The sequence below is a fragment of the Zoogloea sp. genome, assembly GCF_030157465.1.
GTDB lineage: Bacteria > Pseudomonadota > Gammaproteobacteria > Burkholderiales > Rhodocyclaceae > Zoogloea.
The window spans coordinates 1-57,671 of the sequence record NZ_JAOAUU010000012.1 but is presented as its reverse complement, the minus strand read 5'-3'; the positions used below and the strand labels follow the sequence as shown (position 1 = coordinate 57,671).

Sequence of the window (57,671 nt, the reverse complement as noted above, 5' to 3'; positions counted from 1 at the left end):
TGGTGCGGGAAGCCGGAAAAACGATCACCGCCGGCCAGGGCGAAGTGCGCGAGGCTGCCGATTTCTGCCGCTACTACGCCGCCCGCCTGCGCGCCGGCGACCTGACCGGCAGCCAGCCCCTTGGCGTGGTGGTGGCGATCAGCCCGTGGAATTTTCCGTTGGCGATCTTCGTCGGGCAGATTGCCGCCGCGCTCGCTGCCGGCAACCCGGTGATCGCCAAGCCCGCCGGGCAGACTCCGCTGATTGCCGACCGGGTCGTCGCGCTGCTGCACGAAGCTGGCATCCCGCGCCCCGTGCTGCAGTGCCTGCCCGGTCGCGGCGGTGACGTTGGCGCTGCTCTGGTGGCCGATTCGCGCGTGGCCGGAGTGCTGTTTACCGGCTCGACGGCGGTGGCGGGGGGCATCCAGCGCCAGCTCGCCGTCCGTGGCGACGTGCCGCTGATCGCTGAAACCGGCGGCATCAACGCGATGATTGTCGACTCCACCGCGCTGCCCGAACAGGTGGTGACCGATGTGATCGCCTCCGCCTTCGATTCCGCCGGGCAGCGCTGCTCGGCGTTGCGGCTCCTGTGCGTCCAGGAGGACATTGCCGACAGGGTGCTTGCGCTGCTCGACGGTGCAATCGCCGAACTTGAACTCGGCCCCACCGACAATTTTTCGGCCGATATCGGCCCCCTGATCGACAAGGCCGCGCGCCTGCGGGTCGAGGCCTACATCGACGCCATGCGCGCCAATCGCCATCGGGTGCTCACCCGCAGCCTGCCCGACACCTGCGCACAAGGACATTTCGTGGCGCCAACGCTCATCGAACTGGCCTCGCCATTGCAGCTCGACCGGGAAGTTTTCGGGCCGGTGCTCCATGTCATCCGCTACGCCGCCTGCGATCTTGACGATCTGCTCGACGCGCTTGCCGCCACAGGCTACGGCCTCACCCTCGGCATCCAGTCCCGGGTGGATGAAACCATTGCCCACATCACCGGCCGTGCGCGGGTGGGCAACATGTATGTAAACCGCAACATGATTGGAGCGGTTGTCGGCGTGCAGCCGTTTGGTGGCGAAGGCCTCTCCGGCACCGGTCCCAAGGCCGGCGGGCCGCTGAGCCTGCGGCGCCTCGTGCGTGGCGCCCCGTTGCCGCTGGCGGATCTGCCGCGTCCAGCGCGCTTCGCGCTTGATGACATGGAAGCGTGGCTATTCGGCGACGCGGTGCCGCTGGACGAGGCTGCCCGCTGTCGCCTGCGCGACCACCTTGCAGCCTACCGCCGGGCATCGCTGGCCGGCCTTGTGCTGGCCTTGCCGGGGCCGACCGGCGAAACCAACACCCTCGGTTTTTATCCCCGCGGCGCAGTCCTCGGCCTTGCCGACGGTCTCGAAGCCTGGCTGCACCAGCTTGCCGCAGTGCTGGCTACCGGCAACCGTCTGCGGGTTCTGGCCGGCCAGTCGGCCGAAGCCTGGTTGTCGATGCTGCCGCCGGCCCTGCAGGCCCGGGTTGAGCGCTGCGAGGATGCCTTTTCCGACAGCGTCGCAGTGCTCGCCGATTTGCCGGCACCCGAGACGGCCCGCTGGCGCTGCGCCTGTGCGGAGCAGGGTGGGCCGATCCGCCCCTTCCTTGTGCCAGAGCCGGCCTATGCCATCGAACGCCTCATCGTGGAGCGCTGCATCACCGACAACATCACCGCCTGCGGCGGCAATCCGCGCCTCATGCGGCTCGGCGACGCATAGAGCGGTGACGGGCGGGTAGAATCCGTCCCGTGCCGCGCCATGCCCTTGTTCTTCGTCTGCTGCTGATCCTGCTTGCCCTCGGGTTTGCCGGCGCCGTGCGCGCTGCCGGAAGCGTTGAGCTGGTCGTGCCCGACGAGCTGCGTCCGCTGCTCGTCAAACACCTGGATTTTCTTGATCGTCGCACCGACGAGATCGACGCGGCCGGGCGCGTTGCACTGCTGCGCCGGGCGCGCAAGGAAGTCGAAGAAATCCTCGCCACCGAAGGCTATTTCTCGGCCTCCATCGAAGGTGATGAGGCCGACGACGACTTCCGCATCGTGGTGACGCCGGGCGTGCGCAGCACCATCTCAAGCGTGCGGCTGGATTTTGCCGGTGATCTGAGCCGCGACGAAGGCGATCGTCCGGCCCGCCTCGCCGCGCTGCGGGAAGCCTGGGGCCTGCCGGTCGGCCAGCCTTTCCGGCAGGCTGACTGGGACGCTGCCAAGCAGCGCGTGCTCGACGCCCTGAGTGCCCGCGAATACGCCGCTGCTGCGATCACCGACAGCGAGGCGCTGATCGACCCGGCCACGGCCAGCGCCGCACTGAGCGTAACGGTGGATTCCGGCCCGGTGTTCCGCTTCGGCCCGCTTGAAATCACCGGCCTCGTCGATTACGACCGCTCGCTGATCGAGCGCTACCGCCCGCCCACGCCCGGTGAGCCCTACAGCCAGGAGCGCCTGCTGCTGTTCCAGAGCGCCCTGCAGAACACCACTTATTTTGCCTCGGTCGTTGTCGACATCGACCGCCATAGCGCCACGCCTGAAGCCGCGCCGGTGCGCGTGCAGGTCACCGAGGCCAAGCCGCGACGCGTCGGTTTCGGATTCGGCGTCAGCAGCAACACCGGCTACCGCGTCGAAACCAGCTATCGCGACGCCCATTTCTTCGACCGGGCCTACAACCTCGTCAGCGGCCTGCGAATCGAGCAGCGCCGCCAGCTCGTCTATGCCGATGTTTTTCTGCCGCCCTCGCTGGACGGCGCGCTCGACAGCGTGGGCGTGCTTGCCGAGCACACCAACATCGCCGGCTTGCAAACCCAGCGCCAGTCCATCGGTGTGGTTCGTACCCTGCCCAGTGGCAACATCGAAAACCGATTTGCACTCAATTACCAGCACGAGGCCCTTGCACCCGACGGCAGCCTGAGCACCCGCCGCAGCGCGCTGACGGCCAACTGGTCCTGGACCCACCGCAGCGTCGACAGCATCCTCGATCCGCACCACGGCCACGTGCTCAACCTGCAACTCGGCGGCGCGTCGCAAGTGCTGTTGTCCGACCGTAACTTCGCCCGCGTGTATGGCCGCTACCAGCAGTTCCTGCCCGCCTTCGACCGGGACGTGATCATCCTGCGTGCCGAAGGCGGCATCACCATTGCCGCGTCCCGCGACGGTGTGCCGCAGGATTTCCTGTTCCGTACCGGCGGCGCGCAAACCGTGCGGGGTTACGCCTACCAGAGCCTGGGCGTCACCGACGGCAGCGCCACCGTTGGCGGGCGCTACCTTGCGGTGACCAGCGCCGAGTACGTTCACTGGTACAAGGGCGACTGGGGCGTTGCCGCCTTTGTCGATGCCGGCAACGCCAACGACGAACGCAAGCTCTTCAAGATGAACCTCGGTTACGGCATGGGCCCCCGCTGGAAAAGCCCGGCCGGCCCGATTGCGGTCGATCTCGCCTACGGCCAGGCAGACCACCGCGTCCGGCTCCAGTTTTCCATCGCCATCGCTTTCTGACGCGCCCACAACTTTTGCCGGGGCCGGGGGCTCCAACGCAAAAGCACGCCACCACAAACACAACAACAAAACCCCGGGAGCCCCCATGCCCAACCGCCTCCAGCACGAAACCTCCCCCTACCTCCAGCAGCACGCCGACAACCCGGTTCACTGGTGGCCCTGGTGCGACGAAGCCCTCGAGCTCGCCCGCCGCGAAGACCGGCCCATCCTCCTCTCCATCGGCTACTCCGCCTGTCACTGGTGCCACGTCATGGCCCACGAATCCTTCGAGGATGCCGAAGTGGCGGCGCTGATGAACCGCCTGTTCGTCAACATCAAGGTGGATCGGGAAGAGCGCCCCGACCTCGACCAGATCTATCAGTCAGCCCACCAACTGCTCGCCCGGCGCGGCGGCGGCTGGCCGCTTACGGTTTTTCTGACGCCCGACGGCACGCCATTTTTCAGCGGCACTTATTTTCCCAAAACACCCCGCTACCAGCTGCCGGGCTTTCCCGACCTGCTCGAACAGATTTCCGCCGCCTTCCATAACCAGCGTTCCGCCATCGACGAGCAGAACGCCAGCCTGCGTGCGGCACTTGCCCGCAGCGACGCCACCGGCCGCGCCCATCCGTCGGATTTCAGCCCCGCCCCGCTCAAGTCGCTGATCGCCACGCTGGCGTCCACTTTTGATACCCGCCACGGCGGCTTTGGCGAAGCGCCCAAGTTTCCCCAACCTGCCGACCTCGATTTCCTGCTCGGCAGCGGCAACGCAGCGGCCCGTGACATGGCCCTCAAAACCCTGCGCGGAATGGCCGGGGGTGGCATTTTCGACCAGCTCGGCGGCGGCTTTGCCCGCTACAGCGTCGACGAACGCTGGGCTATTCCCCATTTCGAAAAGATGCTCTACGACAACGGCCCGCTGCTCGCGCTCTACGCCGACGCCTGGGCCCTCACCGGCGAGCCCTTGTTTGCCCGCGTCGCGGAGCAGACGGCCGAGTGGGCGCTGCGCGAAATGCGCCTCCCGGAGGGCGGCTTCGCCTCCTCGCTGGACGCCGATACCGAGCACGAGGAGGGCCGGTTCTACGTCTGGGACAAGGCCGAGGTTCGCAGCCTGCTCGACGAGCGGGAGTTTCACGTGTTGTCCCGCCACTACGGCCTTGCCCGGGCGCCCAACTTCGAGGGCCGCCACTGGCATTTCCACATCGCCGAGCCGCTGGACGACGTGGCGGCCAATCTCGGCCTGGATGAAGCCGAGGCCGCAGCGCTTCTCGCCAGCGCCCGTGCCAGGCTCTTCGCCCGGCGCGAAACCCGCATCCGGCCCGGCCGCGACGACAAACTGCTGGTCAGCTGGAATGCCTTGATGATCCATGGCCTGATCCGCGCCGCCCGCGTCTTCGACCGTCCGGACTGGCTTGCCGCGGCCACCCGTGCCATCGACTTCGTCCGCAGCACCCTCTGGCGCAACGGGCGTCTGCTGGCAACCTGCAAGGACGGCCGCGCCCACCTCGATGCTTACCTCGACGATCACGCCTTCCTGATCAACGCCCTCGTCGAAAGCCTGCAGGCCGGCTATCGCGCAGAAGATCTCGAATTCGCCGAAGACCTTGCCGACGCCATGCTCGACGACTTCCAGGATCAGGCCGGCGGCGGCTTCTATTTCACCCGCCACGACCACGAAACCCTGATTCATCGCCCAAAGGGCGCCCACGACAGCGCCATGCCGTCCGGCAACGGAATCGCCGCCCAGGTGCTCGGCCGGCTCGCCCACTTCACCGGCGAGACGCGCTACCTGGCTGCCGCCGAGCGCACCCTGCAAGCCTATTACCCGGCCCTTCGCGCCAGCCCAGGCGGCTATGCCAGCATCGCCGTCGCACTGGCCGAACAGCTTGCGCCGCCGCCGGTCGCCGTGTTGCGCGGCCCTGCAGCAGATCTTCCCGCTTGGCAGCGCAAGCTTGCCGCCCACTATCGCCCCGGCCTGTTGGTGCTGGCACTGCCCACCGGCCTGCGCGGCCTGCCGCCCGTGCTCGACAAACCCGCCGGCGATGCTGTCAACGCGTGGCTGTGCCGGGGCGTTGAATGCATGCCACCGGCTTCCGCTTGGTCGAGTCTCGAAGCGGAGCTCATAAAAATTGGCAAACCCGCGTGGGCGGACTAGACTTCGACGCGCCGCTATCTGCCGCAAATCTGCCACATTTCCCGCCACACAAACCGAGAGGATCACAATGAAGAAACTCGTTGCTGTTGCCGCCATTGCCGGCCTGATGGGCTCCACCGCCGCTTTCGCCGATGCAGGCGCCGATCTGGCCAAGGGCAAGAACTGTCTGGCCTGTCACGCCGTAGACAAGAAGCTGGTCGGCCCCGCCTATAAGGATGTCGCAGCCAAGTACAAGGGCGACAAGACCGCCGAAGCCAAACTGATCGAAAAGGTCCAGAAGGGTGGCGTCGGCGCCTGGGGCCAGATCCCCATGCCCCCCAACCCGCAGGTCAGCGCCGCCGAGGCCAAGACCCTTGTGGCCTGGGTGCTCAGCCAGAAGTAATCTGCGCCTGCAGAGCCAAAGCCAGCCTGAGGGCTGGCTTTTTTGTTTTGGGTAAGGCGTGCGCTGTCTCCCGATTCTGCTTTTTGTCCCAATGTTGCGAACATGCAACAGTCCACGGCCTGGTGGCATCCAAAAAACAACGCTGTCCTTGCCCTTGGCTTCCCTTCGCACTGACAATGCACTCCAACTTCTCGTTAGAGAGGTGAAATTGGTCGGCCCCGTGAAATCGGCGCGTGCCAGTCTTCAATCAAGAGGAGAAACATATGCAAAAGAAATTGATCGCTCTGGCCGTCGCCGGCCTGGCTTCCACCGGTGCCTTCGCTCAAGCCAACGTGACCGTTTACGGCGTTGCTGACGCAACCTTCGACGTCGTCCGTGCATCTGGCGATGCTCAAAACGAGCTGGGCAACACGACCCGCGTGTCCACCAACTCGTCCTACATCGGCTTCAAGGGCGCTGAAGCCCTGGGCAATGGCCTGACCGCAGTGTTCCAGTTCGAAAGCGGTGTTGGTTTCGACAACAACGGCGCTCTGGGCGCCACCCGTGACAGCTTTGTTGGTCTGTCCGGCGGCTTCGGTACCGTTGTTCTGGGTAAGCTGACTGCCCCGACCCGTGCTCTGGGCGGTGCAGTTGACGTCAACGCTGGCGCTACCGGCATTGGCTCCAACGGCGCTCTGCTCGGCAAGCTCGGTGGTGGTCTGGTTTCTGGCGCAACCCCGTTCAATACCGCTGTTCAAGACGCAGCGCTGTGCGGCCGCTCGAGCGTCTGCGTGTCGCCGTTCGATGACCGCTGGACCAACGCGATTGCTTACGTTTCCCCGAGCTTTGCTGGCCTGAACGCCACCGTCGCTTATGTGGCCAACGAAAACAAGGCTTTCCACGGTGCCGCCACCTCTGCTAACACCAGCGGTTACGACGTCGGCGTGAAGTACGCCAATGGCCCGCTGATGGCTGCTGTGACCTACAACGCCGTGCGTTTTGGTGACACCGATAGCACCAAGGCCAGCGACCTGCGTGTTGGTGGTGTGTACGACTTCGGCGTTGCTTCCATTCGCGCGATCTTTGACCGCGTTCGTGGCGATGACAACTTTGGCCGTGCTACCCAAAACGTCTTCGGTCTGGGCGGCACCTTCAACGTGACCCCGGCTGGCAAGATCATTGGTCAAGCGTACCTGGCTCGTGACGTGAAGGCTGATGGCAAGAGCGTTGATGACACCGGCGCCAAGCTCTTCGTGATCGGCTACGAGCACAGCCTGTCCAAGCGCACCATCCTGAAGGCTGTCTACTCGCACCTGAACAACGACAAGAATGCTTCGTACGACTACGGCATTAACGCTGTCGGTCTGAATTCTGTCAATGGCGCTTCTAACGGTGCTGGCGGCGTGATGAGCACCGATGGTGCCACCCTGCAAGGCGTCCAGATCGGCCTGCGTCACTCCTTCTAATTCAGACTTCGTCTGAGCTAGAACCAAGCGGGCACCTTCGGGTGCCCGTTTTTCTTGCCGGCTTGCCAGTCTTCAAGACTGGCGGGTGAAAAAACGGCGGGGAAAATAATAATGGCCACCGATCGGGTGGCCATTATTATTTTGTAGCAAGCTGGATTTCAGCTGATCAGTACGAGGTTGTCCCGGTGTATCAATTCGGGCTCTTCGGTGTAACCGAGCAGTTCCTCTATATCGGTGGATGCGTGGCGTACGATCCGGCGCGTGTCGTTGGCGGCGTAGTTGACGAGGCCGCGGGCGACTTCCTGGCCATCACGAGTGCGGCAGGCGACGACTGCGCCGCGGGCGAAATCGCCCTCTGCCGTAATGACGCCGATGGGGAGCAGGCTTTTGCCGGACTTGAGGGCTTCGATGGCGCCGTCGTCCAGGATCAGGCTGCCGGCCAGTTGCAGGTGGTCGGCCAGCCATTGCTTGCGTGCGGCCAGCGGGGTGCTGCTGGCGTAGAGCAGGGTGCCGAGCTTTTCTCCGCCAGCCAGGCGTAGCAGGGCATCGGCTTCGCGTCCGCTGGCGATGCAGGTGTGAGCGCCGCTGCGCGCTGCGCGCTGCGCTGCGCGTACCTTGGTGATCATGCCGCCTTTGCTGATGCCGCTGCCGGCGCCGCCGGCCATCGCTTCCAGGGCGGTATTCTCGGCGCGCTCCTCGGTGATGAGGGTGGCGCTCGGGTCATTCCGCGGGTCGGCCGTGTACAGGCCTTGCTGGTCGGTGAGAATGATCAGTGCATCAGCATCGATCAGGTTGGCGACCAGGGCGCCGAGGGTGTCGTTGTCGCCGAACTTGATCTCGTCGGTGACGACGGTGTCGTTCTCGTTGATGATCGGCACGACGCCCAGTTCGAGCAGGGTGACGAGGGTCGAGCGGGCGTTGAGATAGCGGGTGCGGTCGGCCAGGTCGGCGTGGGTGAGCAGGATCTGCGCGGTGTGCAGGCCGTTCTGGGCAAAGACGCTTTCGTAAGCCTGGGCGAGGCCCATCTGGCCGACGGCTGCCGCGGCCTGGAGCTGGTGCATTTCCTGCGGCCGGCGGGTCCAGCCGAGGCGCTGCATGCCGGCTGCGATGGCGCCCGACGAGACGAGAACGATCTCGCGCCCCTCAGCCCGCAGGGCTGCAATCTGACGAGCCCAGTCGGCGAGGGCTTCGACAGCAAGGCCTTCGCCGTTGTTGGTGACGAGGGCGCTGCCGACCTTGACGACGAGACGCCGTGCCTTACGGATTGGGGTTCTCATCGTCGTCGCTCTCGTCTTCGTCTTCGGTTTCGTTTTGGTCGTAGTCGGTGTCGTCTTCGGGTTCTGCCTCGGGCGTGGTTTCGCCGCGGGCTGCGGCTTCAAGCGCGGCTGCGTCGGCGGCGGCCTGGGCTGCGGCCTTTTCTTCGTCGAGGATGTCCTGGATGGCGAAGACGACATCCTGGCAGCCTGCGCGGCTGATGGCGGACACCTCGAAGTGACGTTCGACCGGGCCGTAAGCGTCGAGGAAGGCGGCGATGCGTTCCTTGCGTTCTTCTTCGTCGGGAATCAGGTCGAGCTTGTTGAGGACCAGCCAGCGACGCTTGTTGACGAGTTCTTCGTCGTACTTGCGGAGTTCTTCGACGATGGCGTGGGCGTCGCGCACCGGGCTGGCTTCGGGGTCGAAGGGGGCGATGTCGACGATGTGCAGCAGGATGTGGGTGCGCTGCAGGTGACGCAGGAACTGGTGGCCAAGCCCTGCGCCGTCGGCGGCGCCTTCGATCAGGCCGGGAATGTCGGCGATGACGAAGCTGCGGTTCTCAGAAGTGCGCACTACGCCCAGGTTGGGGGCGAGGGTGGTGAAGGGGTAGTCGGCAACCTTCGGCTTGGCGGACGATACCGCGCGGATGAAGGTGGATTTGCCGGCGTTGGGCATGCCGAGCAGGCCGACATCGGCCAGCACCTTGAGCTCGAGGTTGAGGGCGAGGCGCTCACCCTCCTGGCCCATGGTTTTTTTGCGCGGAGCGCGGTTGGTGCTGGTTTTGAAGTGCAGGTTGCCGAGGCCGCCGCGACCGCCCCTGGCGATCATGACGCGCTTTCCGTCAGCGTCCAGGTCGGCGACGAGTTCGCCGGTTTCCTGGAGGGTGATGATGGTGCCGACCGGCATGCGCAGTTCGACGTCGTTGCCACCCTTGCCGTAGCAGTCGGCGCCGCGGCCGTTCTCGCCGCGTTCGGCGAGGAAGGTGCGCTTGAAGCGGAAATCGATCAGGGTGTTGAGGTTGCGGTCGCCAACGGCGTAGATGTCGCCGCCCTTGCCGCCGTCGCCACCGTCCGGGCCACCCATCGGGATGTATTTTTCGCGGCGGAAAGTGGCGGCGCCGTTACCGCCGTCACCGGCGATGACTTCAATACGGGCTTCGTCGAAAAATTTCATGGGTTTGTCCGGTTGGGGTTTTATTTACACCCTGAATGAAAAAAGCCCTATCGCAGCGATAGGGCTTTGAAGTGCTACGGTCGGCGCTTATTCAGCAGCGGCGACGATGCTCACGGTGCGACGCTTGTTGGCGCCCTTGACAGTGAACTGAACGGTGCCTTCGGTCAGCGCGAACAGGGTGTGATCCTTGCCGATGCCGACGTTGTCGCCCGGGTGGTATTCGGTGCCGCGCTGGCGAACGATGATGTTGCCAGCCAGAACGAACTGACCGCCGTAGCGCTTTACGCCAAGGCGTTTACTTTCTGAGTCGCGGCCGTTACGGGAACTGCCGCCAGCTTTTTTGTGTGCCATGCCGGTTTCTCCTTGTTAGGCCGAGATCGCTTCGATACGAAGCTCGGTGTAGTTTTGACGGTGCCCCTGGTGCTTCTGGTAGTGCTTGCGGCGACGCATCTTGAAGATTTTGATTTTGTCGTGACGGCCGTGGGAAACCACGGTGGCCGTGACAGTGGCGCCAGCAACCACGGGGGTGCCGATCTTGACCGACTCGCCTTCGCCGACCATGAAAACTTGGTCGATGGTGATTTGCGAGTCCACGTCAGCCGGTATCTGTTCTACTTTGAGTTTTTCGCCGACGACGACACGATACTGCTTGCCGCCGGTTTTTATGACCGCGTACATGGATGTACTCCGATTGAAGGGTTTTCAGGAAACGCGCAAGTATACGCGTGCTTCAGGCTTCGGTCAATCGTGGTGCCGGTATTCCTGTCAGCCGCCTATCCGTTCCTGCACGATCAGCCAGGCGCCATCACGCAGGGTCAGTTCGATCGTCTTGGTTTCTCCGAGCTTCTGCGTGGGCGAGCGATAGGACTGGGAGAAGCGGACGGTGGCGCGGTCGCCCTTTACGGCGATGTCGAGATCGGCGATTCCGATGGTGATCTCGCCGGGGCGGGACAGCCGCTGCCGGCGCTGCTCGGCCCATTCGATGCGGCCGAGGCCGCTGGCGGGCTGGAAGTCCGGCGCGTAGTGCTTGAGGTAGGCAGTGACATCCTTGCTTTCCCAGGCGGCCGCCCAGGCGTGCAGCGTGGTGGTGATGGCTTCGCTTGCTGCCGGGCCCGGGCTTGCCGGCTCGGATGCCGTGACCGGGGTTGCCGGTGCGGGCGCATTGACGGGCGGTGCCGGTGCCGGGTCGGGTGTGGCCGGCTCGCCGGGCGCTATGGTGGTTTTGGCGAGGTGGGCGACTTCCGGCGGGAGGATGTTCTCGGTGCCGGATACGAATTCGCCGTTGTTGCTGGTGCCGGAGGGATTGCTCGCGATGGGGGGCTTGGCGCTGGATTCGGGTTTGTCTGCGGCGGCAGCGACGGGCTGGGTGACCGGCGTGGGGGTGCTTCGTTTGCCGAAGGGAAGCTGCCCCTCGAGGCCGAGCTTGACGGCAAACACGGCGGACACGATCAGGAACATGCCGGCGATGCCGGCCACGAACCACAGCAGGGTGTGGCTTGCGGAGAGTGCGCTTTTGGGGCGATAGGGTTTTGCGCTGGCGGTGGATGTCATTGGGCCGAAACGGGATAAGTACAGTTGCGGCCGATTGTAGGGGCCCATCCTTGCGCTGTTTGCGACTTTCCCCCGCCTGGGTGCGAAACTGACGCAAGTTAACAAAACAAAACCGGCGCCGGCCGGGGCGGGCGTTCAGGGCAGCCGGAGAAGGATGCGCAGGTTGCCGGTGACGTCGCCCCGTTCGAGGTAGCCGATTAGGTTGGGGGTGTCGGCTAGCCATTGGCGGGCTTCGGTGACGGATTCGGCTTCGAGCGGGGGGTAGGCCCGGCCGGTGAAGACCAGGCGCGAGCGGTAGGCGAGGATCTGGGAGGGGTTCTTGTTGGTGAGCTTGAGGTAGAACTCGTCCCGTGTTGCGCCGGAGGGGAGGTCGACGAGTTTGACGGGTGTGCCGTCGGCGAGCGTGGTGGTGCGCCCGAGATAAAGTTTTTCGGCCTGCTCGCGGCTGAGTTCGATGGCGCCGCTGCGCGGGCTCGCGACGATCACGAGTTCGGCCGGGCTGGCGAGGGGGCTCAGCAGGGCGAACGCGGTGAGGAACCGGAGGAGCATGTGCCGCATCGGGGGTGTCAGAAGACGAAATCGACCGACATGCTGAAGAGGTGCACCGGCGAGGTGGGCTTCAGGTAATCCGCGGCCGAGTCGGACGGGAACATGCCGCGGCCGCCGGGGGCCGCGTCGATGCGTTCGATCTGGCTTTTGAGGGCGATGTTGCGGGCGAGATCCCAGCGCAGGCCGAGAGCCACGCCGTGCTGGGCGTTGTTGCGGGGGGCGTTGTAGAGGTTGACGAGCGGCATGAAGACCGGGGGGAGTCTGGCATCGCTGGCGGGGGCGTCCTGGGTTTGCTGGGAGTAGGTGGCGTAGGGGGTCAGGCTGTTGAAATGGTAGCCGACGGTGACGTACCAGGCGTGGGCGCTGTTGATGTACCGGTCGGCCCTGCGCTTGGCGAACTCGGCAATGGTGAGCCAGTTGTTTTTTTCCCACTGGAAGCCGGCCGAGAAGAATTCGGTGGTGCCCTTGGTGCCGGATAGCTCGGCCAGTGCGGCTTTTTCGTCGAGGGCGGTGAGCAGGTTGCTCAGGGCCCGGTAGAAACCATCGTCCCACTGGAGTTCGAGCCGGGTGCGCGCGTAGCCGGCATGAGCGCTGAATCCGGAGCCAACGAGGCCAAAGTTGATGCCCTTGGCGTTTTTCAGGCGGGTGGAGGCGGAGCGTGCCGAGACGGCGCTGTTGCCGAAGAGGCCCTGGATTTCGAGATCCATTTCGCCGAGCGGAATGCGGTAGAGCAGGTCGATGCCGTCGAGGTCGGAGAAGGGGTTGAGGTTGTAGACCTCGGAGGGGGGGCGCACCCACGGGGTGGCGTAGTTGAGGTTGAGGGAGTCGGAGAACATGAAGAACGGTGTCGTTGTCCGCCCGACCCGGACGGTGAGTGCCGGCGTTGCCCGGTAGCGCAGGTAGGCCCAGGTGATGTGGGGGGTGTAGTTGTAGCCGGTGGCTTGCCGGGAGATGGCCTGGACGGTGAGGTCGAGCTGGTCGTGGAGGCGTCCGGTGCCTTGTATGCCGAGGACGGAGTCGACCGAGGGGTCGAAGTTTTGCCCCGGGCTGTTGGCTGATTGGGTGCCGCTGCTGCGGAAGTGGTAATCGTCCTTGTCGCTTCGCACCACGCCGAGGGTTCCGAAGCCGGACAGGGCGAAACGGGTGGGGGCGTCGGCGGCAGCACTGCCGGCGGCGAGGGCCAGCAGGAGCGTTGTGAGCAATTGCCTCATGTCGGACTCCCGGAGAGGGGCTTTTCGAGCCATTGCCGTGCGCGGCTTTCGGGCTCGGCGGGGGCAAACAGGAAACCCTGCCCGAAGTCGCAGGCGAGCTCGCGGAGGATGTCGGCCTGGGCCTGGGTTTCGACGCATTCGGCGACGACGCTCATGCCGAGTTCATGGGCCAGGTGGATGCTGGCGCCGACGATGGCCCTGAGGCGGGTGTCGCGCTCGATCTCGCGGATGAACGAGCCGTCGAGCTTGATGGTGTCGCAGGGGATTGAGTGGAGGTAGCTGAGCGAGGAGTAGCCGGTGCCGAAGTCGTCGATGAGAATCTTGAGGCCCTTGGCGCGCAGCTTGCCGAGCTGGCTGATGGCGAGTTCCTTGCGCGTGACGAGGGTGCCTTCGGTGATCTCGAGTTTCAGGGCGCTGGGTGGCAGGCCGTAGCCGTCGATGCAGGCGACGACCTGGTCGGCAAGGTCGGGGAGCATGAGCTGGCGGGCCGACAGGTTGACGCTGATCGACAGGTTTTCGCCGCCGAGCCCGAGTTCGCGCCAGGATTTGAGGCGGGCGCAGCTCTGGTCGAGCATCTGCATGCCGAGCTCGTGTACGAGGTCGAGGGATTCGGCGAGGGGAATGAAGACGTCCGGCCCGATCCGTCGGGCGCTGGCCTGGGGCCAGCGAACGAGGGCTTCGAAGCCGGTGGTCCGGCCGTTTGCGAGGTCGACGATGGGCTGGAAGTGGGCCACCAGATGCTTGTCCCGCAGGGCGCAGCGAAGCTGGCTTTCGAGCTGCAGGTCGCGCATGACCTGCTGGTGCATGGCCGACTGGAAGACCGTGATGGTGTTTTCGGCGCTGCGGCGCGAGCGCTGCATGGCGTTGTCGGCGTCGCGCATGAGGTCTTCGGCGTTCTGGAAGCCGCCGCTGCCCAGGGCGACCCCGATGCGCGTCTTGGGGTAGAGCGAGTGGCCGTTCAGGTCGGCGGTTTCGGCCAGTCGGGTCTGCAGGTTTTCGGAAAAGCGGATGGCTTCGCTGGCGTCGGTGATGTCGTTGAGCAGCACGGCGAACTGGTCGCCGCCGATGCGTCCGACCACGTCGCCGGGGCGGGCGAGGGTGCGGATGCGGGCGGCCACGAGGCGCAGCAGGTCGTCGCCGGCGGAGTAGCCGAGGCTGTCGTTAACGACGTGGAAGCGCTCGATGTTGATGTGCAGTACGGCGAACAGGCTGTCGGTGGCGCGATCGGCGTGGCGCAGGGTGTTCTGCAGGTGTTCGGCGAACAGGGCGCGGTTGGCGAGGCCGGTCAGGCCGTCGTGGAGCGCGTCGTGAAGGAGCTGGTCTTCTGCGCGCTTGCGCAGGTGGATGTCGCTGATGGAGCCGGCCATGCGGATGGCGCGGCCGGTTTTGGTGTCATAAACGGCCATGCCGCAGGTGAGGATCCAGCGGTAGCTTCCGTCGGCGTGCAGGATGCGGTGCTCGACCATGAGCTGGGTGGATTCGCGCTTGAGGTGGGCGATCAGGCGCAGGCGAAAGGGTTCGCGGTCGTCGGGGTGGAGGTGGTTCAGCAGTGTGTCGCTGTTTCCGGCGGACTTGTTTGGCGGCAGGCCGAGGATTTCGAAGAAGCGGGGGGCGAAGTAGGTCTTGTCGTTGGGGATATCCCAGTCCCAAAGGCCGTCGTTGGCGGCGCGGGTGGCCAGCGCGTAGCGCTCTTCGCTGTTGGCCAGTTGGCGGGCGGTGGCTTCGAGTTCCTGGATGCGCGACTGGAGGGCGCTGGCCATGCGGTTGAAGTGCTGGCAGAGCTGGGCCAGTTCGTCCTTGCCCCGTTCAGGCAGGCGGTGGGAGAGCTGGCCGGCGGCGATGGCCTGGCTGCCGCGCAGGAGTCGCCCGAGGTTGCGCGTCATGAGGTAGCCGACGGCGCCCAGCAGCAGCAGGGTGAGCAGCACTTCTGCGCTGGCGATGGCGATGCCCTGGCTGAGGATTTGCTGCTTGGCGAGCGTGAGCGCCGAAACCGAAACGCCGAACTGGACAAAGCCGACCTGGTTGCGCTCGAGCAGAACCGGGCGGCGGACGTGGATGAGGTTGTGGGCCATGCCGGCGCCCAGGTTGAGGACGCTGGCGTCGTCGGGGGGCGGCAGGAGGTGCATCTCGGGCAGGCCGGCGCGGACTCGCGTTTTGCCGGCGGCGTCGACGATGCGGACGTAGATGAGGCCTTCGTTGGTTTCGTTGAGGAGTTCGCCGAGGGTGTCCTGGAGGTCGGTGTAGCGGCCCTGCGGGACGAAGGTGGCGGTGACGACGTTGAGGATGGCGGCGTTCTGGGCGATGAGCGTGTTGAGACTGGCGCTGGTGGCTTCGTTCATGAGCCGTCCGCTGTTGGTGAGCAGCAGGGTGAGCATCACGACCTGGACCACGGTGCTGGCGAGCAGTAGGCGAACGCGTATCGAGAGGTGGCTCAGCATCTGTAACGCTTGTCGGGCGAGGCGAAGGGGGTTTCGTCGGATTATTCGCGGTGGTTGGCGCGAATCAGCGGATGCCTCGATGGGCGTCCGCTTGTAATCGGCATTTACGACCGAAGCTTAAATGTCTGCTCGGTCGGGCATGCCATGTTTGCTGTGATGCCAGAGCTGCCCGGCATGCAATTATGGCTTGATCATGAGTCGAGCGGGGAGTGATGGACAGGAAAACACCCGGGACAGCCCCGGATGGAGGCCGTCCCGTCCGGGTCATGGTGCTTATTTCTTCCAGGTGTCGCGCAGGGTGACGGTGCGGTTGAACACCGGTGCGCCGTCGGCGGAATCGATGCGATCGGCAACGAAGTAGCCGTGGCGTTCGAACTGGAAGCGGGCTTCGGGCCGGGCTGCACGCAGGGCCGGTTCGAGCTGGGCGGTGATCGTGCGCAGGCTGTCCGGGTTGATGTCGTCGATGAAGTTGCGTTCGAGACCTTCCGGGTCGCCCTCGCGGCGGCTGCCGGGGGTGGCGTGGGCGAACAGGCGGCCATACAGCCGCACTTCGGCGGTGTAGGCGTGCTCGACCGAGACCCAGTGCAGATTGCCCTTGACCTTGTAGGTGTCGGCGCCGGGGGTGCCGGACTTGGAGTCGGGCAGGTATTCGCACAGCACGGCGGTGATCTTGCCGTCGGCATCCTTCTCGCAGCCGGTGCACTTGACGACGTAGCCGTAGCGGAGGCGCGCCATGTTGCCAGGATAGAGGCGGTGGTAGCCCTTGGAGGGGGTTTCCATGAAGTCTTCGCGCTCGATCCACAGTTCGCGGCTGAAGGGGATTTCGCGCTTGCCGAGATCCGGGTGGAGCGGGTGGTTGGGCGCGTGGCAGCGCTCGGTGTGGCCGACCGGATAGTTGGTGATGACGAGCTTGACCGGGTCGAGCACGGCGACGCGGCGCTCGGCGGAGTTGTTGAGATCCTCGCGCATGCAGTCTTCGAGCACGCTCATGTCGATCCACGAATCGCCCTTGGAGACGCCGATGCGCTCTGCGAAGCGGCGGAAGCCTTCCGGCGTGAAGCCGCGGCGACGGGCTCCGACCAGGGTGGGCAGGCGCGGGTCGTCCCAGCCGGCGACGTGTTTTTCGTCGACCAGCTCGACCAGCTTGCGCTTGGAGAGCACCACGTAGGTGAGGTTGAGGCGGGCGAACTCGATCTGCTGCGGAACCGGGCGGCTAAAGAAACCACCGTCGGCCAGGGTCTCCAGCAGCCATTCGTAGAAGGGGCGCTGGTCGGCGAATTCGAGGGTGCAGATCGAGTGGGTGATGTCTTCAAGCGCGTCCTCGATGGGGTGCGCGAAGGTGTACATCGGGTAGATGCACCAGCGCTCGCCGGTGCGGTGGTGCGCGGCGTGGCGGATGCGGTAGATGGCCGGGTCGCGCAGGTTCATGTTGGGCGAGCCCATGTCGATCCTGGCGCGCAGGATGTGGGTGCCGTCGGGGAATTCACCGGCCTTCATGCGCTGGAAGAGTTCGAGGTTCTCGCTGACGCTGCGGTCGCGGAAGGGGCTGTTCCTGCCGGGCGAGGACAGGGTGCCGCGGTAGGCGCGCATTTCGTCGGCCGGCAGGGATTCGACATAGGCCTTGCCGACGGTGATGAGGTGTTCGGCCATGGCGTACATCTTGTCGAAGTAGTCCGACGCGAAGTACAGGTGATCCTGCCAGTCGAAGCCCAGCCACTGGACGGCCTCGATGATGGCGTCGACATATTCCTGGTCTTCCTTGGCGGGATTGGTGTCGTCGAAGCGCAGGTGGCAGGCGCCGCCGTAGATCTGGGCAAGGCCGAAGTTCAGGCAGATGCTCTTGGCGTGGCCGTAATGCAGGTAGCCGTTAGGCTCGGGCGGGAAGCGCGTTTCGACGCGGCCGCTCCATTTGCCGAGGCGGCGGTCTTCGTCGATGATGTTGCGGATGAAGTGGCTGGGCGCGGCATCGGTGGCCGGGGTGGTCGGAGCAGTCATCTGGGTCATACCTTGACGGGCGCAGGGCGGAAAGCCGCCCGAGTCTGAAAAATCATTCAATTGTAGCCGATGGCGGCGCGGGCGACGGCCCGGCGCTGGGCCGTGGTGTGCGAACACGATGCGCGTCGCGGCGTTTTGGGGTGTGACTTTGTCCACGCCGGGATGCAAGGGTTTGGCAAAAACGCCTGTGCCGCGAACTGTTAGGCGCGGCGGGGCTGCGGGCTTTGGTAGAAGTGTTGGTGTGTGCCGGCCCAGGCCATGACGTTATCATTTTTCGAGATTCCAGCCGATGCATCCCTGCCGTGCCCGAATTGTTTTTCCTGCCTTGATGTGGGCGACCACTGTGTGGGCTGACGAAGCGCCGCTGGTCGACCTGGCCCTCGAGGATCTGGCTCGTCTGGAGGTGGCCACGGTTTCGCGCAAGGCGCAGAAATTGTCGGAGACGTCGGCTGCAGTCACCGTGTTGACGGCCGAGGATATCCGCCGCAGCGGGGCCCGCAGTGTGCCGGAGGCCCTGCGCGAGGTGCCCGGAGTGAGCGTGACGCAGATCGGCGCCGGCCGCTGGGCGGTAGGCGTACGGGGCTACGCGGGGCGTTTTTCCAACAAGCTGCTGGTCCTGATCGATGGCCGCAGTGTTTACAGCCCGCTGTTCTCGGGTGTGTTCTGGGAAGCGCTCGACGTGATGCTCGAAGACGTGGAGCGCATCGAGGTGGTGCGCGGGCCGGGCGCTTCGCTGTGGGGCGCGAATGCCGTCAATGGCGTGATCAACATCGTGACCCGCAAGGCAACGGCGAGCCGCGGCGGATTGCTGTCGATGAGGCTGGACAACCAGGGCCACCCGGCGGTGGCGGTGCGCCAGGGCGTCGAGCTTGGCGGAGCGGGTGCGCTACGGGTTTTTGCCAAAGGCAACGAGCTGGCCGAATCTCGCTCGGCCAGCGGTGAGTCCGGTGTCGATGGCAATCGGGGCTGGCTGGCCGGTTTCCGGATGGACAGTGCGGGATCGGGAACGAATGCCTGGATGGTGCAGGGCAATACCTATCGGCGCAGCAGCCGCGAAAACCTTCAGACCAGTGCCCAGGCCGGCCTGCCGCTCCTGTTGCCCCTCGGCGCCGACCTGGAAGGCTCCAGCCTGGTGGGGCGCTACACCTGGGGCTTGGCCGGCGGCGAGGCGTCGCTGCAGGGCTACGTGGATACCCAGCGGATCGAAGCGAAAAATTACGGAACCGGCGAGGTTCGCACGGCCGACCTGGATTTTCAGCATCGTCTGGCGCCGATGGGGGCGCATGAATTGATGTGGGGGCTCGGCAGCCGCTTCGTCCAGACGGAGATCCATCTGTCGACGCCGGCGCTGGTGGTGTCTCCGAGTGGCCGGAAATTCAACGTCGCCAGCGCTTTCGTGCAGGACGAGATCACCCTGCAGCCGCGGCTCTGGAAGTTGACCCTCGGCGGGCGTTTCGAGCATTCGACCATGTCCCGCCTCGAGCCGCAGCCGAATGCGCGGCTGATGTGGACGCCCACCGATGCGGACAGCGTGTGGGCCAACTGGTCGCGGGCGGCACGCACGCCGTCGGTCGGCGAGATCGACACCCAGATGTTCGCCGGCCTGCACCAAACCGGTAATCCGCGAATGCCCGTCGTGGCCATGGTGTCGCGACCGGGGCCGAACTGGGCGCCGCGGGCCGAGCGGCTCGACGCGCTGGAGCTCGGCTATCGTCGCGGTTTCGGCAATGGCAGCTTCGAGGCCGTGCTGTTTCACCACGACTATACCCACCTGACCAGCATCTCCCTTGATCCGGGGGGTGTCGTGCTGCCCGGTGTGGCCGGTCTGGTGCCGGCCGGCGTGGTTCCTCTCCAGTATCTCAACCGCGGCAACGTGGGGAGTGCACGCAGCACCGGCCTGGAGCTGGGGCTCGACCTGCCGGTGACGGAGAACCTGCGCCTGCAGGCCAGCTACACGCTGATGGACATCCGGGCTGGCCGCAGCTCCGACCCGGTTACCCAGGCCTCGGGAGAGGCCCTGGAGGAGGCGTCACCTCACTACTGGGCAAACCTGCACGGACTGCTCAGCTTGGGGCGCGGTCGCGAGGTGGATCTGATGGTGCGCAGGGTGGGCGCTATCGGTCTGGGGCATGTGCCGGCCTACACCAGCGTGGATCTGCGCTACGGCTGGCGAGTCAGCCGGTCTTTCGAGTTTGCGGTGGTCGGGGTGAACCTTTTCGACCCGCTCCACCAGGAATACGCGCCGGACTTCGTCCCCTCGCAACCCGCTTATCAGCCCCGGCAAGGATTTGTCCAGGGCATGTGGCGTTTCTGAGGGCTATCCCGTGATCCGCCGCCTATTCGGCAGACTGGCATTTCTCATCGCGCTCAACCTGGGCGCGGGCCCGGCATGGACTGCCGAGCCGCCGGGGGAATACCAGATCAAGGCTGCCTACCTGCTCAACTTTGCCCGCTACGTGGAATGGCCCGCTGTGCGTCTGCCGACCGGGGCTCCGCTGCGCCTGTGCGTGCTCGGTCGGGATCCCTTCGGTGGAGCGCTGATCGGCCTTGAAGGGCGCCAGGTCAATGGCCACGAAATGCGCCTGCGCCAGATCGAAGGCGTCGACCAGGCCGGCGACTGCCACCTGGTTTTCATCGCCGATTCGGAGGAGCGCCGCCTCGGCCTGCTGCTGCGCGGGCTGGCCGGCAAGGGTGTGCTGTCGGTGAGCGACACCGACGGTTTTGCGGAGGCCGGCGGCAGCATCGGGCTGGTCGTCGAGGACGGGCGGGTGCGCTTCGACATCAATCAGGCGGCCCTCCAGCGGGACGGCCTGAGGGCCAGTTCCCAGTTGCTGCGCCTGGGGCGCAACGTGCTGGGCGTGAGGGGGTTCTGAGTGCGATCGATACAGAATCTGCCCATCGGCCGGAAGCTTGGCATCGTGGCCCGCCTGAGCGTGCTGATCGCGCTGGGCGTGGCGGTGCTGACCATCTTCATGACCGAGGTGATAAACGAGATCCGGCGGGCCGACGAGGACGGCCGGGTGCTCTCGGAAATTGTCGCCGACAGCGCCATTCCACCGCTGCGCTTTGATGACGCCCGGGTGGCTGCGTCGCTGCTGGCGGCCTTGCGTCACCACGAAAGGGTGGCCAAGGCGCTGCTGTTCCGCCAGGACGGGTCGGTGTTCGCCGCCTATCCGCCACAGGCCGGAGACGACGTGCCCTACGTCGCCTGGCTGAAGACCCAGGCCGAGGGCAGCGGGGCCCGGTGGAGCGGGCTGACCCTGCTCGTCAGCAAGCGTCTGGTCAGCGATGGCGAGGAGCTGGGAAGCCTGATTATCGAGTTCGAGCTCCGGCCGATCGTCGGGCGCCTGATCCTGTGGCTCGGCTTTGCGCTGCTCGGGTTGGTCGCGGCGCTGGTCGTGGCGGGCCTGTTCACCCGGCGCATGCAGGGGATGATCGTCGGGCCGCTGCAAAAGCTGGCCGACGTGGTGCGCGAGGTGGGCACTCGCAAGCGCTATGACCTGCGTGCCCCGGCCGGTTACGCCGACGAGGTGGGCGAGCTGATCACCGGATTCAACGGCATGCTGGCCGAAATCGGCACCCGCGACCGGGAGCTGACGCAGCACCGTGAACACCTCGCATCCGAGGTGGCCGCCCGCACCGCCGAACTGCGTGCGGCGATGGAGCAGGCCGAAGCGGCCAACCGCGCCAAGTCCCAGTTTCTGGCCAACATGAGCCATGAAATCCGCACGCCGATGAACGGCGTCATGGGCATGATCGGGTTGCTGAGGCAGACTGCGCTCGGCGAGCGCCAGGCTTTCTTTGTTGATATGCTCGATGATTCGGCGCGCGCGCTTCTGGAGATCATCAACGACGTGCTCGACGTTTCAAAAATCGAAGCCGGGCGGCTGGAGCTCGAGCTTCTGCCGTTTTCCTTGCGGGATACCATCGACCTGGTGGCCACCCTGTTTGCCACCTCGGCCCACGAGCGCGGCCTGCAGCTCTACCTGTACGTCGACCCGCTGGTGCCGGCCCGTGCGACAGGTGACGCGCTGCGCGTTCGGCAGGTGTTCAACAACCTCGTCTCCAACGCCCAGAAATTCACCGAGCACGGCGAGATCGCCATTGTTGTGACGCGGGCGCCCTGTTCCGCTGAGGGACGCCTGCGGATACGGGTCGAGGTTCGGGATACCGGCATCGGGGTGCCGCGGGAAGCCGGCGCCCGCTTGTTCCAGTCCTTCTCGCAGGCCGACAACTCGATGGCGCGGCGCTTTGGCGGCACCGGGCTGGGGCTGGCCATTGCCCGCCAGTTGGTCGAGCAGATGAACGGCGAGATCGACTATCTCTCCGAGCCCGGTCTCGGCTCCTGTTTCTGGGTCGAGTTCGAACTGGGCCAGTACACCTCCGCAGCCGCGCCTCTCCCGCCGCTCGCCGGCTGTGCGGCCCTGATTGCCGTGGGTGACTCCCGCGCACGCGATGCGCTGGTTGCTCAACTGGAGTTTCTGGGCTGCCGAACCGAGCTGGCCTACGATTCTCCGGCGGTCGACGAAATGCTGGCCTCCGGCGCCCGCTTCGACTGGGTGGTCGTCGATGCCGCTTTCGATGCACTCGGCGGCTGCCGCCTGCTCACGGATCTGCGGGCCCGGCCGGCCCGGCCGCTGCTGGCGGCGATTGTCGGTGCCGGCCACGACGAAGCCGACGCGATGCGGGCCGCGGGCGCCGAGCTGATCCTGCCGCGCCCGCTGAGCGGCACCGAGATCCGTCGTTTCCTGGTCCGGGAAGTGCCGGCCGCCGCGCCCGATCCGGCGGTGCATAGCCTGGCTGCCCATGTGCTGGTTGTCGAGGATCACCCGGTGAACCGCGAGGTGGCGGGCGCGGTGCTCGAATCCATCGGTTGCCGCGTGTCGCTGGCCGACGACGGGAGTCAGGCCGTGGAGGCCTGTCGTGACGGGCGCTTCGACCTGATCCTGATGGATATCCAGATGCCAAACATGGACGGGCGCGAGGCGACCCGCGTGATCCGGGCCGACGAGGCCGCGCGCGGCTTGCCGCGCATGCCGATCATTGCCCTGACCGCCAACGCCCTCTCCGAAGACCGCGAGGCCTGCCTGGCTGCCGGCATGGATGATTACCTGGTCAAGCCGGTGTCCGGCGAGCAGCTGTGGGCCGTCCTGAGCCGCTGGCTGCCCGACGTGCAGCCCGCCGATCCGCCAGGTGCTTTGCCGCCGCCCGGGCCGCTGCCGGCACCCGCCGCGAGTGTCGGCAGCCCGGTCGAGGCCGCACTCGACGTAGCCGTGCTACTGGGCTTGCCGGGCGTGAACGGGCAGCGTGAGTCGCCGATGTTGCAGCGTTTGGTGGCACTCTTCGTCACCGAGACGGTGCGCAATGTCCGCAGCCTGCAAAGACTGATTGCGACGGGCGACAAGGACGGGGTGAAGGCCCTGGCCCACAAGATGAAATCCGGTTGCTTTGCGATCGGCGCGCTGCGGCTGGCTGCCCTGGCGCGGGCCCTGGACGAACGGATGAAGAGCGGTGCCGCGCCGACTCCCGCCGAGGCGGCCGGGTTTGCCGATGCCTGGGAGGGCTGCCGGCAGGCGCTCCTCGACGAAGGATTGATCAGCATGGAAGCTTTGAGCCGGGTGGAAGGCCCTATGGAACAATGACCGGAAGCCACAACAACACTCGCGTCCTCATCGTTGATGATGATCCGCTGACCCGCATGATGGCCGTCGAGGCCCTGCGCGAAGGCGGCTACAGCACCATCGAAGCCGAAAACGGCGTGCAGGCCCTGGCCGCTTTCAAGGCCGAGCATCCCGATCTGGTGTTGCTCGACGTGATGATGCCGGGGCTCAGTGGTTTCGAGGTCTGCCGCCGCTTGCGCGCCACGCCGGCCGGCGAGCTGGTGCCGGTGATCATGCTCACGGGCCTGGAAGACAGCGAATCGGTCGAGGAGGCTTTTCACGTCGGCGCCACCGATTTCATCTCCAAGCCGATCAACTGGACCCTGCTGCGCTTTCGCATCCGTTACGTGCTGCGCTCGGCCCAGGTCATGAAGGAGCTGGTGCGCAGCAAGGACAACCTCTCCAGCGCCCAGCGCATTGCCCGCCTGGGCAGCTGGGAATGGTTCGTGCCGGCCGACGACGCCCAGCGTTCGTCCCAGTATTACCGTTTGTTCGGCCAGCATGCCGACACCTTCGGCGAGGGCATGGAGGCTCTGGTCGCCCACGTCTACGAGCCCGACCGGGCCATGGTTCAGGCCGCCCTGGAGGGCGCCCGCCAGGGCATTGGCTACCAGCTCACCTACCGGGTGGTGTGGCCCGACGGCAGCGTGAGAACGCTGCTGGAAACCGCCGAGCGAGCCGACGACCTGGCGGCGGAATCGCTGGATGGGCTGGTCATGGAGGGCAGCGCCCAGGACATCACCGAGCAGGTGGAAACCCAGCGGCGGATTCGCCAGCTGGCCTATTTCGATCCGCTTACCGGGCTGCCCAACCGCGAGTTCTTCCGCGAGGGGCTGCTGGCCGCCACGGCCCGCTGCCTGCGCAACGACAGCCGCTGCGCCGTGATGGTGGTGGATATCGACCGCTTTGCGCGCATCAACGACAGCCTCGGCCCCGAGCGCGGAGACCAGGTGCTGCAGGTCATCGGTCATCGTCTGCGCGACAGCATGGGCGATCGCACCCCGGCCGAGCCGGCAGGCGGCGGCGGGTTGCCGCGCCTCAAGGTGGCACGCATGGCGGCCGACGAGTTCGGCATTCTGGTGACTGACGTGGGGCCGGTGGAGGAGGTGCTGGCCATCGCCCACAAGCTGGTGCAGGTGGTGTGCGCACCGATCCGCGTGCCGGGCCAGGAGATCACCCTGTCGGCCCGGGTGGGCGTGGCGCTGATGCCCGATCACGGAACCGACGCGGATGCGCTGCTGAAGGCCGCCGAAACCGCCCTCAACCGGGCCAAGCGGATTACCCGCGACCAGGTGGCGCTGTTTTCCGAAGAGATGAAGGTGGCCGCCTTCCTGCGCTTTACGCTGGAAGGCGATCTGCGCCGGGCCATCGGCGAGGACGAGCTGAAGGTGCTCTATCAGCCCATCGTCGATGTGAACCGCCGCGAGATCGTCAAGGCCGAGGCGCTGGTGCGCTGGCCGCACATGTCGCGCGGGCCGGTGCCGCCGCCGGAGTTCATTTCGCTGGCCGAGGAAACCGGCATGATCGTGCCGCTCACGCGGGCCGTGATGGAGCGCGTGTGCAACGACATCGTCGAGCTGGGCGATGCCTTGCCGGCGGATTTCCGGGTCAGCATCAACCTGTCGGGCGTGAACTTCATGGATCCGCAGCTCATTCCCACCGTGCGCGCGGTGCTGGAAGGGGCGGGCTTGCCGGCCTCGCGCATCGAGTTCGAGCTGACCGAAACGGTGCTCATGCGCGATCTCGATTACGCCACGACCATCCTGGCCCAGTTGCGCGAGATGGGCATCCGGGTGGCGGTGGATGATTTCGGCACCGGTTATTCGTCGCTGGCCTATCTGCGCCGGCTGGCGGTGGATACGCTGAAGATCGACCGGTCGTTTGTCGGCGAACTGGTCGACGGGCAGGGCGTGGCCATCGTCAGGGCGGTCATCGGGCTAGCCCACAGCCTGGGGCTGGAGGTGGTCGCCGAAGGCGTCGAGACCGTTGCCCAGCTGGAAACCCTGCGCGATCAGGGCTGTCACCTGATCCAGGGCTATCTGTTTGCCCGCCCCATGTCGAGCCGGGCGCTTGCCCAGTCGCTGGTCAGCGCCAGCATCTTGCCGATGGGCCGGCCGGTCTGAGGCGGCGGGGCTTGCCGGCCCCGCTCCACACCCTCTACGTTTTTACCTCCTGCGGACGAATGGCGATGCTGAGGCGGATGCCTTCCGAGGCCTCCAGTTCGCGCAGCTGGCGGATCAGGTTTTCGTCGAGCACGAAGTCCGCCGCCAGCAGCATGACGCCGTCGCGGGTCAGGAGATCGCGCGCCAGGACCATGCCCGGCTTGAGGGACGAGGGATTGTGTTCATTGGTGGCACCCGGAGTCGTGTCAGGCCCCCCCATCACCTCCATGAAAGCGTCCACCACATTCGGGCAGTAGCGCTTGCCGCGGTTCTGCTGCATGAAGGTGACGGCCTCCTCGGGCTTGAACCGGCGCGGCGAGAGCGAGCCGATCTGCAGCCCGTCGAAATCGTTGGCGACGGCGATGATCCGGGCGCCGTAAGGAATCGCGAGGCCCGAGAGGCGGTCGGGGTAGCCCTGGCCGTCCCAGCGCTCGTGGTGGCTGCGCACGAAGGTGCCGGCCTGGCGCAGGTTTTCGAGGCCCATCAGGGCGGCCTGTCCGGTGATCGGGTGTTTGCGCAGCAGGCCCAGTTCGTCGCCGCTCATGTGGGACACCGGCTTGCCGAGCAGTTCGTCGGGCAGGCCGATCTTGCCGACGTCGTGGAGCAGGCCGGCGAGCATCACGTCCTGCACGTCGCCGGGGGTGAAGCCCAGTTTGACGGCGATCTTGCGGGCCAGGTCGGCAACGCGCCTCGAATGGCCGGCGCTGGCGCCTTCGCGCAGTTCGATGAGGTTGGCGAAGACGCGGATCGAGGTCAGGAAGTGCTGCTTGAGTTTCTCGTGGGCCGCCTTGAGTTCGCTGGTGCGCGCCTCGACCTTGTGTTCGAGGCTGGCGTTGAGGCTCTTCAGTTCTTCGTTCTGGCGCAGCGTCAGGGCTTCCAGGCGGGCCTTCTCGCGCAGCAGGGCCTGGCGTTCGAGCGCTTCGCGCACGGTGAGCAGCACGTCCTGGTCGTTCCAGGGTTTGGCGATGTAGCGGGCGATCTGCCCCGAGTTGATCGCGGCGATGGTGGAGTCCATGTCGGCGTAGCCGGTGAGCAGCAGGCGCACGGTGTCGGGATAGCGCTTGCGGGCTTCGGCGAGGAATGTGGCGCCGTCCATGCCGGGCATGCGCATGTCGGAAATGATCAGGTCCACGTGTTCGCCGGCGAGCGCTTCGAGGCCTTCGACGCCGCCGCCGGCCACCAGTACCTTGTAGCCGTGGGGGCGGAAAAGGCGCCGCAGGGACGACAGGATGTTGGCTTCGTCGTCGACGCAGAGAATGGTGAAGGCCTGGGTGCTGGCGGTGGGCGGGGAGGGGGTCATGGGGCTTCTCCGGGGTCGGCCGGGTGCTGCACGGGCAGGGTGATTCGGAAGGTGGTGCCGGCGCCCGGCGTGCTGCTTGCCGTGATGTTGCCGTGGTGCTTTTGCACGATACCGTATGAAAGGGCGAGGCCGAGGCCGGTGCCCTTGCCGATCGGCTTGGTGGTGAAAAACGGGTCGAAGATGCGGTCGATGAGGTCGGCGGGAATGCCCTGGCCGTTGTCGTCGATCTCGATCCACACCGTGTCGCCGGCGCTGCCGGTGCGCACCCGGATGGTGCCGCGGCGCTCGTCCGGCATGGCCTGGGCGGCGTTCACGAAGAGGTTCATGAACACCTGGTTGAGTTGCGAGGGCAGGCATTCGACGAGGGGCAGTTCGCCGTATTCGCGCACCACATCGGCCTTGTACTTGATTTCGTTGCTGGCGATGTTGAGGGTGCTGTCGAGGCCGGCGTGGAGATCGGCGGGCTGCCAGTCCTCCCGGCTGGAATCGGTGCGGGAGAAGTCGCGCAGATCCTGCACGATCTTGCGCACGCGGCCGGTGCCTTCCTCGGATTCACTGATGAGCTGGCCGATGTCGTCGCGCAGGTAGGCAAAATCGGCGCGCTCCTTGGCGGCGGCGATGGCCTCGCGGGCGGCGGGCGGGAGATCGGCCTCGCACTTTTCGTAGGTGTCGAATACGTCGAGCAGCTGGGCCATGTAGCCCTTGAGGCTGCGGATGTTGGAATTGACGTAGCCGATCGGGTTGTTGATTTCGTGGGCGACGCCGGCGGCGAGCTGGCCGATCGAGGCGAGCTTTTCGGACTGAATGAGTTGCTGGTGGGTTTCCTGCAGGCGGCAGTTGAGTTCGGTGAGTTCGGCGTAGCGCTTGAGCAGTTCGGCCTCGGCGGTTTCCCGGCGGTCGATGTCCTCTTCCAGCGTGGCCTTGGCGTGGCTGAGTTCGCTGGTGCGCTGGGCCACCGTGGCTTCGAGTTCGGCCTGCATCTTGCGTAGCGCGTTTTCGGCGTGCTTGCGTTCGGTGATGTCCTGCAGGGTTTCGATGGCGCCGATCACCTCGCCGGTGTCGTTGCGCAGCGGCGCGGCGGTGGCGTAGAGCCAGCGGCCGTGGGTGCCCAGGTGCGGGAAGTGGCTTTCGGCCTCGTAGGCGTTGTCGATCACCGTCGAGCGGCGCAGGTTTTGCGTGCCGTAGAGTTCGATCATCTCGTCGATGGTGCCCGAGACGATCAGGTCGGCGAGGATGGGGCGCTCGCTTTCGTAAAAGGCGCGCCACTGCTCGCGGGTGCCGACCATGCTGTCGGCGCTGATGCCGACCACCTGCGCGCAGGCCCGGCTCCAGTGGGTGACCACGTGGCGGGCGTCGATGACGAGGGTGGGCACCGGGCCGCTTTCGATGATCTGGGCGAGCAGTTGCCGGGCGTGCAACTGGTCGGCTTCGGCACGCATCCTGTCGGTGATGTCGAGGATGCTGCAAAAAATGGTGGGTGCGTCGGCGATGATCTGGTCGGAAACGGACATCTCCACCCAGCGGGTGTCTCCGCTGCGGGTAAGGATGACGGTTTCGTCCAGGGTGGTGGGTAGCGGGCTGTCCAGACGGCCAGAGTCGCGCTCGCGAAGGCGGTCGCAGTCCGGCGGCGGAAAGAGGGTCCAGAAGTCCATGTCCGCCAGTTCTTCCGGCGCGTAGCCGCTCAGGCGTGACAGGGCGTCGTTGGCGAACAGGATCTTGTCGCCCCGGTGCAGCATCACGGCGGAGGTGAGGGCATTGACGAGGGGGAAAAGTTGCGAGGGAAGCGCAAAGACGTCGTCGTTCATGGGGTCAGCCCAGCAGCAGGCGATAGCTTTCGAAGCGGGTCTGGGTGTCCGCCAGCACCTCGGTGAGGCCCTGCCAGTCGAGGCCGAGGGCGTCGATCGTTGCGGGGTGCAGGCTGGGCATCAGGGTGTCCTCGGCCTCTTCGAAATCGAGGGCCTTGGAAATGGCATCGGCGTAATGGATGATCGGCGCGAGCCCGCCGGGCGCGCCGAGTTCGGGCCGGTGGTGGTAGGCCAGGGCATCGATGATTTCTTCGGGGAGATGCCAGCGGAGGGTGAGGGCCGCGCCGACCGCGGTGTGATCGAAGCCGAAGATTTCGAGTTCGAGTTCGCGCAGGCTGCAGTCCCGCTCGCGTGCAATCGCGAGGGCGCGGGCAAACTGCGCGGGATAAACGCTGACCATCGCCAGGCGGCCGATGTCATGGAGCAGGCCGGCGACAAACAGACTTTCGGACGGGCGGCCGAGGCGCTGGGCGAGGGACTGGGCGGCGACCGCCGTGCCCATCACGTGGCGCCAGAAACGATTGGGGTCGAAGCCCGCGCAATGGCCGCCGGGCAGCCCGGTGACCACCGCCGCGGCCAGCACCAGCGAGCGCACGGCCGAAAAGCCCAGCACCACGACGGCATCGTGGATCGAGCCGACGCGGCTTTGCAGGCCGTAGAAGGGTGAGTTGGCGACCCGCAGCACACGCGCCGCAATGGCTTGGTCCTGGGCGATGCGCCGGGCCAGGGCGGCCACGTCGGGGTCGCCGCCGGAGAGGGTGTTCAGAAGCTCCAGCGCCACGGCCGGCAGGGCCGGCAACCGCTGGATGCGGGCGAGCATGTCTCGGAGTGTGGGCTGCTCGCTCACTTGAGTTGCTCCTGGCGAAAGGCGAGCACGGCGTGGAGCAGGGCCTGGGAGCCGGGGTCGTCCACGGTGTGGCGGAATATATGCATGACCCGCGCCCGCACTTCTTCGCGCTTTCTGGCGATGTCGACCGGCTCGGCCGGCGCGCTGATGGTCAGCGTGGCAATGCCGCGCCGGCGCAGGCTCTCGAGATGGCTTTCGGTGAGGGCGAGTGCGGCGGGCAGGAGCACGTTGCCGCCGGCATCCAGCACCGGGGCAGCGAGAAGCATGCCGGGAAGGGTTTCGGCCAGTGGCAGCGTGCGGGTTTCGCTCATGGCGTGATCGTCCGGCTGGTGAAGCTCAGCAGGGTACCGCGAACGTCTCCGTGGCTGCCAAGCGGGTGGGCCTCAACGCGCACGCTGCGGCCGTGCAGGTCAAGGTCGGCGTGTTGTTCGCCGGCGTTGAGGAGCAGGGTGCAGGAGGCCGGCAGCACTTCTTCGGCGCCCAGGCCGAGCAGCGGCGCCTGCTGGGCAAACAGCCTTTCGGCGGCGGCGTTGGCCAGCGCGATCATGCCGCCCGAATCGATGCCGAGCAGCGGCACGGGCAGCACGGCAAGGGCTTCGTGGGTCATGCTGAGGGCGGCCTCTTCCATGCCGAGCTTGCGCTCCCGGTCGGCCAGCACGGTCTTGAGTTGTGCGTTGATGCGTTCCAGCGCGTCGTTGGCACCGGCCAGCTCGGCGCTCAGGCGCCGGTTTTCATCGCTGAGCAGCTTGCGCTGGAAGGCTTCGTTGATGTTGGCGCGCAGCATCGCGTCGTCCCACGGCTTGGTGAGGAACTTGTAGATGTCGCCTTCGTTGATCGCGTCGGTGACCGACTGCAGGTCGGTGTAGCCGGAGAGCACCATGCGCACCGAATCCGGGTCCATCTGCTTGGCCTTCTGCAGAAACTCGACGCCGGTCATGCCGGGCATGCGCTGGTCGGAGACGATGACGTCCACCGGCTGGGTGGCCATCAGCTCGAGCCCGGCCTTGCCGCCGGTGGCCGTGAGGATGGTGTAGCCGTCGCGGCGCAGCAGGCGGCGCAGGGACGACAGGATGTTTTCCTCGTCATCCACCAGCAGCAGCGTCCGTTCGGGCCGCGGGCCGCGCAGCAGGGCCGGGTCGAGGCGCCGGTCGGTGGCGAGGAGGGCTTCGAAGTGGCCGGCCGGCTCGGGGTTTCCGAAGAGCGGGCCGAGGATCAGGTCGCAGCCGAGGGCCACCATCGTCGAGGCGCTGTGGGCGGAGTCGACGCCCTTGGCGCTGACCACCAGCCTGAGCGTGTGGGCGCGGGTGACCAGTGCCCGCACGATGGCGATGCCTTCCGGGTCGGCCACCACGTCCTGCACGAGGTGCGCGGGCACCTCCAGGCTGTCCAGCGGCAGGCGCCTGATCCAGGCCAGGCGGGCGAGGGCCGGGCTGGCGGCGCTGAGGGTGAAGCGTATGCCGCAATTCTTCAGGTGCCGGAGGGCGGCGGTGCTGGCGTCGGAAACCCGTTCGTCGGTGCTGATGCAGATTTCAAGGCATTGGGGCTCGAATTGCGTTTCGAGCAATATGGCGTTCAGCGCCACTGCGAAGGCGGGCTCGCAGAGGGTGCCGATCCGGGCGCCGAATACCAGCACGAGCGGCTGGCTGTGCGTCCGTGACCACGCCGCAAGCTGTGCGCAGGCTGCGCGCAGCGGCGCCAGGGCCGCCCCGGTAGGCGAATCCAGTACGAACTTTTCAGGCCCGTCGGGGCGGCCGATGTACAGCTTCGCGCCAGCCAGTTCGCCGTTGCGGCAGTCGAAGCGCGGCTGGTAAAGAAGCGGGCCCGTCGGTACGGGCGCGTTGGCCTGGCTGTGCATCTACTCTCCAATTCCGGTGGCCGGTGCGGCTGGCGGGGCCTGTGCGCACCGTCCGTTGCCACTTTGGCCCTGCTCGAAGCCTATCGGCGGGAGAGGCTTGTCCTTTAGGGATTGTTGCGGTCGGGCAGCGGCGGGGCGGGCAGAGTAAAATGCGGCCCCATGTCCGATAACGCCCACCACTTTCCCGTCCTCGCCTTCGTCGCCATCGGTATCGGTGCCGCGCTGGGCGCCTGGCTGCGCTGGTGGCTGGGGCTGCGGCTCAACCCGCTGCTGGCTCATCTGCCCCTTGGTACCCTTGGGGCGAACCTGCTGGGCGGCTACCTGATCGGCGTGGCGGTGGCCTTTTTTGCGACGCGTCCCGAGATTCCGCCGGAAGTCCGGCTGTTTGTCGTGACCGGCTTTCTGGGCGGCCTGACCACCTTTTCGTCCTTCTCGGCCGAGGTCGTGCATCTGATCAACACCGCCCGCTACGCCTGGGCAGCCGGGGCGGCCGCAGTGCACCTCGGCGGTTCGCTGGGCATGACCGCGCTGGGCATGTGGACTGTCCACAGCCTGCGCGCCTGATTTTTCTCCCGTTTTCTTCGCAGTAATCCCGATGGCTTCTCCGCACGACCGGCGTGATCGCAACGATCCCCAAGACCCTTACCTCCTGCTCGAACAGTGCCTGTCGGCCGATCGTGCCGGCCTCTACCGCGATTTGCGCCGGTTGCCCAAGCGCCCGCGTGCGCTGGCGGAGCTGCCGGAAGCCCTGCGCCTGCGCATTGCCGATTCCGCGGCGAAGCTCATCGCCCGTGCCGAAGCTCGGCCGCGGCCGGATTTTCCGCCCGATCTGCCGGTCAACCAGCGCCGGGACGAAATCGCGGCGGCCATCCGCGACAACCAGGTGGTCATCGTTTGCGGTGAAACCGGCTCGGGCAAAACCACCCAGCTGCCCAAGATCTGCCTTGATCTGGGCCGTGGCGTCGCCGGCCTGATCGGCCACACCCAGCCGCGGCGGATCGCCGCCCGTGCCACCGCCACCCGCATCGCCCAGGAGCTGAAAACCGAACTCGGCACGGCGGTGGGCTTCAAGATCCGCTTTACCGATCGCGCCGGCCCGCAAACCTACGTCAAGCTGATGACCGACGGCATCCTGCTGGCCGAAACCCAGGGCGACCCGCTGCTGTCGGCCTACGACACGCTGATCATCGACGAAGCCCACGAGCGCAGCCTCAACATCGACTTCTTGCTGGGCTACCTGCGCCAGCTGCTCGCCAAGCGGCCGGATCTGAAGGTGATCGTCACTTCCGCCACGCTGGACGCCGAGCGCTTTGCGCGCCATTTCGGCACCGCCGAAAAGCCCGCGCCGGTGATCGAAGTCTCGGGCCGGCTCTACCCCATCGAGATGCGCTACCGCCCGGTGGAGCGCGCCGAGCCGCCCGCGGGCGCGCCCACGCCGCGCCAGGACAGTCGGGGCCCCGACCGCGATCTTTACGACGCGCTGGTGGATGCGGTCGATGAAGCCCACCGCAGCGGCCCCGGCGACGTGCTGGTGTTCTTGCCCGGCGAGCGCGAAATCCGCGAAGCCGCCGAAGCCCTGCGCAAGGCCCATCACGCCGCCGGAACCGAGGTGCTGGCGCTGTTCGCCCGCCAGTCGGCCGCCGATCAGGCGCGGGTTTTCGCCCCGTCGAAGGGCCGCCGCGTGGTGCTGGCCACCAACGTGGCCGAAACCTCGCTCACCGTGCCCGGCATTCGCTACGTGGTCGATACGGGCCTGGCGCGGCTCAAGCGTTATTCCCACCGCAACAAGGTGGAGCAGTTGCAGATCGAGAAGATCGCCCAGTCGGCGGCCCGCCAGCGCGCCGGCCGTTGCGGCCGGGTGAGCGATGGCGTGTGCTTCCGGCTCTACGACGAGGACGACTTCAACAAGCGCCCGGAGCACACCGACCCGGAAATCCTGCGCTCGTCGCTGGCCGGCGTGATCCTGCGCATGAAGTCGCTCAAGCTCGGCGAAGTGGCCGACTTCCCCTTCATCGACGCGCCGCTGCCGCGCATGGTGGCCGACGGCTACCAGCTGCTGGCCGAGCTCGGCGCGGTCGATGAGGTGGAAGGCGCCACGGCGATGAGCCTCACGCCGATTGGCCGCGAACTCGCCCGCCTGCCCCTCGACCCGAAGATCGGCCGCATGATTCTTGCCGCGCGTGACCGGGGCAGCCTGTCCGAAGTGCTGGTGATTGCCGCCGCGCTGTCGACGCAGGACCCGCGGGAGCGCCCGCCCGAACGCCAGGCCGCCGCCGACCAGGCTCACGCCCGCTTTCGCGGCCCGGAAGAAGAGCAGAAATCCGAGTTTCTGTGGTTCTGGAATCTCTGGCGGGCCTGGGAGGAAGTCCAGCGCCACGAAACATCGAGCAAACAGAAGGCCTGGTGCAAGACGCACTTCCTGTCGTGGCTGCGCCTGCGCGAATGGCGCGACGTGTATGCCCAGCTGCACGTGCTGTGCGCCGAGCACGGCTGGAAGGAAAACGACAAACCGGCCGCTTTCGAGGCCATCCACAAGGCGCTGCTCACCGGCCTGATGGGCCACGTGGGCTGCAAGATCGAAGACGCCACCGGCCCGGCCGCCGGCAGTTACCTGGGCGCCCGCGGCATCAAGTTCTGGCCGCATCCGGGCTCCAGCATCGCCAAAAAGGCCGGCAAGTGGATCATGTGCGCCGAACTGGTGGATACGTCCCGGCTGTTCGGCCGCTGCCTTGCCCGCATCGAGCCGGAATGGCTGGAGGATGTGGGCGGGCACCTGCTCAAGCGGCAGGTCTCCGAGCCGCACTGGTCCAAGGCCAGCGGCGCCGTGCGGGCCTGGGAGCGGGGCACGCTGTACGGGCTCACGGTGTATCCGCGCCGCGGCGTGAGCTACCGTGAGATCGACCCCGATTTGTGCCGCGAACTGTTCATCCGTGAAGGCCTGGTGCAGGGCGAGATTGCCGAAGGCCCGGCCCGCGGCATGGCCTTTCTGGCCCATAACCGGCGGCTGGTGGCCGAAATCGAGCGGCTGGAGCACAAATCCCGCCGGCCCGACGTGCTGGTGGATGAAGAGCTGATCTACGCTTTTTACGATGCCAAGCTGCCGCCCGAAGTGCTCGATGTGGCCAGCTTCGAGGCGTGGCGCAAGGACGCCGAAAAGGCCGCGCCCAAAACCCTGCAGCTGACCCGCGACCAGCTGATGCGCCACGACGCGGAAGGCATCACCACCGATCGTTTTCCGTCCAGCTTCGAAGTGCTGGGCCAGAAGCTCAAGCTGGCCTACCTGCACGCGCCGGGCGAATCCGACGACGGCGTGACGCTGACCGTTCCGCTGGCCATGCTCAACCAGATTCCGGCCAACCGCTGTGAATGGCTGGTGCCCGGCCTGCTGGAAGAGAAGGTTGTCGCGCTGCTCAAGACCGTGCCGCCCAGGCACCGCCACCGCCTGCAGCCAATGAGCGAGAGCGCCGCCGATTTCATGACGAAATTCGAAGCGGGCGAGTTCGATCCGGACGATCCGCTGATCAAGGCGCTGCAGCGCTTTGTGGAAGTGCGGGTGTCGCTCAAGCTGCCGATGGAGAGCTTCCGGGCCGAAAATCTCAACCCGCACTGCTTCATGAACTTCCGCGTGCAGGACGAGCATGGCCGCGTGCTGGGCCAGTCGCGCAATCTGGCCGAGCTGCGGGCGCGCTTCCGCGACCAGGTGGCGGCGCGCTTTCAGGCCGCCAAGATCGTTCCGGCCGAAGCGCCTGCGCCCAAAAAAGGCGCGCCGGAGGGCAAGGCCGCTGCCAGGGCGCCCGAAGCGCCGGCCGCCCAGCTGGGCGGCTTTACGGGCTGGACTTTCGGGGCCCTGCCGGAGCTGCTGGAGGTGAAGGTCGCCGGCCGCGAGATCGTGGGTTTTCCCGCGCTGCACGACGACGGCGCCAGCGTTTCGCTGCGCCCCTACGACACGCCGGAAGAGGCGGCCAGGGTGCATCGGGGCGGCCTCGCGCGCTTGTTTGCGCTGGAGCTGTCGGCCCAGGTCAAGTCCATCGAGAAGCTGCCGGGCATCCGCGATCTGGCGCTCGCTTTCATCAACTACGGCACCGAGGCCGAACTCAAGGCCCAGCTGGTGACCGCCACGCTGGAGCGCTGCTGCCTGCTCGAACCCCTGCCCACCGACGCCGATGCCTTTGCCAGACGTTGCCAGGAGGCCAAGCCGCGCATCACGCTGGTGGCCCAGGAGCTGATGCGCCTCACCGGCCAGTTGATCACCGAGCACGCGCTGATGGTCAAGCGCGTCGCCGGCCTCAAGACCTTCCCCGACGTGGTGGCCGACATCAACGCCCAGGCGGCCAGGCTGATGCCGAAGAACTTCCTGGTGGCGCTGCCCTACGAGCGCATTGCGCAGATTCCGCGTTATCTCAAGGGCGTGACGGTGCGCATCGACAAGCTGCGCACCAACCCCGCTCGCGATGCCCAGCTCATGGCAGACTGGAAGAGCCTCGCCCAGCCCTTCGAGCGCGAATGGCTCGCCAAGGCCAAGGCCGGCGTCACCGACCCGCAACTGGAGGAATTCCGCTGGCTTCTCGAAGAACTGCGCGTAGGCTTGTTTGCGCAGGAGCTGAGAACGCCGATGCCGGTCTCGGTGAAACGCCTGCAAAAAATCTGGGACAGCCGGCCGAGGTAGCGCAGCCTGCGTTGCCCGCCATTCAAGGAGCGATTCGCATGAGCAGCATTCCAACCCTTTCCGGCGGGCATGAGGTCGATCCGTCGCTGGTGCGCTGGACCCACGTCATCTACGGCCTGCACGCCATCGCGGTGGTGATCGGCGTCACGTCGTCGGCGGCCACGGTGGTGGGCGGTTTCGTTTTTGGCTTTCCGTCGCTGGTTGCGGTGGTGCTCAATTACATCAAGCGCCGCGAAGTGGCCGGCACCTGGCTGGAAAGCCATTTTCGCTGGCAGATCCGCACCTTCTGGTTCACCTGGCTGTGGCTGCTGATCGCCGGGCTGGTGATGCTCACCATCATCGGCATCCCCATCGCCGCGTGGCTGATGATCCCCGGACTCGGCCTGTGGGTTGGCTACCGGGTGGTGCGCGGCTGGCTGGCGCTGCAGGGCAGCCGGCCGGTGGGCGCCTGACGCGCCTTCGGCTTATCCCCGCTGGCCGTGGTCAAGCCTGTGGGTAAGCTGTGGGGTGAGGGCCGAGGCGCCTGATCCGTAAGGGTTTTTGTGCGCCGCCTCATTTTTGGGCAGTGGCTCCGGGTTGCGCCGGATTGGCGTGTTATATCGGTAATAATCCTGCCCTTTCCTCTTTTTCACGGGTGCGCCCATGAGCTATTCCTTTGATGTCACGGAACCCGATTTCGACGCCGCCGTCGTCGCCCGCTCCCACGAGGTGCCGGTGCTGGTGGATTTCTGGGCGCCCTGGTGCGGGCCGTGCCGCACGCTCAAGCCGATGCTCGAAAAACTGGCCGATGAATACGGCGGGCGCTTCGAGCTGGCCAAACTCAACTCCGACGAGGCGCAGGATGTGTCGGCCCGCTACGCGGTGCGCAGCATTCCCGCGGTAAAGCTGTTTGTCGGCGGCCAGGTGGTGGATGAATTCACCGGCGCGCTGCCCGAAGGCCAGGTGCGCGCTTTTCTCGAAGCCCACTTGCCGGACGAGGCCGAAGAGCTGCGCCGCACGGCGGCCGACATCGCCGATCCGTTGCAGCGGGCCGAGATGTTGCGCCAGGCCGAGCAGTTGTCCGGTGGCCGGCTGGAGATCGTGCTCGATCTTTGCGCTGCATTGCTCGATGCCAATCTCGTCGATTACGCCGCGGCAGGGCTGGATTCGGTTGAGCTGCGGCAGCGGGACGAGAACTGGCTCAAGCTGAAGGCCCGGCTGGATCTGGCCCAAGGCGCGGGTGAGGTGGACGAGGCGGCCCTTTGCGAGCGCATCGCGGCGGATCCGCAGGATTTCGAAGCGCGTCTGGCGCTGGCCGGGGCGCTGGCCCAGAAAAATGCGTGGCCCGAGGCTTTCGATGCGCTGCTCGAGGTGGTGTTGCGCGACAAGGCGGAGGCGCGTGCCACGGCGCGGGCGCGCCTGGTGGAGTGGTTTTCGCTGTGCCCGGATATGCGCGCGGTGATGAACGCGCGGCGGCAGTTGTCGATGTATCTGAATTAGAGCCGGGCGGCTTTTACGGCACAAAGCCGCTTCCCCGGAGTTCATCCAGGGAAACGGCTTTTGTTTGCCAGACGTGCATTCCGGGGGCACCGGGGGGGCAACCCCCATCTCTCCCCGGTTCAAGCCTACTGCTGGTCGCCGCTGCGCTTGCCCGCGTGCTCCCGGGCGAGGCGCTGCTGCACATCCATCGGGGCCGGTTCGTAGTGGCTGAAGGCGATGCTGCAACTGCCGTCGCCACCGCTGATGGACTTGAGGCGGGACTCGAAGCCGTCCATCTCGGCCATCGGGATCTGGCTGGTGATTTCGGTCCAGCCGGGTTGCGGGCTGTCGGTGCCGGTCACGCGGCCGCGGCGGCCCGAGAGTTCGGCGCTGATGCCGCCAAAGTGCTCGTCGGCGATGCGCACGGTGAGCGTGACCAGCGGCTCCAGCACGATCGGCCGGGCGCCCTGAACGGCTTCCTGAACGGCGTGGCGGGCGGCGGTGACGAAGGAGATTTCGTTGGAGTCGACGGCGTGATGCTTGCCGTCGAAAACCGTCACCTTCAGATCCTGCAGCGGAAAGCCGGCCATGACGCCTTCGGCGATGGCTTGGCGCACGCCCTTTTCGACGGCCGGCATGAAGTTGAAGGGAATCGTGCCGCCCTTCACCTCGTCGGCCAGGGCGAGGCCGGCGCCCCGTTCCAGGGTTTCGACGCGCAGCGCGACTTCGCCAAACTGGCCGGCGCCACCGCTCTGCTTTTTGTGGCGGTAGCGGGCTTCGGCGCTGCCGGCGATGGTTTCGCGGTAGGGGATTGCCGGCGGGCGGGTGCCGAGGCTGAGGTTCCAGCGGGTTTTGAGGGCGTCGAGGGCGACCTTGAGATGCACTTCGCCAAGGCCGCGGAGCACGGTTTCCTTGGCCTGGGCGTCGTGCTCGACGCTGAGGCAGGGGTCTTCGTCGAGGAGGCGGTGGAGGGCTTCGGAGAGCTTTTGCTCGTCACCGTGCTTTTCGGGCAGCAGTGCCAGACCGAAGACGGCCTGCGGGTAGCCGGGGGGCACCAGGTGGAAGTGGTCTTCGTCGTGGGAGTCGTGGAGCACGGCGTCGCGGTGGATGTCATCGACCCGCGCCACGGCGCAGATGTCGCCGGGAATGCCGATGTCGATCTCGGTCTGGTTCTTGCCCTGCACGCGCAGCAGGTGGCCGACCTTGAAGGGCTTGCGGGCGTCGCCGATGAACAGCTGGCTGTTGGGCGTGACGCTGCCCTGGTGGATGCGGAACAGGCCGAGCTTGCCGCGGAAGGGGTCGTTGCTGACCTGGAAGACGTGGGCGATGACGTGCTTGTCGGCGTCGGTGGTGGCGCTGACCGATTCGGCGGCGGGGCCTTCGCCCTTGAGGAATTGCGGCGGGTTGCCTTCGGTCGGGTCGGGCAGCAGGCGGCCCATGATGTCGAGCAGCTCGGTGATGCCGGCGCCGCTGCGGGCCGAGGTGAAGCACACGGGGATCAGGTGGCCTTCGCGCAGGGCTTGCTCAAAAGGGTCGTGGAGCTGTTCGGGCTGGAGGGATTCGCCCTGTTCGAGGTAGAGCGCCATGAGTTCTTCGTCCACCTCTACGACCTGATCGACGATGCGGTCGTGGGCGTCGCGCACGCTGGAGAAGGCCGCTGCGGCGGCGTAGTCGGGCTTGAAGAAGCAGTCGATGACGCCGGCGCCGCCGGCGGTGGGCAGGTTGATCGGCAGGCATTCCTTGCCGAAGCTGGCGGTGATGCGTTCCATCAGGGCGGCAAAATCCACGCCCGGTGCGTCGATGCGATTGACGACGAGCATGCGGCACTTGCCGGCCGCGGCGTCCATGGCCTTGCGGGTGACGGTTTCGACGCCGGCCGCGGCGTTGATGACGACGACGGCGGTTTCGACCGCGGGCAGCGTGGCCAGCGCACGGCCGAGAAAGTCGGGCAGGCCCGGGGTGTCGAGAACATTGACCCAGTGTTCGGCCCATTCGAGGTGGGCGAGGGCGCTGTTGAGGGAGTGACCGAAGGCTTTTTCTTGTGGGTCGTAGTCGCTGACGGTGTCGCCTTTTTCAACCGAACCGGCTGCACCGATGGCGCCGGCGGTGGCGAGGAGTTTTTCCAGCAGGGTGGTTTTGCCGCTGCCGGACTGGCCCAGCAGGCTGAGGTTGCGGATGTCGCTGACCGAGGTGGGTGTCATGCTTGCTCCCTGTGCTGTTTTATTGTCAAAGCCGAAAAGCGGGATGAAACAAAGTATCTGCCTGTGATTCTGCGAGAACAACGATCCAGGTCAACAAAGGCGCGCCGCCCGCTACCACTCCAGCCCGCGGCGCACCGGCGGGGCTGCGCCGATGCCACCGAGAGGGGGCAGGAGCTGCTGCAGGGCATCGTCTTCGGTGCGGTAGCCGGCGTGGGGGACGAGGTGGGGCCACAGGCCGGTGCGCTCCATCACGTCGATGACCTGCTTCTTGAGGCCGCAGCAGGCGAGCAGCCGGCCGTCGGCTTCAAGCTGGCGGTTGATGCGGCGCAGGGCGTCGATGCCGCTGGCGTCGATGGCGTTGATGCCGGCGCAGGAGAGCAGCAGGGTGCGGGTTTGCGGGTGGTCCCGGCAGGTGGCCAGCACGGCGTCTTCGAAGGTGGCCGCGTTGACGAAATGCAGCGGGCCGTCGAAGCGCAGGATGGACAGTTGCGGGTGGGCCGGGGCCAGCCCGAAGCGTTCGGCGTCACGCCAGGTGCCGTCCGGGTGGCGGCCGAGCAGGGCGACGCGGGGTTTCATGCTGCGATAGATCAGCAGCGCCAGCGACAGCAGCAGGCCGGCGAGGATGCCGATCTCGACCCGTGGCGCGAAGGCCAGCGTGGCCACGAAGCACACGCTGCCGGCGAGACCGTCGTCGCGGCCGCTGCGCCAGGCGTCGCGCAGCGGATGCACCGACAGCAGGCCGGCAACCGTGACCAGGATGACCGCGGCCAGCACCGGGCGCGGGATGTGGGCGATCGGGCCCGGCACGGCAAGCAGCGCGGCCAGCACCACCAGCGCGCCCACCACCGAGGCCAGCCCGGTGCGGGCGCCAGCATTGAGCAGAAAGGCCGAGCGCCCGAAGGAGCCGCTCACGGGGTAGGCCTGGCAGGCGGCGGCGGTGAGCTTGGCGAGGCCCTGGCCGATGAGTTCCTGGTTACCGTTCCAGCGCTGGCCGGTGCGCGCCGAGGCGAGTTTGCAGCTCGACATGGCTTCGATGAAGCTGACCAGCGCGAGCACGAAGGCGGCGGGCAGCAGATCGGTGGTCTGGGCCCAGTCGGCGCGGGGCAGGGCAAACGCGAAGACCTGCTCCGGCAGCGTGCCGACCACCCGCCCGCCGTCGGCCTCGAAGCCGGTAAGCCAGGCCACGCTGCTGAGCGCCGCGACGACGATCAGCACGCCCGGCCAGCGCGGCAGGTAGCGGCGCTGGGCGGCGAGCAGCACGATGGCGGCGCCGCCCAGCGCGGCAGAGGGCAGGTGGATGTCGGGCAGCGCGAGGGCCAGGTCGACGATCGCCTCGATGAACGGCCGCTGGCCCGCCGCGCCCACTCCGAGCAGGGTGGGCAACTGGGCGGCGCAGATCAGCAGCGAGCAGGCGTTGATGAAGCCGTGCAGCACCGGGTGCGAAAGGAGGTCGGCAAAGTGGGCCAGACGCAACGCGCCAAAGGCCACTTGCAGGATGCCGGCCAGCAGCGCGAGCTGCACGGCCAGCATCAGCCAGGTTTCGGAGCCGGGCAGGGCCAGGGGTGACAGGGCGCTGGCCGTGAGCAGGCTGGTGAGGGCCACCGGGCCGGTATTGAGCTGCGCCGACGAGCCCCACAGGGCGCCGACGATGCTGGGCAAGAGCGACGCGTAAAGCCCCACGTAGGCCGGCAGGCCGGCGAGCTGGGCGTAGGCGAGGGCCTGCGGAACGGCCACCAGCGCCACCGTGAAGCCGGCCAGCAGATCGGTGCGCAAGGTGGCTGCGTCGAGCTGGCGGCGCCAGGCAAGGAAGGGCAGCAGGCGGGGGAGCAGCTGGCGCAAAGTGGGCGTGAGTGCAGGCAGCATCTGGGGGCGTCGGGTTGGGGCGGGTGACTGGCGCGTGGCGGGAAGTTTAGCCCGGCTGGGTCTGCTCATGGCGGGCGGGGCGGGGTTTGAAAGGTGCCGCAGTGGCCCAACTATTTCACACCCTGCAGGTGTCTGCACTAAAGAAGCCGCCTGCGGCGTCGATAAGTTGCCAAGCTGTGTCCTCGCGCAAATAGTCTGTTTTTTCTGCAGTTTTACCTACCGAACTCCTTACAGGTGACTTTCGAATTCTTCATTTTCGCTTGCGAAGGCTTGCCGACCGGCTGGTGTGCGGCGGCGGTCGTGCTGCGGAAGGCAGGGGGGCGTGCATGAACCTCCGGATTGCGCGTGTTGTTCTCGTGTATGCCGTGTTTGCCTCGGGCTGGATCCTGTTTTCGGACAGCCTGGTAAGTGTGTGGCTGTCCGATCCGGATTCCATTGCGGCTGCCAGCACCTTGAAGGGCTGGGTTTTTGTTGCAGTCACGTCCTTGCTGCTGTGGGCCCTGCTGCACCGCCAGATGCCCGGCGGCATGTCTGCACCCTCCGCGCGTCGGGGGGCGGGGGTACGTGCCCTCGTGCTGCCCTTTGTATTGTTCGCTCTGGGTGTTGTTGCGCTGGCTTACGACAGCGCGGTGTTCACGCTGCGTGAACGCAATACCCAGGAGTTTCGACGCCTGGAGGCGATTGCCGACCTGAAATCCGGGCAGCTCTCCCAGTGGCTCGATGAAAGGCGGGCCGATGCCCGCGCGGTGGCCGGCAATTCCGGCCTCTCCGCCCTGCACGAAAAGTGGCGGCGGGACCACGACGAGGAGGCGCGGGCCGGCGTGCTTGCGGCCCTTGATTCCGTGCGCAGCGCCTACCACTACGGTCGTGTGGCGCTGGTGGACGGCGAGGGCCAGCAACTGCTGACAACGGGCGAGCGTTTCGTGCCGGGCCTCATCCTGATGGACGCGGTTCGCCGCGCCATCAGGGAGGGGCAGGTGGTGGAAACGAGTTTTTACCGGGATGTCGCGGGGCGCCTGAACGACCCGGTGCACCTCGATTTCGTGGTGCCGATGGCCACCCGGCCCGGGGTTCCGCCACTGGCCCTGGTGCTGCAGGCCAATCCGGCCCTGTTTCTGTTCGATTACCTCAATACCTGGCCGGTGCCCAGCCGCACCGCCGAAACCCTGCTGTTCCGGCGCGATGGCGGCGATCTGCTGTTCATCTCGCCCCTGCGCCACCGGCCCGGCCCGCCGCTCAGCGAGCGCATTCCGCTCAGTCGTCGCGACGCGTTCAGCGTGATGCTCGCCGAGCACCCGGAGCGGGCTGGCCGCGCCTTTGAGGCCCTGGATTACCGGGGGATGCCCATCGTCGGTGTGGGGCGGCAGATTCCCGGCACCGACTGGCTGATGGTGGTCAAGATCGACCAGGACGAAATCCGCGAGGCGTCCCGCGGCTTGATTTTGTGGATCATCCTGGCGTCGGTTTTTGCGCTGTTCGCGTTTTGCGTTGCGGGGGTGCTGATCATGATGCGCCGCGAACTGGCGCAGGCTCACCGGCGCGAGGAGGCCCAGGGCAGGCAGCTGCGTGAGTTGCAGCTGCTCGATGCGATTGCGGAGGGTTCGACCGATTCGATCTTCGTGAAGGATGTGGACGGGCGTTACCTTTTCGTGAGCCGTGAAGTCTCGCGCCTGAGCGGGATCGGCGTCGAGGATCTGATCGGCCGCGACGACGCGCACTTGCTCGCGCCGGACGAGGCGGCCTATGCCCGCCAGACCGACCTGGCCGTGATGGCCGCCAATGCCGTCATGACCTACGAGGAGGTGCTGAGCACCCCTGCCGGGCGCCGCACCTTCAGTGTCACCAAGGGGCCGCTGCACGGGCCCGACGGAAAGGTGGCGGGCGTCTTCGGTATCGCCCGCGACGTGACGGCCTTGCGCCGCGACGAGGAGGCGCTGCGCGAGCGCGAAGAAATCTACAGCGCCATCGTCAATCAGGCGACGGACGGGATTGTCCTGCTCGACATGCAAAGCCGGCGTTTCACCGAGTTCAACGATGCGGCCTGCCACAGCCTGGGTTACTCCCGCGAGGAGTTCGCCCGCCTGACCGTGCAGGACATCCAGGGCGGGCTCTCGCCTGAAGAACTGGAAGCGCTGCTGCGCAGCATCGAAACCCGTGGCGAGACACGCAACTTCGACAGCATCCACCGGCGTGCGGACGGCTCCCTGCGCCAGGTGGAGCTGAGTTACCGGGCCATCGAGATCCGGGGGCGCAGCTATCTGGCGGGTATATGGCGTGACATCGACGAAAAGCGCCGTGCTGCCGAGCAGTTGCTCAAGCTGTCGCTGGCAGTGGAGCAGAGCCCGGTGAGCGTCATCATCACGAATACCGAAGGGACGATTGAATACGTCAACCGCGCCTTCGTCGAGCGCAGCGGCTACCCCGTCGAAGAGGTGGTCGGCAAGCGGGCGGGCTTCCTCAAATCGGGCCAGACGCCAGCGGCCACCTACCAGGCGCTGTGGGCGGCCCTCAAGGCCGGCGAGGCCTGGGAGGGCGAATTCATCAACCGGCGGCGGGACGGCAGGCTGATGGTGGAGTTCTCCCGCATTTGCCCCATCGTTCAGCCCGACGGGCGTGTTTCCCACTACCTGAGCGTGCAGGAGGACATCACCGAGCGCAAACAGGTGGACGCCGAGCTGGCCCGCTACCGGGATCAGCTGGAGCTGCGCGTGGCCGAGCGGACCGGCCAGCTCGAGCAGGCCAACCTGGTGTTGTCCCAGCGTTCGGCCGAGCTGGAAATCGCCAAGGAGCAATCCGACGCGGCCAACCGGGCGAAGAGTGCCTTCCTCGCCAACATGAGCCATGAGATCCGCACGCCGATGAATGCCATCATCGGCATGATCCACCTGCTGCGCCGCAGCGTGGCGGACGAGGAAGCCCAGGGTCGCCTCCAGAAGGCGAGCGACGCGGCCGGGCACCTGCTGACGATCATCAACGACATCCTCGATCTCTCGAAGATCGAGGCCGGCAAGCTGACCCTCGACGAGGTGAATTTCCGGCTCGAGGACGTAGTCCGCAAAGCCTGCGCGCTGGTCGCCGACCGGGCCTGCCAGAAAGGCCTGGAGGTGGTTGTCGATGTGGATGAAGTGCCCGACCGGCTGTGTGGCGATGCGACCCGCCTTGGCCAGATGCTCGTCAATTACCTGGGCAACGCGGTGAAGTTCACCGATGCCGGCGTGATTCTGCTGCGCGCCCGCACCGAAGACGAAAATGCCGATTCCGTCATGCTGCGCTTCGAGGTGATCGACACCGGCATCGGCATCGACGAGGACACCCGGGCCCGGCTCTTCGTGCCCTTCGAGCAGGCCGACAGCTCGACCACCCGCCGCTTTGGCGGCACCGGCCTTGGTCTTGCGATCACCAGCCACCTGGCCCGCCTGATGGGGGGGCAGGCCGGCGTCGAAAGCGAATTGGGCCGGGGCAGCAACTTCTGGCTGACCGTGCGCCTGGCCAGGGGCGCGCGGGGCGCGTGGCGCACCCAGCCCCTGCCGGCCCTGCATGTGCTGCTGGTGGACGATGTCTCGGCCGCCCGCCAGGCCGTGGGGGCCATGCTCACCACCCTCGGCGTGCGTGTCGTGAGCTGCGAATCGGGCCCTGCCGCGCTCGTCGAAGTGAAGAACGCCGAGCAGAACGGCGACCCCTTCGACTTTGTGCTGCTGGATGCCGGCATGGCGGTGATGGATAGCGTGCAGACGGCACAGCGTCTCGGCCAGCTCGACTTGATGACCCCGCCCCGCTGGATTCTCCTGACCTCCGGCGACGATCTGCGCCAGCAGGAGCGCGCGCAGCAAAGCGGCGCAGCCGGGGTGCTGGCCAAGCCGGTGATCCTGTCGAGCCTGGGCGCTGCGATCCGGGCCTGCCTGAACCGCGCGGAGGTGCCGGCACCGTCCGCCATCCTTGAACTGCCCGGCGAAGCCGTGCTGGCCCGGGAGCACCGGGGCGCCCGCATACTTCTCGTTGAAGACAGCCCGGTCAATCAGGAGGTCGCCCTCTCCTTGCTGGAGGGCGTAGGCTTGAGGGTGGATCTCGCCGAGAACGGGGCACAGGCTGTCGAGGCGCTCGGCGCGCCTGGCCCGGGTGGCGAAAGTCCCTACGGCCTGATCCTGATGGACATGCAGATGCCCGTGATGGACGGCCTCGAGGCCACGCGCGAGATTCGCCGCCGGGGGCATGCCCGGGTATCCATTATTGCCATGACTGCCAATGCCTTTGGCGAAGACCGACAACGCTGCCTGGAAGCCGGAATGAACGATCATCTGCCCAAGCCGGTCGATCCGGCGATGCTCTACTCCAAGATGCTGCAATGGCTGCCGCAGGCCGATGCCCCGGCTGGCGCCGAGCCGGCGCCTCCCGCCGAAGCGGTGCAGGTCGCCGCGCCTGACATCCGCACGCAGCTCGACCAGATACCGGGGCTGGACGTGGCTTACGGGCTCAAGAACCTGCGCGGGCGAATTCCCAATTACCTGCGTCTGTTGCGCAAGTACGCCGAAGGCCACGCCGGCGACGCCGATCGCATCCGCGCCGAACTGGCCGCCGGCAACATGCCGGAGCTGCGCCGCCTGGCCCATTCCCTCAAGGGCGTGTCGGGCATGATCGGCGCGGTCGGGGTTCAGGAGGCGGCGGCCGAGCTCGAGGCCGCGATCCGCGAGGAACTCGATGCGGCCACCATCGACACGCGCCTCGAGGCCGTGGCCGGGGCCCTGGCCGCTACCGTGACGGCCATCCTGCAGTTACCCGAAGAGGCCCTGCCGGTGGAAGACCCGGCCCCTGACATGCAGCGTGTGGCCGAACTGCTTGGCCGGCTCGAGACCATGCTGGCCGAGGGCGACGTGGCCGTGATGCGCGTGGCCCGCGAGTCGGGCGGGCTGCTCAGGGCAGGCCTGGGTGCCAATGCCGTGCGCTTCGAGCAGGCTCTCGATGACTATGACTTTTCCAACGCCCTGGCGCTGCTGCGTACCCACAAGCCCTGATTGACCCGGCAGGGCTTCTGGCGGATGCTGGCCGGCCGATTTCGCCCGCATCCGCAGCACAGAGCCATGTCGCACCCCACGCCTCCCGTTTCAGCCGGCATCCCGGCGCCCTCCCGGCCTCCGGCCTCTTCGTACTGGCCGCTGATCCTCGCCGCCTCCGCAGTACTGATGGTCACCGTCGGCGTGCGACTGTCGCTGGGCCTGTATGTTTCGCCGATGAACACCGCCACCGGCATCGGCATTGCCGGCATCAGCTTCGCGCTGGCGGTGTCGCAGTTTGTATGGGGCGCCTCCCAGCCGATCTTCGGGGCCGTGGCCGACCGCTACGGGCCGGCCGGTTCGCTCTTCGGCGGTGCGCTGCTGATGGCGCTCGGGCTGGCGCTCACGCCTTTTGCCACCAGCGAATTCACGCTCACGCTATGCCTTGGCATCATGGTTGCCGCCGGCGCGGGCGCGGGCAGCTTCTCGATCTTGCTGGGTGCCGTGTCGCAACGCCTGCCGGCCGACAAGCGGGCCTTCGCGTCGGGCTTCATCAATGCCGGCGGCTCTTTCGGGCAATTCGTGTTTGCGCCGCTGTCCCAGTTCATGATCGGCGCCTATGGCTGGATGACGGCATTGTTCGGCCTGGCGGCAATGACGCTGCTGACGCTTCCGCTTTCGTGGCCGCTGCGCCACAAGGCCGAGCACCCGGCGGGCGGCGCGGCGGTCAGCGTTGGAATGGGCGAGCAACTGCGTATCGCCTTCAAGGATCGCAGCTACTGGTGTCTGCACGCCGGCTTTTTCACCTGCGGCTTTCACATCGCCTTTCTGGTCACCCACCTGCCGGGGGCGGTGGATTTGTGCGGTCTGCCGGCCAGCGTGTCGGCCACCTCGCTGGCGCTGATCGGCCTTGCCAACATCGTCGGCAGCATCAGCGCCGGGATTCTGGGCCAGCGCTACCGCATGAAATGGCTGCTGTTCTGGATGTACGGCTCGCGGGCGGTGCTGGTGGGCCTCTACCTCGTGGCGCCGAAAACCGATCTTACTTTTTATGCCTTTTCCATCGGGCTCGGCCTTACCTGGCTGGCCACCGTGCCGCCCACGGCCGGGCTGGTCGGCAAGCTTTTCGGCTTGCGCTACCTGGGCACCCTGTTCGGCCTCACGCTGCTGTCGCACCAGACCGGCGCATTTTTTGGTGCCTGGCTGGGCGGGCTGGCGCTGGTGGAGTTCGGCAACTACGACTGGATGTGGTACGCCGACATTGCGCTGGCGGCTGCGGCGGCGCTGGTGAACCTGCCGATCCGCGAAGCGCCGCTGCGCCCCGCGGCGGCCTGCGGGGCGCGCTGAAACGGCGTTGGCGGATTACTTTTCGAGCACGTAGCTGCCCGGCGCGTCGGCGTGGGCCGGGTAGCGAGGGGTGCCCAGGGGCGGGGGTGCGACGGGCCTGCCGGAGTGCGCGGCCAGCCAGGCCGTCCATTCCGGCCACCACGAACCTTCGCTGCGGGGAGCGATGGCCAGCCATTCTTCGGGGGGCACGTAATTGCCGCCGGCCGGTCGTTGCAGAGCCTGGTAGTGGCGGTGCGGCCGGCCGGGTTCGCTGACGATGCCGGCGTTGTGGCCGCCGCTGGTGAGAACGAAGTGCACCTCGCCGGTAACGAGGTAGTGCAGCTTGTGCACCGAGCGCCACGGTGCCACGTGGTCGGTGAGCGTGGCCACGCAGAAGCTCGGGGTGTGGATGTCGGTGAGCGATACCGGTTTGCCGCCAACGCGGTAACGCCCTTCGCTGAGCGCGTCGTTGAGAAAGAGCTGGCGCAGGTACTGGCTGTGCATGCGGGCCGGCATGCGGGTGGTGTCGGCGTTCCAGGCCATCAGATCGTTCATCGGGGCGCGCTCGCCCATCAGGTATTCGCCCACCATGCGCGACCACATCAGGTCGTAGGAGCGCAGCAGCTGGAAGGCGCCGGCCATCTGCCCGGCGGTGAGATAGCCGGTTTCCTCCATTTGCGCTTCCAGCAGGCTGACTTCGCCTTCGTCGATGAACAGTGCCAGTTCGCCCGGTTCGGTGAAGTCGGTTTGCGCGCAGAACAGGCTCATGGAGGCCAGCCGCGGGTCGCCGTCGCGGGCCATGGCGGCATTGGCGATGGCGAGCAGGGTGCCGCCGAGGCAGTAGCCGGTGGCGTGCACCTTGCGGCCGGGCACGATGGCGTCGATCGCGTCGAGCGCGGCAAAAAAGCCGAGCTGGAGGTAGTCGTCCATGCCGAGGGTGGCTTCGTCGCGGCCGGGGTTCTTCCACGAGATGCAGAACACCGTGTAGCCCTGGCCGACCAGGTATCTGATCAGCGAGTTGTGGGGCGACAGATCGAGGATGTAGTACTTCATGATCCACGCCGGCACGATCAGAACCGGCTCGGAGCGCACTTTTGCGGTGCTCGGCGAGTACTGGATCAGTTCCATCAGGCGGGTTTTGAGCACCACCTTGCCCGGCGTGACCGCTACGTCGCGGCCGACCACGAATTCTTCCGCACCGGCCGGCGGGTTGCCGCTGGCGAGACCGGCGATGTCGTGGGCCGCGTTGCTCATGCCCTTCAGCAGGTTGAGTCCGCCGGCGGCCAACGTGCGTTGCAGCACGACCGGGTTGGTCGGCAGGTAGTTGCCGGGCGAGAGCACGTCGAGCAGTTGCCGGGCGGCGAACGAAACCACCTGCTCGTGGTGGGCGGATACGCCGGAGATGCCGGTGGTGGCGGCCTGCCACCATTCCTCGGCAAGCAGGAAGGACTGGTGCATCAGGTTGAAGGGCCAGCGCTTCCACTCGTCGGCGGCAAAGCGTTTGTCCTGGGCGGGCGGCTCGACGCACTGCTGGGCGGGGCAATCCGGCCTGGAAAGGGCGAGTGCGCCGGCGTATTCGGCGAGGCGGCGTGCCTGATCCTGGGCGAGCCTGGCCAGTTCGAGCTGCTTGCCCGGCGAGCCGGCGAGATGGCCGGCCCAGTCCACCGTGGCGAGCAGCAGCGAGACCGGCGACACCGACATCGTGGCGCGCGCGACAGCGGCCTGGAAGCGCACGTCGAGGGGGTTGCGGGGCCGCGGAATTTCGGTGGTTGCGGCAGGGGCCGGCGGCGCTGATGCGCGCGCGGGAGCGATCTTGCTGGCGGGGGTGAGGGCAGTGGTGGAAGGCGTTTTTGCCCCGGGTTTGCGCGTGCTCATGTGCAGTTTCTCCTCAATCGGGATGTCGCGTGGCGGGTCAGCCCTGCATCGTGCTGATGGTGCGACGCAGGCGTTGGTGGGCGAGGGCGAAGAAGACCGCGCCGATCGCTGCCACCATCAGGAACTGGGGCCACACCACGTCGAGGCCGGCGTTGCGGAACAGCACCGCCTGGGCCAGGCTGACGTAATGGGTGGTGGGGGCGAAGGACATCAGCCAGCGCACCATGTCGGGCATGCTCTCGCGGGGGGTGAGGGCGCCCGAGAGAATCTGCAGCGGCAGGAGCACGAGGATGGACATCAGCCCGAACTGCGGCATGTTGCGCGCCAGGGTGCCCATGTAGATGCCGATCGAGGCGGCCGCGAAGAGGTAGAGCAGGGTGCCCAGCCCGAACAGCACGGCCGAGCCGTCCACCGTGACGCCGAGCGCGCCCTTGACCATGAACTGCAGCGACAGGGACGAGGCAATCAGCACCACCACGCCCATCGACCACACCTTGGAGAGCATGATTTCCAGCGGCGTGACCGGCATCACCAGCAGGTGTTCGATGGTGCCGTGCTCGCGCTCGCGAATCAGGGCTGCGCCGGTGAGCAGGATGCCCAGCTGGGTGACGTTGTTGATGAGGGCGGTGATGGCGGCAAACCACGAAGCGTTGAGGTTGGGGTTGAACAGGCTGCGCGGCACCAGCTTGACCGGCGCCGGCGCGGCCGCCCGGTAGCGGGCGGCAAAGGCGCGGATCTCGTCGTTGATGATGCTCTGGATGTAGCCGGTGCCGGTTTGCGCCTGGCTCTGGCGGGTGGCGTCCACGTTGAGCTGGATGGAGGGCGCGCGGCCGGCCAGCACGTCGCGCTGGAAGTTGGGCGGAATGTCGAGCACGAAAGTGTGGAGACCGGCGTCCATGCCCTTGTCCATGTCGGCCAGGCCTACGTGCACCGGCGGGATGAACTGGGGCGGCTGGAGTGCGTCGAGGATGCGGCCGGACAACTGCGAGCGGTCTTCGTCCACCACCGCAATCGAGGCCCGGTGCAGGCTTTCGGGCTTGGAGTGGGCGTCGGAATAAATGGCCACGCTGAACATGAAGAGGATCAGGAACAGCATCGTCGGGTCGCCCAGCAGGCTGTGAAACTCCTTGATGCCCAGGTGCCAGGTGTTGTGGAGGTGGCTGCTGTGCCGGCCCATGATCGATCCTTTTTCAGCGTGCCTGCTTGTTGAGCAGCAGCGCCGAAGCCAGGGTGAGTACCGGAATGGCGATCAGGAGCGGAATGAACGCGCTGCCCAGATCGGCAAAGCCCAGCGCCTTGGAGAAGGTGCCGCGGCAAATCGTGAGGAAATGGGTGGTCGGGTAGGCCATGCCGACCCAGGCGCCGACGCCTTCCAGCGACGACACCGGGTCGAGCATGCCGGAAAACTGGATCGCCGGCAGCAGCGTGCCGATCGAGGTGCCGACCATCGCGGCGACCTGGCTTTCGGTCACCGTCGACATCAGCAGCCCGAGCCCGGTGGTGGCGGTGACGTACAGCAGCGCGCCAAGGCACAGGGCCGCGAGGCTGCCCTTGAAAGGCACGTTGAACAGCGTGATCGCAAGCACGAAGAGCAGCACGAAGTTGAGCAGCGACAAGCCGATGTAGGGCAACTGCTTGCCGAGCAGGAATTCAAGCTTGGTGACCGGCGTGGTGTAAACATTGAGGATGGAGCCCATCTCCTTTTCGCGGACCACCCCCAGGGCGGTGAGCATGGCCGGGATGAACACCAGCAGCATGGGGATGACCGCCGGCACCATCGCCACGAGGCTGCGCATTTCGGGGTTGTAGCGGTAGCGCACGGCGACGTCGCCGAGGCCGGCGCTGCGGCTGCCGGTGGCCGCGGCGACGCCTTCGGCCAGGGTTTGCGCGTGCAGGCCCATCACGTAGCCGCGGGCCACTTCGGCGCGCATGGGCATGGCACCGTCCAGCCACACGCCGATTTCGGGCACCGCGCCGCGGGCCAGGTCGCGACCGAAGCCGTGGGGGATTTCCAGGGCCATCGCCAGTTCGCCGGCGCGCATGCGCTGGTCGATGTCGGCGTGGCTTTGCAGCGGGGCTTTCTCGGAAAAATAGCGCGAGCCGCTGATGCGCAGCGTGTACGACTCGCTGGCCGCGCTGCGGTCGAGGTCCAGCACGGCGTAGTTGAGGTTTTCCACGTCCATGCTGATGCCGTAGCCCATGACCAGCATCAGCAGAACGGTGCCGAGCAGGGCGAGGGTGAGGCGAAAGGGGTCGCGGCGCAGCTCTACGGCTTCGCGCCGGCTGAAGCTGAAGAGGCGGGCGAGGCTGAAGCGGGGAATGTGGCCGGATGGCGGGTTGGCCGGCGTTGCGGGTGCCTGCGGCACGGCGGGCGTGGGGGCGCTCTTTGGGGCCAGCGTGATGCCGCTGGCCTCGGCAAGGTAGCCGACGAAGGCGTCTTCGAGGCTGGCCGCGCCGCGTGCGGCAACCAGTGCGGCGGGGGTGTCGCTGGCGAGGATGTGGCCGGCGTGCATCAGCGAGATGCGGTCGCAGCGCTGGGCCTCGTTCATAAAGTGGGTGGTGATGAAGATCGTCACGCCATCCTTGCGCGACAGGTCGATGATCAGCGCCCAGAAGTGATCCCGGGCCACGGGGTCGACGCCCGAGGTGGGTTCGTCGAGGATCAGCACGTCGGGCTGGTGCAGCACCGCCACCGCCAGTTGCAGGCGCTGGCGGATGCCCAGCGGCAGCGCGTCGGGCAGCGCGTCCATCACCGGGGTCAGGTCGAAGCGCTTGGCCAGTTCAAGGATGCGGGCGTCGCCCTCGGCCCGGGACAGCCTGAACAGGCGCGCGTGCAGCTGGAGGTTGCGCCGCACCGACAGCTCGCCATACAGCGAAAAGGCCTGCGACATGTAGCCCACGCGGCGACGGGTTTCGATGTTGTCGGCGTCGAGCACTTCGCCCAGCAGCCGGGCCTCGCCTTGGGTGGGCGGCAACAGGCCGGTGAGCATTTTCATGGTGGTCGATTTGCCGCAGCCGTTCGAGCCGAGAAAACCGAAAATCTCGCCCCGCCGCACCTGCAGGTTCACGTCGTCCACGGCGATGAAGTCGCCAAAGCGCATCTGCAGGCCCCTGGCCTCAATCACCACTTCGCCGGCGGCAAGGGGCGGGATCGTCAGCCCGGTGTGGCCGCCGCGCCGGTCTTCGGGCAGCAGCGCCAGAAAGGCTTCCTCCAGCGTGGCGGCGCCGGTGCGGGTGCGCAGTTCGGCCGGTGCGCCGGTGGCCAGCACGCGGCCACTGTCCACGGCCACCAGCCAGTCGTACTGCTCGGCCTCTTCCATGTAGGCGGTGGCGACCAGCACGCTCATACCGGGGTGGTCGGTGCGGATGCTCCCGATGAGATCCCAGAACTGCCGCCGGGACAGCGGATCGACGCCGGTGGTGGGCTCGTCGAGGATCAGCAGGTCGGGGTCGTGGATCAGCGCACAGCACAGGCCGAGCTTCTGTTTCATGCCGCCGGAGAGTTTTTGCGCCGGTCGATCGGCAAACCCGGCCAGGCCGGTGGCCTCGAGCAGCTCGGCGATGCGCCGCTCGCGCTCGGCTTTGGGCTGGCCGAACAGGCGGCCGAAGAAGTCGATGTTTTCAAAAACCGACAGCGTGGGGTAAAGATTTTTGCCGAGGCCCTGGGGCATGTAGGCAATGCGCGGGCACACCGCCTCGCGGTGGCGCTGGCTGGCCATGTCGCCGCCGAGCACCTCTACCGTGCCCTGCTGGATCTTGCGCGCCCCGGCGATCAGGCCCAGCCAGGTCGATTTGCCGACGCCGTCGGGGCCGATGAAGCCGACCATGCAGCCGGCGGGCAGCTCGAGGTCGACCCCGTCCGCCGCGAGCACCTTGCCGTAGCGGTGGGTCAACCCGGCCAGGCGGATGACCGGGGCGGGTGTCACGGCAGCTTCACCTGCAGTTCGGCGGGCCAGTCGCGCTGGGCATCGAGGCGCAGGTGCGCCATGCCGGGCAGGCCGGTTTTGACCTGTTCGGGGTATTTTTTAAGCAGCTCGGGGTCGATGCGCGCCTTGACGCGAAACACCATTTTCTGGCGTTCGCTCTGGGTTTCGACGGTTTTGGGCGTGAATTGGGCCACGCTGGCCACGTAGGAAACCTGCGCCGGAATCACGAACTGCCGCGCCGCGTCGAGCGCGATGCGCACCTCGCTGCCCAGCGCCACGCGGCCAGCCGCCATTTCGGGCAGGAAGAAGGTCATGTACACGTCGCCGATATCCAGCAGGCTGACCACCTTGCCGCCGCCGCCCACCACCTCGCCGGGTTGCACGACGCGGTATTGCACGCGGCCGCCCCGCGGGGCCTTGAGCACGCCGTCCTCGAGTTCGGTCTTGAGGCGGTCGGCCGCCGCGTTGGCCGCGTCGATGCCGGCTTCGGTTTGCGCCACCTGGGATTCCGCGGCGCCGATGGCCGCCTTGCTGGCGGTGATCTGGGCCTCTGCCACCGCCACGTTGGCCGCGGCATTGCTGGCCCGTGCGGCATCCTCGTCGGCCTGCTGGGCCGAGGTGGCACGATCGGCGAGGAGGGCTTTCGAGCGGGCGCTCGTCTTTTTGGCCACTTCGAGTTCGGTATGGCGCTGGGTGAGCACGGCGACGGCCATCGCCGCGTCGGCCTTGCGCTGGGCCACCAAGGCCAGCGCGGTCTGCCGGGCGCTGCGCGCGTTGGCTACCTGGGCGCGGGCCTGGGCGAGCTGGGCGTCGATGGCGCGGGTGTCCATTTTTGCGATGACATCACCGGCCTTCACGAAGTCGCCCTCGTTGACGAGGATTTCGGCGACGCGGCCGGCGGCCTTCGCGGCGACGTCCACTTCGGTGGCTTCGATGCGGCCGTTACCCCGCACGAAGGCGCCATCGTCGGCGGGCGGGCGGGCAAACTTCCAGGCCAGGGCCAGCACCGCAAGCAGCGCCACGGCGAGCGCGCCGCGGGTGAGCCAGGTCTTGTGTTCGGGTTTCATCGTGCGTCCTTTGCGCTCAGGCGGGCGTGTTGCCACCGAGCGCCTTTAAGAGATTGACGGTGCTGCTCATGTGCGCCCGGCGCAGTTGCACCAGCGCCTGCTCGGCGGCAAACAGGGCGCGCTGGGCGTCGAGCACATCGAGGTAATTGCTCACCCCGCGTTCGAAGCGCAGGGAGGCCAGACGGGCGCGATCGGCTTCGGCGGCAACCAGCGCCTGCTGCTCCCTGACCTGCACGGTCAGCCACTGCCGGGCGGCGAGGGCGTCGGCCACTTCGCGAAAGGCGGTCTGGATGGTGGCCTCGTAATCGGCCACGGCCACGCGCTGTCGCGCTTCGGCCAGTTCGAGCCCGGCGCGGGTGCGGCCGCCGTCGAAGAGCGGCATCCGCAGCACCGGGGTGAAGTTCCAGCTGCTGTTGCCGCCGCGGAACAGGCCTTCGAGTTCGGCGCTGGCGGATCCGCCAAAGGCGGTGAGCGTGATGTTGGGCAAAAAGGCGGCGCGGGCGGCGCGAACGCTGGCTTGGCTTGCTGCGAGCCGCTGCTCGGCGGCGCGAATGTCGGGGCGGCGGGTGAGCAGGCCGGACGGCAGGCCGGGCGCCAGCGGTGCCTCGAGGCCCTGCGCGGCAAGCGCTGCGGGCGCGGGGCCGGGCGGCGGGGCGTGGCCGACGAGTTGCGCCAGCAATGCGTCGTTCTGGGCGCGCTGGCGTTCGAGGGCGGCCAGCTCGCCGCGGGTGTTGATCAGCAGGCTTTCCACCTGGCGCAGTTCGAGGTTGGAACTGCTGCCCACCTCGGCGCGGCGCCCCATGATGCGGAAGGATTCTTCGCGGGTCACGAGGGCTTTGCGGGCCAGCACGATGCGCTCGTCCAGCTCGCGGGCCAGCAGGTGAATGTTGGCCACTTGCGCGATCAGCCCCAGCTCGAAGGCCCGGCGGGCTTCGTCACTGGCCAGAAACTGCGCCAGCGCGGCTTCGTTGAGGCTGCGCACGCGGCCCCAGAAATCGATTTCGTAGGCGCTGAGATTGGCCCCGGCCCGGTATTGCCCCGATACGGTGGCAGCCCCGGTCACCGAGAGATCGGCCGGGGTGCGGGCGCGCGAGCCGCTGGCGATGACATCGATGCCGGGCCGGCTGCCGGCCTGCTGGATGTCGTAGAGGGCGCGAACCTCGGCGACGCGGGCGACGGCAAGCTTGAGGTCGCGGTTGTGGGTGAGGGCGCTGTCGATCAGCGCCAGCAGGTGGGGGTCGGTGAATAAGCTGCGCCAGTCGGTGTCGGTGCGCTCGGCCGCGTTGTGCTCAAGGCCGGGGTAATGGGCCGGAATGACCGCCTCCGGCGCGGTGTCGGCCGGCGGCGTTGCGCACGCGGCGAGCCCGCCAATCAGGCACCACAGGACACTGCGAGTGATCCGGGTGAGCTTCACGATGACTCCTTGCCAATTCACCCATTGCCAGGCGATGGCGTCTGGCGTCCTGGTGTTTTGGGTATTTCAACACCTGTTGGAAAAATCGGCAAGCGTGAAAGCCGGCGTTAAGTGTTTGACGTGAATCAGGTTTGATCGAGGTCAATAATTTTCAACGATTGTTGGATTGCGTTGCCGACGAGCCTGGCGTTATCGTGGTTTGTCGCGTTCGCCCCGCATTCCTGCCCTTGAAAGATTCCGTCCCATGACCATTCCGGAACCCCTCCGCAGCCCCGGCCGCCCCCGTGGCGGTGATTCCGATTGCCGTGACCGGCTGCTGGCCGCGGCGATGTCGGCTTTTGCAGGCAGCGGCTACGAGGGCGCCAGCCTGCGCGCGATCGCCCTTGCCGTGGGCTTCGATGTGTCGATGGTGGCCCATTACTTCGGCTCCAAGGCCGAGCTGTGGCTGGCGGTGGTCGACGAGGCCGCTGAGCGCATGCGGGCCGCTCATGCGGAAATCGCTGCAAAACTCTACGCCCCCGGCGTAAGCGCCGCGCAGCGGCTCCGGCAGGGCGTTGAATTCCTGTTCGACCAGATTGCCTCTGACCCCCGGCTGGCCAGCCTGGTCTTGCGCGAGGCGAGCGGGGAGGGCGAGCGGGCGGTCTGCGTCGAGGAACGTCTGATTCGGCCCAACCTGGCGTTTTACCGGCCGCTGTGGGAGGAGGCGATGCGCGAGGGGGTTTTTGGCGAATCAGATCCGGTGGTGGCCCATGCGGCGATGATCGGCGCGATTGCGCTGCTGGTATCGTCGCGGGCGTCGATTGCCCGGCTGGTGGGCGGGGAGATGGATCTGGCGCGGTTGAGGGAGGAGTTTTGCCGGGGAGTATTCGGGCGTGCTGTTTAATGACGTGTCGTTGGCCGGGTCTCGCCCCGGCGGGCGACCTACTTTCTTGCTTCGCCAAGAAAGTAGGCAAAGAAGGCGACCCGGCTTCACCGGTCGGCCTGCGGCCGACTGCCCTGCGCTGCTCGCAACAGGCGGGGCCTTCCGGGGCTGAACTCGCCGGCTCAGCCGGCTCAAACAGCAGCCCCGGATACTGCGCTGCTCGGCGGCTCAGACGGGCTTCAGGGGGCCACCGAGCCTTTGCTGTGGTCGCGGTTGTTTCTCCGGCGGGTTGAAGCTCCGGTTTTTCGGATCGTTGGTTATATGCAGGCGTTCCCGTTGTTGGCGTGTCGTTGGCCGGGTCTCGCCCCGGCGGGCGACCTTCTTCTTTGCGTCGCCAAAGAAGAAGGCAAGAAAGGCGACCCGGCCATACCGGTCGTCCGCTATCGCGGCCGACTCCCCTGCGCTGCTCGCAGCAGGCGGCCGTCGCGGAACTCGCCGGCTGCGCCGGCTCAAACAGCCGCGCCGGACTTCTCCGCCTGCTGCTGTGCTGCTCGGCGGTATGGAACGGGCTTTGCACGGCTACCGAGCCCCTGCGGAACCGACTGGTGTTATCCATGCACTCAAAGCCAAGCTGCCGGCGGGTTGAATTGCCGCTGTCGCTTCCGAACAGGCTCGGTGCTTCCAGATAGCCCGTCTGAACCGCCGAGCAGCGCAGGGGAGTCGGCCGCCAGGCCGACCGGTGAAGCCGGGTCGCCTTCTTTGCCTACTTTCTTGGCGAAGCAA

General features: G+C 66.8%; 37 protein-coding genes (1 of these 37 running past the window's edge). 16 read left to right on the top strand and 21 right to left on the bottom strand.

All coding sequences use genetic code 11. The annotated features are described in order from the left end of the window. The 5 genes from putA to Q1W26_RS01890 all read left to right on the top strand — a co-directional run. Positions 1-1,718, top strand: partial view of a bifunctional proline dehydrogenase/L-glutamate gamma-semialdehyde dehydrogenase PutA gene (gene putA / locus Q1W26_RS01910; protein ID WP_300435130.1) — the 3' portion only. Its footprint begins 1,939 nt before the window's first position; 1,718 of the gene's 3,657 nt are visible here — the last part of the coding sequence; its start codon lies off the left edge, out of view; it ends in the stop codon at positions 1,716-1,718. A gap of 29 nt (positions 1,719-1,747) precedes the next feature. Further along, on the top strand, positions 1,748-3,481 hold the full coding sequence (locus tag Q1W26_RS01905; RefSeq protein WP_300435127.1) for a BamA/TamA family outer membrane protein: 1,734 nt from the start codon (positions 1,748-1,750) through the stop codon (positions 3,479-3,481). Positions 3,482-3,566: 85 nt separating this feature from the next. Continuing rightward, entirely contained in the window at positions 3,567-5,615 is a 2,049-nt protein-coding gene (locus Q1W26_RS01900; protein WP_300435125.1) for a thioredoxin domain-containing protein, read from the top strand. Positions 5,616-5,682: 67 nt separating this feature from the next. Then, positions 5,683-5,997, top strand: a complete 315-nt coding sequence (locus tag Q1W26_RS01895; protein WP_300435123.1) for a c-type cytochrome — start codon at positions 5,683-5,685, stop codon at positions 5,995-5,997. Between the two features lie 263 nt (positions 5,998-6,260). Further along, positions 6,261-7,442 (top strand): porin, encoded by a 1,182-nt coding sequence (locus Q1W26_RS01890; RefSeq protein ID WP_300435120.1) that lies wholly within the window; start codon positions 6,261-6,263, stop codon positions 7,440-7,442. A 158-nt stretch (positions 7,443-7,600) separates the two neighbouring features. On the opposite strand, the gene proB is transcribed toward Q1W26_RS01890, so the two are convergent. The 9 genes from proB to Q1W26_RS01845 form a co-directional block, all read right to left on the bottom strand. After that, positions 7,601-8,719 carry a glutamate 5-kinase gene (gene proB / locus Q1W26_RS01885; RefSeq protein WP_300435117.1) on the bottom strand — a complete coding sequence of 373 codons (1,119 nt, stop codon included), beginning with the start codon at positions 8,717-8,719 and terminating at the stop codon, positions 7,601-7,603. Beyond that, positions 8,700-9,869: a GTPase ObgE gene (gene obgE / locus Q1W26_RS01880; protein ID WP_300435114.1), complete on the bottom strand. Its 1,170-nt coding sequence runs from the start codon at positions 9,867-9,869 to the stop codon at positions 8,700-8,702. Before obgE ends, proB begins: the two co-directional genes overlap by 20 nt. 87 nt (positions 9,870-9,956) lie before the next feature. Beyond that, positions 9,957-10,220 carry a 50S ribosomal protein L27 gene (gene rpmA / locus Q1W26_RS01875; RefSeq protein WP_148579358.1) on the bottom strand — a complete coding sequence of 88 codons (264 nt, stop codon included), beginning with the start codon at positions 10,218-10,220 and terminating at the stop codon, positions 9,957-9,959. Between the two features lie 15 nt (positions 10,221-10,235). Beyond that, entirely contained in the window at positions 10,236-10,547 is a 312-nt protein-coding gene (rplU, locus tag Q1W26_RS01870; protein ID WP_300435112.1) for a 50S ribosomal protein L21, read from the bottom strand. A gap of 87 nt (positions 10,548-10,634) precedes the next feature. Continuing rightward, positions 10,635-11,420: a nuclear transport factor 2 family protein gene (locus Q1W26_RS01865; RefSeq protein WP_300435110.1), complete on the bottom strand. Its 786-nt coding sequence runs from the start codon at positions 11,418-11,420 to the stop codon at positions 10,635-10,637. A gap of 135 nt (positions 11,421-11,555) precedes the next feature. Then, entirely contained in the window at positions 11,556-11,969 is a 414-nt protein-coding gene (locus tag Q1W26_RS01860; protein WP_300435108.1) for a hypothetical protein, read from the bottom strand. A 17-nt stretch (positions 11,970-11,986) separates the two neighbouring features. Then, positions 11,987-13,180, bottom strand: coding sequence for a porin (locus Q1W26_RS01855; RefSeq protein WP_300435106.1), 1,194 nt, complete (start codon positions 13,178-13,180; stop codon positions 11,987-11,989). Beyond that, positions 13,177-15,618 (bottom strand): EAL domain-containing protein, encoded by a 2,442-nt coding sequence (locus tag Q1W26_RS01850; RefSeq protein ID WP_300435103.1) that lies wholly within the window; start codon positions 15,616-15,618, stop codon positions 13,177-13,179. Before Q1W26_RS01850 ends, Q1W26_RS01855 begins: the two co-directional genes overlap by 4 nt. Positions 15,619-15,891: 273 nt before the next feature. Continuing rightward, on the bottom strand, positions 15,892-17,613 hold the full coding sequence (locus Q1W26_RS01845) for a glutamine--tRNA ligase/YqeY domain fusion protein (RefSeq protein ID WP_300435100.1): 1,722 nt from the start codon (positions 17,611-17,613) through the stop codon (positions 15,892-15,894). Between the two features lie 328 nt (positions 17,614-17,941). Here Q1W26_RS01845 and Q1W26_RS01840 point away from each other — a divergent pair, with 328 nt between their 5' ends. The 4 genes from Q1W26_RS01840 to Q1W26_RS01825 are packed head-to-tail and all read left to right on the top strand — an operon-like array spanning position 17,942 to position 25,396. Next, the gene (locus tag Q1W26_RS01840; RefSeq protein ID WP_300435097.1) at positions 17,942-19,927 is read left to right on the top strand and encodes a TonB-dependent receptor; all 1,986 of its coding nucleotides are present in this window, start codon (positions 17,942-17,944) and stop codon (positions 19,925-19,927) included. Positions 19,928-19,937: 10 nt separating this feature from the next. Next, entirely contained in the window at positions 19,938-20,486 is a 549-nt protein-coding gene (locus Q1W26_RS01835) for a YfiR family protein (RefSeq protein ID WP_300435095.1), read from the top strand. Beyond that, positions 20,487-23,255, top strand: a complete 2,769-nt coding sequence (locus Q1W26_RS01830; RefSeq protein WP_300435094.1) for a response regulator — start codon at positions 20,487-20,489, stop codon at positions 23,253-23,255. Beyond that, positions 23,252-25,396, top strand: a complete 2,145-nt coding sequence (locus Q1W26_RS01825) for an EAL domain-containing protein (RefSeq protein ID WP_300435093.1) — start codon at positions 23,252-23,254, stop codon at positions 25,394-25,396. The genes Q1W26_RS01830 and Q1W26_RS01825 overlap by 4 nt, the downstream gene beginning before the upstream one ends. 34 nt (positions 25,397-25,430) lie before the next feature. Here Q1W26_RS01825 and Q1W26_RS01820 read toward each other — a convergent pair whose 3' ends face one another. From Q1W26_RS01820 to Q1W26_RS01800, 5 genes are read right to left on the bottom strand one after another with little or no spacing between them, the layout of a single operon-like run. Further along, positions 25,431-26,735, bottom strand: a complete 1,305-nt coding sequence (locus Q1W26_RS01820) for an HD domain-containing phosphohydrolase (protein ID WP_300435091.1) — start codon at positions 26,733-26,735, stop codon at positions 25,431-25,433. Continuing rightward, positions 26,732-28,540, bottom strand: coding sequence for a PAS domain S-box protein (locus Q1W26_RS01815; protein WP_300435089.1), 1,809 nt, complete (start codon positions 28,538-28,540; stop codon positions 26,732-26,734). Before Q1W26_RS01815 ends, Q1W26_RS01820 begins: the two co-directional genes overlap by 4 nt. Before the next feature lie 4 nt (positions 28,541-28,544). Beyond that, the gene (locus tag Q1W26_RS01810) at positions 28,545-29,387 is read right to left on the bottom strand and encodes an HDOD domain-containing protein (protein WP_300435087.1); all 843 of its coding nucleotides are present in this window, start codon (positions 29,385-29,387) and stop codon (positions 28,545-28,547) included. Next, entirely contained in the window at positions 29,384-29,698 is a 315-nt protein-coding gene (locus Q1W26_RS01805) for a hypothetical protein (protein WP_300435084.1), read from the bottom strand. The genes Q1W26_RS01810 and Q1W26_RS01805 overlap by 4 nt, the downstream gene beginning before the upstream one ends. Next, positions 29,695-31,242 (bottom strand): response regulator, encoded by a 1,548-nt coding sequence (locus Q1W26_RS01800; protein ID WP_300435081.1) that lies wholly within the window; start codon positions 31,240-31,242, stop codon positions 29,695-29,697. Before Q1W26_RS01800 ends, Q1W26_RS01805 begins: the two co-directional genes overlap by 4 nt. Before the next feature lie 159 nt (positions 31,243-31,401). On the opposite strand from Q1W26_RS01800, the gene crcB reads away from it, so the two are divergent. The 4 genes from crcB (at position 31,402) to trxA (ending at position 37,387) form a co-directional block, all read left to right on the top strand. Then, positions 31,402-31,806 carry a fluoride efflux transporter CrcB gene (gene crcB / locus Q1W26_RS01795; protein ID WP_300435078.1) on the top strand — a complete coding sequence of 135 codons (405 nt, stop codon included), beginning with the start codon at positions 31,402-31,404 and terminating at the stop codon, positions 31,804-31,806. Between the two features lie 31 nt (positions 31,807-31,837). Continuing rightward, positions 31,838-35,908: an ATP-dependent RNA helicase HrpA gene (hrpA, locus tag Q1W26_RS01790; RefSeq protein WP_300435075.1), complete on the top strand. Its 4,071-nt coding sequence runs from the start codon at positions 31,838-31,840 to the stop codon at positions 35,906-35,908. 38 nt (positions 35,909-35,946) lie between these two features. Beyond that, positions 35,947-36,360, top strand: a complete 414-nt coding sequence (locus Q1W26_RS01785) for a hypothetical protein (RefSeq protein WP_300435072.1) — start codon at positions 35,947-35,949, stop codon at positions 36,358-36,360. Positions 36,361-36,550: 190 nt separating this feature from the next. Next, complete coding sequence (gene trxA / locus Q1W26_RS01780) at positions 36,551-37,387, top strand: thioredoxin (protein ID WP_300435069.1); 837 nt, start codon at positions 36,551-36,553, stop codon at positions 37,385-37,387. A gap of 125 nt (positions 37,388-37,512) precedes the next feature. Here trxA and fusA read toward each other — a convergent pair whose 3' ends face one another. Beyond that, complete coding sequence (gene fusA / locus Q1W26_RS01775; protein ID WP_300435066.1) at positions 37,513-39,567, bottom strand: elongation factor G; 2,055 nt, start codon at positions 39,565-39,567, stop codon at positions 37,513-37,515. Between the two features lie 111 nt (positions 39,568-39,678). Continuing rightward, positions 39,679-41,430, bottom strand: coding sequence for a SulP family inorganic anion transporter (locus Q1W26_RS01770; protein WP_300435063.1), 1,752 nt, complete (start codon positions 41,428-41,430; stop codon positions 39,679-39,681). Between the two features lie 326 nt (positions 41,431-41,756). On the opposite strand from Q1W26_RS01770, the gene Q1W26_RS01765 reads away from it, so the two are divergent. Further along, complete coding sequence (locus Q1W26_RS01765; RefSeq protein WP_300435061.1) at positions 41,757-46,439, top strand: PAS domain S-box protein; 4,683 nt, start codon at positions 41,757-41,759, stop codon at positions 46,437-46,439. 168 nt (positions 46,440-46,607) lie between these two features. Next, complete coding sequence (locus Q1W26_RS01760) at positions 46,608-47,765, top strand: MFS transporter (protein ID WP_300435168.1); 1,158 nt, start codon at positions 46,608-46,610, stop codon at positions 47,763-47,765. Between the two features lie 15 nt (positions 47,766-47,780). Here the strand turns inward: Q1W26_RS01760 and Q1W26_RS01755 are convergent, their stop codons facing one another. From Q1W26_RS01755 to Q1W26_RS01735, 5 genes are read right to left on the bottom strand one after another with little or no spacing between them, the layout of a single operon-like run. After that, on the bottom strand, positions 47,781-49,619 hold the full coding sequence (locus Q1W26_RS01755; RefSeq protein WP_300435059.1) for an alpha/beta fold hydrolase: 1,839 nt from the start codon (positions 49,617-49,619) through the stop codon (positions 47,781-47,783). Between the two features lie 37 nt (positions 49,620-49,656). Further along, positions 49,657-50,796: an ABC transporter permease gene (locus Q1W26_RS01750; protein ID WP_300435057.1), complete on the bottom strand. Its 1,140-nt coding sequence runs from the start codon at positions 50,794-50,796 to the stop codon at positions 49,657-49,659. Positions 50,797-50,809: 13 nt separating this feature from the next. Continuing rightward, entirely contained in the window at positions 50,810-53,545 is a 2,736-nt protein-coding gene (gene rbbA, locus Q1W26_RS01745) for a ribosome-associated ATPase/putative transporter RbbA (RefSeq protein WP_300435054.1), read from the bottom strand. Then, positions 53,542-54,612, bottom strand: a complete 1,071-nt coding sequence (locus tag Q1W26_RS01740; RefSeq protein ID WP_300435051.1) for an HlyD family efflux transporter periplasmic adaptor subunit — start codon at positions 54,610-54,612, stop codon at positions 53,542-53,544. Before Q1W26_RS01740 ends, rbbA begins: the two co-directional genes overlap by 4 nt. 16 nt (positions 54,613-54,628) lie before the next feature. Continuing rightward, complete coding sequence (locus tag Q1W26_RS01735; RefSeq protein WP_300435048.1) at positions 54,629-56,026, bottom strand: efflux transporter outer membrane subunit; 1,398 nt, start codon at positions 56,024-56,026, stop codon at positions 54,629-54,631. Positions 56,027-56,270: 244 nt separating this feature from the next. Between Q1W26_RS01735 and Q1W26_RS01730 the strand changes: the two genes are divergently transcribed. Continuing rightward, entirely contained in the window at positions 56,271-56,909 is a 639-nt protein-coding gene (locus tag Q1W26_RS01730) for a TetR/AcrR family transcriptional regulator (RefSeq protein WP_300435046.1), read from the top strand. Positions 56,910-57,671 lie beyond the last annotated feature (762 nt).

Excerpts from the sequence above, each read along its gene's own strand:
- trxA (WP_300435069.1), top strand. The coding sequence starts at position 36,551 with ATGAGCTATTCCTTTGATGTCACGGAACCCGATTTCGACGCCGCCGTC.
- Q1W26_RS01750 (WP_300435057.1), bottom strand. The coding sequence starts at position 50,796 with ATGGGCCGGCACAGCAGCCACCTCCACAACACCTGGCACCTGGGCATC.
- Q1W26_RS01825 (WP_300435093.1), top strand. The coding sequence starts at position 23,252 with ATGACCGGAAGCCACAACAACACTCGCGTCCTCATCGTTGATGATGAT.
- Q1W26_RS01840 (WP_300435097.1), top strand. The coding sequence starts at position 17,942 with ATGTGGGCGACCACTGTGTGGGCTGACGAAGCGCCGCTGGTCGACCTG.
- hrpA (WP_300435075.1), top strand. The coding sequence starts at position 31,838 with ATGGCTTCTCCGCACGACCGGCGTGATCGCAACGATCCCCAAGACCCT.
- Q1W26_RS01895 (WP_300435123.1), top strand. The coding sequence starts at position 5,683 with ATGAAGAAACTCGTTGCTGTTGCCGCCATTGCCGGCCTGATGGGCTCC.
- proB (WP_300435117.1), bottom strand. The coding sequence starts at position 8,719 with ATGAGAACCCCAATCCGTAAGGCACGGCGTCTCGTCGTCAAGGTCGGC.
- Q1W26_RS01860 (WP_300435108.1), bottom strand. The coding sequence starts at position 11,969 with ATGCTCCTCCGGTTCCTCACCGCGTTCGCCCTGCTGAGCCCCCTCGCC.
- Q1W26_RS01805 (WP_300435084.1), bottom strand. The coding sequence starts at position 29,698 with ATGAGCGAAACCCGCACGCTGCCACTGGCCGAAACCCTTCCCGGCATG.
- rpmA (WP_148579358.1), bottom strand. The coding sequence starts at position 10,220 with ATGGCACACAAAAAAGCTGGCGGCAGTTCCCGTAACGGCCGCGACTCA.
- Q1W26_RS01785 (WP_300435072.1), top strand. The coding sequence starts at position 35,947 with ATGAGCAGCATTCCAACCCTTTCCGGCGGGCATGAGGTCGATCCGTCG.
- Q1W26_RS01765 (WP_300435061.1), top strand. The coding sequence starts at position 41,757 with ATGAACCTCCGGATTGCGCGTGTTGTTCTCGTGTATGCCGTGTTTGCC.
- Q1W26_RS01865 (WP_300435110.1), bottom strand. The coding sequence starts at position 11,420 with ATGACATCCACCGCCAGCGCAAAACCCTATCGCCCCAAAAGCGCACTC.
- Q1W26_RS01755 (WP_300435059.1), bottom strand. The coding sequence starts at position 49,619 with ATGAGCACGCGCAAACCCGGGGCAAAAACGCCTTCCACCACTGCCCTC.
- Q1W26_RS01850 (WP_300435103.1), bottom strand. The coding sequence starts at position 15,618 with ATGCTGAGCCACCTCTCGATACGCGTTCGCCTACTGCTCGCCAGCACC.
- Q1W26_RS01855 (WP_300435106.1), bottom strand. The coding sequence starts at position 13,180 with ATGAGGCAATTGCTCACAACGCTCCTGCTGGCCCTCGCCGCCGGCAGT.
- obgE (WP_300435114.1), bottom strand. The coding sequence starts at position 9,869 with ATGAAATTTTTCGACGAAGCCCGTATTGAAGTCATCGCCGGTGACGGC.
- Q1W26_RS01820 (WP_300435091.1), bottom strand. The coding sequence starts at position 26,735 with ATGACCCCCTCCCCGCCCACCGCCAGCACCCAGGCCTTCACCATTCTC.
- Q1W26_RS01845 (WP_300435100.1), bottom strand. The coding sequence starts at position 17,613 with ATGACTGCTCCGACCACCCCGGCCACCGATGCCGCGCCCAGCCACTTC.
- Q1W26_RS01730 (WP_300435046.1), top strand. The coding sequence starts at position 56,271 with ATGACCATTCCGGAACCCCTCCGCAGCCCCGGCCGCCCCCGTGGCGGT.
- Q1W26_RS01890 (WP_300435120.1), top strand. The coding sequence starts at position 6,261 with ATGCAAAAGAAATTGATCGCTCTGGCCGTCGCCGGCCTGGCTTCCACC.
- crcB (WP_300435078.1), top strand. The coding sequence starts at position 31,402 with ATGTCCGATAACGCCCACCACTTTCCCGTCCTCGCCTTCGTCGCCATC.
- fusA (WP_300435066.1), bottom strand. The coding sequence starts at position 39,567 with ATGACACCCACCTCGGTCAGCGACATCCGCAACCTCAGCCTGCTGGGC.
- Q1W26_RS01760 (WP_300435168.1), top strand. The coding sequence starts at position 46,608 with ATGGTCACCGTCGGCGTGCGACTGTCGCTGGGCCTGTATGTTTCGCCG.
- Q1W26_RS01770 (WP_300435063.1), bottom strand. The coding sequence starts at position 41,430 with ATGCTGCCTGCACTCACGCCCACTTTGCGCCAGCTGCTCCCCCGCCTG.
- Q1W26_RS01900 (WP_300435125.1), top strand. The coding sequence starts at position 3,567 with ATGCCCAACCGCCTCCAGCACGAAACCTCCCCCTACCTCCAGCAGCAC.
- rplU (WP_300435112.1), bottom strand. The coding sequence starts at position 10,547 with ATGTACGCGGTCATAAAAACCGGCGGCAAGCAGTATCGTGTCGTCGTC.
- Q1W26_RS01800 (WP_300435081.1), bottom strand. The coding sequence starts at position 31,242 with ATGCACAGCCAGGCCAACGCGCCCGTACCGACGGGCCCGCTTCTTTAC.
- Q1W26_RS01815 (WP_300435089.1), bottom strand. The coding sequence starts at position 28,540 with ATGAACGACGACGTCTTTGCGCTTCCCTCGCAACTTTTCCCCCTCGTC.
- Q1W26_RS01740 (WP_300435051.1), bottom strand. The coding sequence starts at position 54,612 with ATGAAACCCGAACACAAGACCTGGCTCACCCGCGGCGCGCTCGCCGTG.